This is a genomic window from Aeromonas rivipollensis (assembly GCF_037811135.1).
In the GTDB taxonomy this organism is placed as follows: Bacteria; Pseudomonadota; Gammaproteobacteria; order Enterobacterales; family Aeromonadaceae; genus Aeromonas; species Aeromonas rivipollensis.
On sequence record NZ_CP149130.1, the window covers coordinates 302501 to 359525 of the forward strand.

Annotated in this window: 47 protein-coding genes, 1 tRNA gene, 2 rRNA genes and 1 pseudogene (2 of these 51 cut by a window edge); 27 read left to right on the forward strand and 24 right to left on the reverse strand. The window is 62.4% G+C overall.

Translation table 11 applies throughout. From position 1 onward, the window contains the following. The 3 genes from WIR04_RS01380 to WIR04_RS01390 form a co-directional block, all read left to right on the forward strand. Positions 1-2889: ribosomal RNA gene (locus WIR04_RS01380) — 23S ribosomal RNA — on the forward strand (it extends 1 nt beyond the left edge of the window). A gap of 121 nt (positions 2890-3010) precedes the next feature. After that, positions 3011-3125: ribosomal RNA gene (gene rrf / locus WIR04_RS01385) — 5S ribosomal RNA — on the forward strand. Between the two features lie 98 nt (positions 3126-3223). Then, positions 3224-3300, forward strand: a tRNA-Asp gene (locus WIR04_RS01390). Positions 3301-3425: 125 nt separating this feature from the next. Here the strand turns inward: WIR04_RS01390 and WIR04_RS01395 are convergent. Continuing rightward, positions 3426-3758 (reverse strand): cupin domain-containing protein, encoded by a 333-nt coding sequence (locus WIR04_RS01395; RefSeq protein ID WP_338889936.1) that lies wholly within the window; start codon positions 3756-3758, stop codon positions 3426-3428. Positions 3759-3958: 200 nt separating this feature from the next. Between WIR04_RS01395 and WIR04_RS01400 the strand changes: the two genes are divergently transcribed. The 4 genes from WIR04_RS01400 (at position 3959) to dhaM (ending at position 7980) form a co-directional block, all read left to right on the forward strand. Then, the gene (locus WIR04_RS01400; RefSeq protein ID WP_025328604.1) at positions 3959-5317 is read left to right on the forward strand and encodes an NCS2 family permease; all 1359 of its coding nucleotides are present in this window, start codon (positions 3959-3961) and stop codon (positions 5315-5317) included. 229 nt (positions 5318-5546) lie between these two features. Further along, positions 5547-6617 carry a dihydroxyacetone kinase subunit DhaK gene (gene dhaK, locus WIR04_RS01405; RefSeq protein ID WP_338889939.1) on the forward strand — a complete coding sequence of 357 codons (1071 nt, stop codon included), beginning with the start codon at positions 5547-5549 and terminating at the stop codon, positions 6615-6617. A 15-nt stretch (positions 6618-6632) separates the two neighbouring features. Beyond that, positions 6633-7262, forward strand: a complete 630-nt coding sequence (dhaL, locus tag WIR04_RS01410; RefSeq protein WP_338889941.1) for a dihydroxyacetone kinase subunit DhaL — start codon at positions 6633-6635, stop codon at positions 7260-7262. A gap of 1 nt (position 7263) precedes the next feature. Next, positions 7264-7980, forward strand: coding sequence for a dihydroxyacetone kinase phosphoryl donor subunit DhaM (gene dhaM, locus WIR04_RS01415; RefSeq protein WP_338889943.1), 717 nt, complete (start codon positions 7264-7266; stop codon positions 7978-7980). A 51-nt stretch (positions 7981-8031) separates the two neighbouring features. Here the strand turns inward: dhaM and dhaR are convergent, their stop codons facing one another. From dhaR to WIR04_RS01435, 4 genes are all read right to left on the reverse strand, one after another. Further along, entirely contained in the window at positions 8032-9933 is a 1902-nt protein-coding gene (gene dhaR, locus WIR04_RS01420) for a dihydroxyacetone kinase operon transcriptional regulator DhaR (protein ID WP_338889945.1), read from the reverse strand. Between the two features lie 190 nt (positions 9934-10123). Continuing rightward, a complete protein-coding gene (locus WIR04_RS01425) occupies positions 10124-10828 on the reverse strand; it encodes an SDR family oxidoreductase (protein ID WP_338889947.1) in 705 nt (234 codons plus the stop codon). A gap of 202 nt (positions 10829-11030) precedes the next feature. After that, positions 11031-12119 carry an AI-2E family transporter YdiK gene (gene ydiK, locus WIR04_RS01430; protein ID WP_338889949.1) on the reverse strand — a complete coding sequence of 363 codons (1089 nt, stop codon included), beginning with the start codon at positions 12117-12119 and terminating at the stop codon, positions 11031-11033. Between the two features lie 10 nt (positions 12120-12129). Then, a complete protein-coding gene (locus WIR04_RS01435) occupies positions 12130-13509 on the reverse strand; it encodes a bifunctional NUDIX hydrolase/phosphatase PAP2 family protein (RefSeq protein ID WP_338889951.1) in 1380 nt (459 codons plus the stop codon). Positions 13510-13704: 195 nt separating this feature from the next. On the opposite strand from WIR04_RS01435, the gene WIR04_RS01440 reads away from it, so the two are divergent. After that, positions 13705-14082 carry a hypothetical protein gene (locus tag WIR04_RS01440; protein WP_106885584.1) on the forward strand — a complete coding sequence of 126 codons (378 nt, stop codon included), beginning with the start codon at positions 13705-13707 and terminating at the stop codon, positions 14080-14082. A gap of 377 nt (positions 14083-14459) precedes the next feature. Here WIR04_RS01440 and WIR04_RS01445 read toward each other — a convergent pair. Further along, positions 14460-15599 (reverse strand): annotated as a pseudogene (locus WIR04_RS01445) (hypothetical protein); the annotation flags it as partial. A gap of 223 nt (positions 15600-15822) precedes the next feature. Here WIR04_RS01445 and WIR04_RS01450 point away from each other — a divergent pair. Next, on the forward strand, positions 15823-16140 hold the full coding sequence (locus WIR04_RS01450; RefSeq protein ID WP_182786812.1) for a YnjH family protein: 318 nt from the start codon (positions 15823-15825) through the stop codon (positions 16138-16140). Positions 16141-16625: 485 nt separating this feature from the next. Here the strand turns inward: WIR04_RS01450 and WIR04_RS01455 are convergent, their stop codons facing one another. Further along, on the reverse strand, positions 16626-18074 hold the full coding sequence (locus WIR04_RS01455) for a catalase (protein WP_338889956.1): 1449 nt from the start codon (positions 18072-18074) through the stop codon (positions 16626-16628). Between the two features lie 152 nt (positions 18075-18226). Here WIR04_RS01455 and WIR04_RS01460 point away from each other — a divergent pair, with 152 nt between their 5' ends. Together WIR04_RS01460 and WIR04_RS01465 are read left to right on the forward strand one after the other, a co-directional pair. Further along, positions 18227-18715 (forward strand): GNAT family N-acetyltransferase, encoded by a 489-nt coding sequence (locus WIR04_RS01460; protein ID WP_338889958.1) that lies wholly within the window; start codon positions 18227-18229, stop codon positions 18713-18715. After that, positions 18712-19569, forward strand: coding sequence for an AraC family transcriptional regulator (locus tag WIR04_RS01465; protein WP_338889960.1), 858 nt, complete (start codon positions 18712-18714; stop codon positions 19567-19569). The genes WIR04_RS01460 and WIR04_RS01465 overlap by 4 nt, the downstream gene beginning before the upstream one ends. Before the next feature lie 86 nt (positions 19570-19655). Here the strand turns inward: WIR04_RS01465 and WIR04_RS01470 are convergent, their stop codons facing one another. After that, on the reverse strand, positions 19656-20567 hold the full coding sequence (locus WIR04_RS01470; RefSeq protein ID WP_338889962.1) for a DMT family transporter: 912 nt from the start codon (positions 20565-20567) through the stop codon (positions 19656-19658). A 120-nt stretch (positions 20568-20687) separates the two neighbouring features. Next, entirely contained in the window at positions 20688-21131 is a 444-nt protein-coding gene (locus WIR04_RS01475) for a DUF2214 family protein (protein WP_182786806.1), read from the reverse strand. 109 nt (positions 21132-21240) lie between these two features. Here WIR04_RS01475 and WIR04_RS01480 point away from each other — a divergent pair, with 109 nt between their 5' ends. After that, complete coding sequence (locus tag WIR04_RS01480) at positions 21241-22851, forward strand: sensor domain-containing diguanylate cyclase (RefSeq protein ID WP_338889965.1); 1611 nt, start codon at positions 21241-21243, stop codon at positions 22849-22851. A 23-nt stretch (positions 22852-22874) separates the two neighbouring features. Here the strand turns inward: WIR04_RS01480 and WIR04_RS01485 are convergent, their stop codons facing one another. Genes WIR04_RS01485 through WIR04_RS01510 form a run of 6 tightly spaced genes read right to left on the reverse strand, consistent with a single transcriptional unit; the run spans position 22875 to position 28145 of the window. After that, complete coding sequence (locus tag WIR04_RS01485; RefSeq protein WP_338889967.1) at positions 22875-23534, reverse strand: HAD family hydrolase; 660 nt, start codon at positions 23532-23534, stop codon at positions 22875-22877. Between the two features lie 39 nt (positions 23535-23573). Next, positions 23574-24581, reverse strand: a complete 1008-nt coding sequence (locus WIR04_RS01490; protein ID WP_338889969.1) for an ABC transporter ATP-binding protein — start codon at positions 24579-24581, stop codon at positions 23574-23576. 6 nt (positions 24582-24587) lie between these two features. Beyond that, complete coding sequence (locus tag WIR04_RS01495; protein WP_338889971.1) at positions 24588-25364, reverse strand: ABC transporter permease; 777 nt, start codon at positions 25362-25364, stop codon at positions 24588-24590. Next, positions 25357-26256, reverse strand: coding sequence for an ABC transporter permease (locus WIR04_RS01500; RefSeq protein ID WP_338889973.1), 900 nt, complete (start codon positions 26254-26256; stop codon positions 25357-25359). The genes WIR04_RS01495 and WIR04_RS01500 overlap by 8 nt, the downstream gene beginning before the upstream one ends. Further along, entirely contained in the window at positions 26256-27089 is an 834-nt protein-coding gene (locus tag WIR04_RS01505) for an alkaline phosphatase family protein (RefSeq protein WP_338889975.1), read from the reverse strand. Before WIR04_RS01505 ends, WIR04_RS01500 begins: the two co-directional genes overlap by 1 nt. A 9-nt stretch (positions 27090-27098) precedes the next feature. Further along, a complete protein-coding gene (locus WIR04_RS01510; protein WP_047440511.1) occupies positions 27099-28145 on the reverse strand; it encodes an ABC transporter substrate-binding protein in 1047 nt (348 codons plus the stop codon). A 181-nt stretch (positions 28146-28326) separates the two neighbouring features. Here WIR04_RS01510 and WIR04_RS01515 point away from each other — a divergent pair, with 181 nt between their 5' ends. Next, a complete protein-coding gene (locus WIR04_RS01515; protein ID WP_338889977.1) occupies positions 28327-29139 on the forward strand; it encodes a UTRA domain-containing protein in 813 nt (270 codons plus the stop codon). Between the two features lie 148 nt (positions 29140-29287). Here the strand turns inward: WIR04_RS01515 and WIR04_RS01520 are convergent, their stop codons facing one another. Together WIR04_RS01520 and WIR04_RS01525 are read right to left on the reverse strand one after the other, a co-directional pair. Beyond that, the gene (locus WIR04_RS01520) at positions 29288-30052 is read right to left on the reverse strand and encodes a helix-turn-helix domain-containing protein (protein WP_025328580.1); all 765 of its coding nucleotides are present in this window, start codon (positions 30050-30052) and stop codon (positions 29288-29290) included. 436 nt (positions 30053-30488) lie between these two features. Beyond that, positions 30489-31403: a LysR family transcriptional regulator gene (locus WIR04_RS01525; RefSeq protein ID WP_139744813.1), complete on the reverse strand. Its 915-nt coding sequence runs from the start codon at positions 31401-31403 to the stop codon at positions 30489-30491. Positions 31404-31660: 257 nt separating this feature from the next. Here WIR04_RS01525 and WIR04_RS01530 point away from each other — a divergent pair, with 257 nt between their 5' ends. The 7 genes from WIR04_RS01530 to WIR04_RS01560 all read left to right on the forward strand — a co-directional run bounded on the left by WIR04_RS01530 (position 31661) and on the right by WIR04_RS01560 (position 43401). Further along, complete coding sequence (locus tag WIR04_RS01530; RefSeq protein ID WP_025328578.1) at positions 31661-31993, forward strand: hypothetical protein; 333 nt, start codon at positions 31661-31663, stop codon at positions 31991-31993. Between the two features lie 32 nt (positions 31994-32025). After that, positions 32026-32712 carry a pirin family protein gene (locus tag WIR04_RS01535; protein ID WP_025328577.1) on the forward strand — a complete coding sequence of 229 codons (687 nt, stop codon included), beginning with the start codon at positions 32026-32028 and terminating at the stop codon, positions 32710-32712. An 84-nt stretch (positions 32713-32796) separates the two neighbouring features. After that, positions 32797-33189 (forward strand): DoxX family protein, encoded by a 393-nt coding sequence (locus tag WIR04_RS01540; protein WP_025328576.1) that lies wholly within the window; start codon positions 32797-32799, stop codon positions 33187-33189. A gap of 229 nt (positions 33190-33418) precedes the next feature. After that, on the forward strand, positions 33419-36871 hold the full coding sequence (gene recC, locus WIR04_RS01545) for an exodeoxyribonuclease V subunit gamma (RefSeq protein WP_338889985.1): 3453 nt from the start codon (positions 33419-33421) through the stop codon (positions 36869-36871). After that, positions 36871-40473, forward strand: coding sequence for an exodeoxyribonuclease V subunit beta (gene recB / locus WIR04_RS01550; RefSeq protein WP_338889987.1), 3603 nt, complete (start codon positions 36871-36873; stop codon positions 40471-40473). Before recC ends, recB begins: the two co-directional genes overlap by 1 nt. Before the next feature lie 8 nt (positions 40474-40481). Beyond that, on the forward strand, positions 40482-42521 hold the full coding sequence (gene recD / locus WIR04_RS01555; protein WP_338889988.1) for an exodeoxyribonuclease V subunit alpha: 2040 nt from the start codon (positions 40482-40484) through the stop codon (positions 42519-42521). A gap of 52 nt (positions 42522-42573) precedes the next feature. Continuing rightward, positions 42574-43401 carry a tetratricopeptide repeat protein gene (locus tag WIR04_RS01560; protein WP_338889989.1) on the forward strand — a complete coding sequence of 276 codons (828 nt, stop codon included), beginning with the start codon at positions 42574-42576 and terminating at the stop codon, positions 43399-43401. Positions 43402-43711: 310 nt separating this feature from the next. Here the strand turns inward: WIR04_RS01560 and WIR04_RS01565 are convergent, their stop codons facing one another. Continuing rightward, the gene (locus tag WIR04_RS01565; RefSeq protein ID WP_338889990.1) at positions 43712-44110 is read right to left on the reverse strand and encodes a VOC family protein; all 399 of its coding nucleotides are present in this window, start codon (positions 44108-44110) and stop codon (positions 43712-43714) included. 265 nt (positions 44111-44375) lie between these two features. Beyond that, positions 44376-45341: an alpha/beta hydrolase gene (locus WIR04_RS01570; protein ID WP_338889991.1), complete on the reverse strand. Its 966-nt coding sequence runs from the start codon at positions 45339-45341 to the stop codon at positions 44376-44378. Positions 45342-45552: 211 nt separating this feature from the next. Here WIR04_RS01570 and WIR04_RS01575 point away from each other — a divergent pair, with 211 nt between their 5' ends. Both WIR04_RS01575 and WIR04_RS01580 read left to right on the forward strand, forming a co-directional pair. Continuing rightward, positions 45553-46161: a TetR/AcrR family transcriptional regulator gene (locus tag WIR04_RS01575; protein WP_338889992.1), complete on the forward strand. Its 609-nt coding sequence runs from the start codon at positions 45553-45555 to the stop codon at positions 46159-46161. 29 nt (positions 46162-46190) lie between these two features. Continuing rightward, on the forward strand, positions 46191-47372 hold the full coding sequence (locus tag WIR04_RS01580) for an SGNH/GDSL hydrolase family protein (RefSeq protein WP_338889993.1): 1182 nt from the start codon (positions 46191-46193) through the stop codon (positions 47370-47372). Here the strand turns inward: WIR04_RS01580 and WIR04_RS01585 are convergent. Then, positions 47303-47512: a VOC family protein gene (locus tag WIR04_RS01585; RefSeq protein WP_338889994.1), complete on the reverse strand. Its 210-nt coding sequence runs from the start codon at positions 47510-47512 to the stop codon at positions 47303-47305. The genes WIR04_RS01580 and WIR04_RS01585 overlap by 70 nt on opposite strands. A 57-nt stretch (positions 47513-47569) precedes the next feature. Here WIR04_RS01585 and WIR04_RS01590 point away from each other — a divergent pair, with 57 nt between their 5' ends. Next, entirely contained in the window at positions 47570-48538 is a 969-nt protein-coding gene (locus WIR04_RS01590) for an AraC family transcriptional regulator (RefSeq protein ID WP_338889995.1), read from the forward strand. Between the two features lie 63 nt (positions 48539-48601). On the opposite strand, the gene WIR04_RS01595 is transcribed toward WIR04_RS01590, so the two are convergent. Together WIR04_RS01595 and glnK are read right to left on the reverse strand one after the other, a co-directional pair. Further along, positions 48602-49843, reverse strand: a complete 1242-nt coding sequence (locus WIR04_RS01595; RefSeq protein ID WP_338889996.1) for an ammonium transporter — start codon at positions 49841-49843, stop codon at positions 48602-48604. 25 nt (positions 49844-49868) lie between these two features. Further along, complete coding sequence (gene glnK, locus WIR04_RS01600; protein ID WP_025328566.1) at positions 49869-50207, reverse strand: P-II family nitrogen regulator; 339 nt, start codon at positions 50205-50207, stop codon at positions 49869-49871. Positions 50208-50607: 400 nt separating this feature from the next. Between glnK and WIR04_RS01605 the strand changes: the two genes are divergently transcribed. Both WIR04_RS01605 and WIR04_RS01610 read left to right on the forward strand, forming a co-directional pair. After that, positions 50608-51609, forward strand: a complete 1002-nt coding sequence (locus WIR04_RS01605) for a sensor domain-containing diguanylate cyclase (RefSeq protein ID WP_025328565.1) — start codon at positions 50608-50610, stop codon at positions 51607-51609. Between the two features lie 145 nt (positions 51610-51754). Then, positions 51755-52174 carry a hypothetical protein gene (locus tag WIR04_RS01610; RefSeq protein WP_338889997.1) on the forward strand — a complete coding sequence of 140 codons (420 nt, stop codon included), beginning with the start codon at positions 51755-51757 and terminating at the stop codon, positions 52172-52174. A 62-nt stretch (positions 52175-52236) separates the two neighbouring features. Here the strand turns inward: WIR04_RS01610 and WIR04_RS01615 are convergent, their stop codons facing one another. Then, positions 52237-54231 (reverse strand): methyl-accepting chemotaxis protein, encoded by a 1995-nt coding sequence (locus tag WIR04_RS01615; RefSeq protein ID WP_338889998.1) that lies wholly within the window; start codon positions 54229-54231, stop codon positions 52237-52239. Positions 54232-54464: 233 nt separating this feature from the next. Continuing rightward, a complete protein-coding gene (locus WIR04_RS01620; protein WP_307766303.1) occupies positions 54465-54821 on the reverse strand; it encodes a hypothetical protein in 357 nt (118 codons plus the stop codon). A 200-nt stretch (positions 54822-55021) separates the two neighbouring features. On the opposite strand from WIR04_RS01620, the gene WIR04_RS01625 reads away from it, so the two are divergent. Together WIR04_RS01625 and WIR04_RS01630 are read left to right on the forward strand one after the other, a co-directional pair. Then, positions 55022-55744 carry a response regulator gene (locus tag WIR04_RS01625; RefSeq protein WP_338892424.1) on the forward strand — a complete coding sequence of 241 codons (723 nt, stop codon included), beginning with the start codon at positions 55022-55024 and terminating at the stop codon, positions 55742-55744. 7 nt (positions 55745-55751) lie between these two features. After that, positions 55752-57025, forward strand: the 5' portion of a protein-coding gene (locus WIR04_RS01630; RefSeq protein WP_041204391.1) for an ATP-binding protein. 112 nt of this gene lie beyond the right edge of the window; only the first 1274 of its 1386 coding nucleotides appear in the window; its start codon is at positions 55752-55754; the stop codon falls past the right edge of the window.

A 57025-nucleotide genomic window follows, 5' to 3' on the forward strand; every position in this document is an offset into this window, starting at 1 on the left:
GTTAAGTGACTAAGCGTACATGGTGGATGCCTTGGCAGTCAGAGGCGATGAAGGACGTACTAACCTGCGATAAGCTGTGAGAAGTCGGTAAGAGACGCTATTACTCACAGATTTCCGAATGGGGAAACCCACCCAGCACAAGCTGGGTATCTATTACTGAATACATAGGTAATAGAGGCGAACCGGGAGAACTGAAACATCTAAGTACCCCGAGGAAAAGAAATCAACCGAGATTCCCTCAGTAGCGGCGAGCGAACGGGGATTAGCCCTTAAGTTTCTTGGAAGTTAGTGGAATGGTCCTGGAAAGGCCAGCGATACAGGGTGATAGCCCCGTACATGAAAACGACCTTGAAGTGAAATCGAGTAGGGCGGGACACGTGACATCCTGTCTGAATATGGGGGGACCATCCTCCAAGGCTAAATACTCCTGACTGACCGATAGTGAACCAGTACCGTGAGGGAAAGGCGAAAAGAACCCCTGTGAGGGGAGTGAAATAGAACCTGAAACCGTGTACGTACAAGCAGTGGGAGCCCTTCGGGGTGACTGCGTACCTTTTGTATAATGGGTCAGCGACTTACATTTTGTAGCGAGGTTAACCGTATAGGGGAGCCGTAGGGAAACCGAGTCTTAACTGGGCGTCTAGTTGCAAGGTGTAGACCCGAAACCGGGTGATCTAGCCATGGGCAGGTTGAAGGTTGAGTAACATCAACTGGAGGACCGAACCCACTAACGTTGCAAAGTTAGGGGATGACCTGTGGCTGGGGGTGAAAGGCCAATCAAACTCGGAGATAGCTGGTTCTCCCCGAAAGCTATTTAGGTAGCGCCTCGGACGAATACTACTGGGGGTAGAGCACTGTTTGGACTAGGGGGTCATCCCGACTTACCAACTCCATGCAAACTCCGAATACCAGTAAGTAATATCCGGGAGACACACGGCGGGTGCTAACGTCCGTCGTGAAGAGGGAAACAACCCAGACCGCCGGCTAAGGTCCCAAAGTTCTGGTTAAGTGGGAAACGATGTGGGAAGGCTCAGACAGCTAGGATGTTGGCTTAGAAGCAGCCATCATTTAAAGAAAGCGTAATAGCTCACTAGTCGAGTCGGCCTGCGCGGAAGATGTAACGGGGCTCAAACCAGGCACCGAAGCCGCGGATTCATACTTATGTATGAGTGGTAGGGGAGCGTTCTGTAAGTCTGCGAAGGTGTATCGAGAGGTATGCTGGAGATATCAGAAGTGCGAATGCTGACGTAAGTAACGATAAAGGGGGTGAAAAGCCTCCTCGCCGGAAGACCAAGGGTTCCTGTCCAACGTTAATCGGGGCAGGGTGAGTCGACCCCTAAGGTGAGGCCGAAAGGCGTAATCGATGGGAAGCAGGTTAATATTCCTGCACGACTTGTAATTGCGATGGGGGGACGGAGAAGGCTAGGTGGGCCAGGCGACGGTTGTCCTGGTGAAAGTGCGTAGGTGGTGTTTCTAGGCAAATCCGGAGACACAACACTGAGACACGAGACGAAGCCACTACGGTGGTGAAGCCATTGATGCCCTGCTTCCAGGAAAAGCCTCTAAGCTTCAGATTACAAGTCATCGTACCCCAAACCGACACAGGTGGTCGGGTAGAGAATACCAAGGCGCTTGAGAGAACTCGGGTGAAGGAACTAGGCAAAATAGAACCGTAACTTCGGGAGAAGGTTCGCTCTTGACAGTGAAGTCCCTTGCGGATGGAGCAGTTGGGAGTCGCAGTGACCAGATGGCTGGGACTGTTTATCAAAAACACAGCACTCTGCAAACACGAAAGTGGACGTATAGGGTGTGACACCTGCCCGGTGCCGGAAGGTTAATTGATGGGGTTAGCGCAAGCGAAGCTCTTGATCGAAGCCCCGGTAAACGGCGGCCGTAACTATAACGGTCCTAAGGTAGCGAAATTCCTTGTCGGGTAAGTTCCGACCTGCACGAATGGTGTAACCATGGCCATGCTGTCTCCACCCGAGACTCAGTGAAATCGAATTCGCCGTGAAGATGCGGTGTACCCGCGGCTAGACGGAAAGACCCCGTGAACCTTTACTACAGCTTGGCACTGAACATTGAACCTACATGTGTAGGATAGGTGGGAGGCTTTGAAGGCGTGACGCCAGTTGCGCTGGAGCCGTCCTTGAAATACCACCCTTGTATGTTTGATGTTCTAACGCAGGGCCCTGAATCGGGCTCGCGGACAGTGCCTGGTGGGTAGTTTGACTGGGGCGGTCTCCTCCCAAAGAGTAACGGAGGAGCACGAAGGTTGGCTAATCCTGGTCGGACATCAGGAGGTTAGTGCAATGGCATAAGCCAGCTTAACTGCGAGACGGACAGGTCGAGCAGGTACGAAAGTAGGTCATAGTGATCCGGTGGTTCTGAATGGAAGGGCCATCGCTCAACGGATAAAAGGTACTCCGGGGATAACAGGCTGATACCGCCCAAGAGTTCATATCGACGGCGGTGTTTGGCACCTCGATGTCGGCTCATCACATCCTGGGGCTGAAGTCGGTCCCAAGGGTATGGCTGTTCGCCATTTAAAGTGGTACGCGAGCTGGGTTCAGAACGTCGTGAGACAGTTCGGTCCCTATCTGCCGTGGGCGTTGGATGATTGAAGGGAGTTGCTCCTAGTACGAGAGGACCGGAGTGAACGAACCTCTGGTGTTCGGGTTGTCACGCCAGTGGCACTGCCCGGTAGCTAAGTTCGGAATCGATAACCGCTGAAAGCATCTAAGCGGGAAGCGAGCCCTGAGATGAGTCATCCCTGACCCCTTGAGGGTCCTAAAGGGCCGTTGGAGACCACAACGTTGATAGGTGGGGTGTGTAAGCGCGGCGACGTGTTGAGCTAACCCATACTAATTACCCGTGAGGCTTAACCATACAACACCCAAGAAGTGTTCTGGGCCTTGTAGCGAATGAACGAACTACTCAAATTCAGTGATAGTGACAAGCCAAGCGCAACATCACTACTCACGTCAGCTTTCCGAGATTGAAGAATTTGCCTGGCGGCCATAGCGCCGTGGAACCACCTGATCCCATGCCGAACTCAGAAGTGAAACGCGGTAGCGCCGATGGTAGTGTGGCATTCGCCATGCGAGAGTAGGACACTGCCAGGCACCCAATTAAACAGCGATGTGCAAAATAACATCACTGGCTGCGAGGATGACACCTCACAAGAAAGCAGCAGAAGATTTAGCGCAAGCTAACCGAATGCGGAGCGGTAGTTCAGTCGGTTAGAATACCGGCCTGTCACGCCGGGGGTCGCGGGTTCGAGTCCCGTCCGCTCCGCCACTAATTTGAAAGGCCTTCCCTCACGGGAAGGCCTTTTTGCTATGCATATTCAGCATCTGAGTCCAAGAAGCCCAATCTGTCGATTGGGCTTCTTTCGTTATGCTTTGTCACTACGTGGGATCCCCCTAGTAGTAGATGCATAGCCAGACGGTGGTCTCGGTAGGATGTGTCCACTCCACCCTGTGCTGAAGGTGCGCCGGGATGTTGATGTAATCCCCTGGCCCCAGATGGACGCGTTCCTGTACCCAGGTATCCGGTGTGATGAAGACCAGAATGGCTTCGCCCTGTATCACTGCTACCCATTCGTGTTCATCCTGATCGAACCATTCTCCCGTAGGGGTCTGTTGCCCCTGGGAGAGGATACGCTCGATGCGAAAGTGATTGGTGCTGACCAGGTCGGTGAATATCTCATTGGGCAGGGGGGAGGGGATCTGGCCAAGCAGGTTGCCTGTGTGCATGGGCTTGTCTCCGGCTGATGGGGCTAGCTAAGAGTGTAGAAGCTGAAAGGGAGCTTCCCATCTGGAAGTTGAGGCCTCCAATGAGGCTTTAAATGGAAAAGTTCGGGAAAATGGTGGCTGATCCGCTGCAATCTCGCCAAATTCTTGCTATTTTGCGCGCCATTACGCAAACGATTTCCTTCACACATTCAGGATGAGTTATGGCAACGCAAGAAATGACGGCCCGCACCGGCAATAGCGGGTTTCTGGACTCCTATTTCTCCATCACCCAGCGTGGCAGCACAGTCCGCCAGGAGCTGTTGGCCGGACTGACCACCTTCCTGGCCATGGTCTACAGCATCATAGTGGTGCCGAACATGCTGGGTGCCGCCGGTTTTGAGCAGGGCCCCGTCTTCGTGGCCACCTGCCTGATCGCCGCCTTCGGCTCCCTGCTGATGGGGCTGTGGGCCAAGCTGCCGATGGCCATAGGTTGCGCCATTTCCCTCACTGCCTTTACCGCCTTCAGCCTGGTCCTGGGTCAGGGACTGAGCATTCCGGTCGCCCTCGGCGCCATCTTCCTGATGGGGGTGCTGTTTACCCTGATCAGCGTCACCGGCGTGCGCCAGTGGATCCTGGACAACCTCCCCTCCGGCATCGCCCACGGCACCGGCATCGGTATCGGGCTGTTCCTGCTGCTGATCGCCACCAACGGCGTCGGCATGGTGATCAAGAACGAGGGGGCCGGTCTGCCGGTTCAACTGGGTGAAGTGACCTCTTTCCCGGTCATCATGACGGTGCTGGGTCTGGCCGCCATCTTCGGTCTGGAGCGCCGCAAGGTGCCGGGTGGCATCCTGATGGTGATCATCGCCATCTCCATCCTCGGCCTCATCTTCGACCCGAAAGTGACCTGGCAGGGCTTCTTCGCCATGCCGAGCCTGACCGGCGAGAAAGGTTCGCTGGTAGGTAGCATGGATCTGCTGGGCGCCCTCAATCCGGTGGTGATTCCCACCGTGCTGGCGCTGGTGATGACCGCCGTCTTTGACGCCACCGGCACCATCCGTGCCGTGGCCGGTCAGGCGGGCCTTATCAACGAGCGTGGCCACATCATCAGCGGCGGCAAGGCCCTGACTGCCGACTCCGTCAGCAGCATGGTCGCTGGCGTGGTAGGTGGAGCTCCGGCTGCCGTCTACATCGAATCTGCCGCAGGTACCGCGGCCGGTGGCAAGACAGGTCTGACCGCTGCGCTGGTCGGCGTGCTCTTCCTGCTGATGATCTTCCTCTCCCCGCTGAGCTATCTGGTACCGGCCTACGCCACAGCACCAGCACTGATGTACGTCGGTCTGCTGATGCTGGGCAACGTCACCAAGCTGGACTTCAGCGATTCGGTCGATGCCCTCGCCGGCATGCTGTGCGCCGTCTTCATAGTGCTGACCTGCAACATCGTCACCGGCATCATGCTGGGCTTCGTGGCGCTGGTCGTGGGTCGTCTGTTTGCTGCCGAGTGGAAGAAGCTGAACGTCGGCACCGTCATCATCGCCGTGGCGCTGGTGATCTTCTATGCCGGTGGCTGGGCCATCTAAGGCTTCCGGTGATAGCGAAGGGCCCTGCGGGGCCCTTTTTCATGGCTGTGAGGCCGTTAACAGTTTCCCGCCCGTTTGCCCCGCGCTGTTTCAGATTGAAACGCCAATGACCTTTCTCCTGTTTCAAATCCGAACCGAACAGGCCGTCATTTTTCTCCCGATTTATCCCGTTAGACTGGCTCCATCAACCATCTGCCTACCCGTGCGGTGGCAAGCCAAGGAGTGAGCCATGAAGAAGCTGATCAATGCCGTCGATGCCGTGGTCCGTGAACAACTGATGGGGATGGCTGCCGCCCACCCCGAGCTCAAGGTCCGTATCGAACCCCACTACATCACTCGCGCCGACGCCCCCGTGATGGGCAAGGTGGCGCTGGTCTCCGGCGGTGGCAGCGGCCACGAGCCGATGCACGGCGGTCTGGTGGGCAAAGGGATGCTGGATGGTGCCTGCCCCGGCGAGATTTTTACCTCCCCGACCCCGGATCAGATGTATGAGTGCGGTCAGGCCGTTGATGGCGGCGCTGGCGTGCTGTTCCTGGTAAAGAACTACACCGGCGACGTGCTCAACTTCGAAACCGCGGTCGAACTGCTGCACGGCGACGGGGTCAAGATCGGCTTCTCGCTGATCGATGACGATGTAGCAGTCAAAGACAGCCTCTATACCGCCGGTCGCCGTGGCGTTGCCACGACCGTGCTGTGCGAGAAGCTGGTCGGTGCCGCTGCCGAAGCGGGCTATGACCTGAGCCGCTGCGAAGCGCTGGCCCGCCGCATCAACAACCAGAGCCGCACCATAGGCGTCGCCATGCACGCCTGCACCGTCCCTGCCGCTGGCAAGCCCTCCTTCACCCTGGCGGACAACGAGATGGAGTTCGGCGTGGGCATCCACGGCGAACCGGGCATAGCGCGCCGCCCCTTCACCGACCTCAATACCCTGGTGGACGACATGTTCGAAGAGCTCTCTGACAACACTCCCTATGGCCGCACCCTGCGCCACTGGGACAGAGCCTCCGGCAGCTGGCAGGAAGAGCACACCTTTATCGAGCCGCTGAATGCGGGCGATCGGGTCATCGCCCTGGTCAACAGCCTCGGCGGCACTCCCATCTCCGAGCTCTATGGCGTCTATGGCCGTCTCGCCACCCTGTGCGAAGAGGCTGGCATCCATCTGGTGCGCAACCTGATTGGCCCCTATTGCACCTCCCTCGACATGACCGGCATCTCCATCACTCTGCTCAAGGTGGATGATGAGCTGATGACCCTGTGGGATGCCCCCGTTCACACCCCAGCCCTGCGTCGCGGCTGCTAAGGAGCCTTTATTCTCATGCTAAGCAAACATCAGATCGTCAATTGGCTGCTCGACTGCGAGCACATCTTTGCCGAGCAGCGTGACTACCTCACTGCGCTGGATACCGACATCGGCGATGGCGACCACGGCCTCAACATGCAGCGCGGCTTCACCAAGGTGGCCGAGAAGCTGCCCGCTGTGGCGGACAAAGACATAGGTCAGGTGCTGAAAACCACCGGCATGACCCTGCTCTCCTCGGTCGGCGGCGCCAGCGGCCCCCTCTACGGCACCTTCTTTATCCGAGCGGCGGCCAGTACCGACGCCTGTCAGAGCCTCAGTCTCAGCCAGCTGTGCAAAATGCTGAGCGATGGCGTCGAGGGGATCGTCTCCCGCGGCCGCGCCGAGCAGGGCGACAAGACCATGTGCGACGCCTGGTGGCCGGCCCTGGCCGCCCTGCAACAGGCACAGCAGCAAGATCTGCCCCTCAACGATGCGCTGGACAAGGCGGTGGCCGCCGCCGCGGCCGGTACCGAGGCCACCATCCAGATGCAGGCCCGCAAGGGGCGCGCCAGCTATCTCGGCGAGCGCAGCATAGGCCATCAGGATGCCGGGGCCACCTCGACCCTGCTGCTGCTGACCGCCCTGCGTGACAGAGCGAGGTTGTGACATGATCGGAATCGTCGTTGTCTCTCACAGCGCCCAGCTGGCGGCCGGCTTGAAAGCGCTGGCTGATCAGCTCGGCAGCCCGGCGAAACTGCTGCTGGCGGCCGGGGTCGATGACCCCGACCACCCCATAGGCACAGATGCCATCGCCGTGATGAGTGCGATAGAAGAAGCGGATGACGGCAGCGGCGTGCTGGTGCTGATGGACTTGGGCAGCGCCCTCTTGAGCGCCGAAACCGCCCTCGAACTGCTGCCCCCCGAGTTAAGTGCCCGGGTGCGACTCTGCCCCGCCCCGCTGGTTGAGGGCACCCTGGCCGCCGTGGTGGCGGCTGGTTCCGGGATGACGCTGGATGAGGTGGCCGCCGAGGCGCTCGGTGCCCTGGGCCCGAAACAGGCGATGCTGCCCGCCAGCGCGGCGCAGGCCGCCACTGAGACAGCCCCCGTTGCTGATGACGGCTGGCTGCGCTGCGAGGTGGTGGTGGATAACCCCCACGGCCTGCATGTGCGCCCCGCCGCCCGACTGGTGGCCACCCTCAAGCCCTTTGCCGCTGAACTCAAGCTGCAAAAGGGGGATAAAGAGGCCAACCCCCGCAGCCTGACCCGGCTCGCCATGCTCAACGTGCGCCAGGGCGACAGACTCACCCTGCTGGCGCGTGGGGAGGATGCCGATGCGGCTTTGAGCTGCTTCCAGCAGCTGGCAGCGGAACGCTTCGGCGACTGAGGCTCATATTGCTGTATCAAGGCCCCGCCAGTGCGGGGCCTTGTCGTTTAGCTATCCGTGGTAGTCGGCGGGGTCCATGCCGAGCAGTTTGAGCCGCCGCCAGAGGGTGGTGCGGCTGATGCCCAGTTGCCGGGCCATCTGGCTCACCTGTCCCTTGCAGGCGTGGGCGCAGCGCAAGATGGCCTGGCGCTCCAGCTCCGCCAGGGTGAGCAGCGGTTGCCCCACCACCTCGTCCGCCACCAGCTGATGGCCGTGACGAATGGCGGCGGGCAGCGCCTCCGGCGGGATCGGCCCCTGACTTGCGTGGAGCAGGGCATGCTCGACCGCACTGCGCAGCTCCCCCAGATTGCCGGGCCAGGGATAGGCGAGCAGACAGTCGAGGGCCGCCGGACTGAACTGGCGCACCGGCTCGCGCCCCTGCGCCCCTAACTGCTGGCTGATTAGGCCCGGCAGATCGGCCGCGCGCTCCCGCAGCCCCGGCAGCCAGAGCTCGCACGCCTGCAGCGCATAGAGTAGCTGGCGGCCAAACAGCCCCTCCTGCACCAGCTGCTCCAGCGGGGCGCTGCTGGTCGCTATGATCCGCACCTTGATCGGCAGTATGCGGGCCGAATCGAAGCGCTGGATGCGACCTGTCTTGAGCAGTTGCAGCAGGGCCGCCTGCATGGGGGCAGAGAGGCACTCCACCTGTTCCAGCACCAGGGTGCCACCGTGGGCCAGCTCGAACTTGCCCGCCCGCTCCTGCCCCGCCTCGTCGGAGCCCATCAGCTCCAGCGCCATCCGCTCGCTCGGCAGCGCCTGACAGTTGAGGGTAATGAGGGGCCCGGCGGCCCGTTCGCTGCCAAAGTGGATCGCCTCCGCCAGCTGGGCCTTGCCCACCTCCTCTTCGCCGCGCAGCAGGATCGGCCCCTGACTCTGGGCCGCCTGTCTGGCGTGGCGCAGCAGCTTGCGCATGGCGCTCGATTCGCCCACCAGCGCCGACAGCTCGGGCACCGTCTGGCGCAGCTGGTGAATGGCCCGCAGCCGATCGACCGGGTGCAGCAGGGCGATAAAGCTGACCCCCTCCAGCCCGGGCAGCGGTTTGAGGCTTATCAGCGCATTGATGAACTCCCCGGAATGCACCCCGAGCCGCTCCAGCGTCACCTCCACATGACTGAGCGGCGTCTGCCCCTTGATGGCCAGTTGCAACCGCTGGGGCAGCAGCAGGTGCTGCTCCAGGGGCTGGCCAAGACAGATCGCCGGATCGAGCCGCAGCCGATTGGCCGCCAACGCGTTGAGGTAGCGCAGCCGGCCCTGGGGATCCCAGGCCAGCACGCCGTCATCCATGCCGTCCAGCAGGGCGTAAAGCTCGCTCAGATGGTGCTGGGACTCCTGCATCAGGGTCTCCATCTGCAGCAGATGGGCCAGCTCGCGACCGGCGCTGACGGTGAGCGCCAGATCCCCGACCGTTGCCTCTTCCACCCGGCAGACCAGGGCCATGATGGCGACCTGACGGCCGTTGCTGTTGTAGACCGGGCTGGCGCAGCTATGCCAGGGGTGCAGGGTCTGGTTGAAATGCTGGGGGCCGCTGACGCAGAGCGGCACTCCCTCCAGCGCCGCCAGATTGATGGCATTGGTGCCGATGCGCCCCTCGCTAAAAAAAGCGCCGGGGCCAAACCCCAGCGCTGCCAGCTCGCGCAGGATGTCAGGGTGGCCGGTCTGGGCCAGCAGGCAACCGCTCTCGTCGGTGAGTAGCAGGGCGCAGGGACGCCCCTCCATGAATTCGTAGAGATCCTCGAGGGCCATCTCGCCTGTGGTGAGCAGGTCCCGCTTGCGCTGGCGCAGGCTCTGCAAGGTCTGCCCCTTGGCACTGTGGGGCGGGTGCCAGAGGGTGGCGCTGGTCTGGTGGGCGCAGCGCAGCCAGGAGGCCTGCAGATAGTCAGGGCAGGGCTGGGGTGGCAGACGGTCAGATGGCATTGTCACTGTTCTATCCGGCAAGTGCGTAGCCAGAAGGCATACCCATAGTCAGGCAAGGGTTGGAGCGGCAGGCGGTCAGATGGCAGGGTCACATGCAGTATCCGGCATAGGGAGAGGCCGACCATTTAACCATGCCCGTCCTCCAGATTCAGTGACCTGCCTCAGAGGGTAGCGATGCCATTGCCCCCTCTCAGATCCCCGTCATGCCAATCTCGTCGAGCTGGACGTGGGCGCCCTGGCGCAGGGTGTAGAGCACGGCCTCGGCCAGATCCTCCACCTGCAGCCAGCCGGGCTTGCGATCCCCCGGGCAGGCCGGGGGCGGCACCTGGACCAGCCCGGGGCAGAGGATGTGGACCCGGATGCCCTGATGCTGCACCTCTTCCCGCAGCGCCTTGGCGAACCCCAGCACGGCAAACTTGGCGGCGCAGTAGACGCTGGCCCTGGCGTAGCCGTTCTTGGCGGCCTGGGAGGCGATGTTGATGACGGTGCCATGGCGGCTCGCCAGCATGTCCGGCAGGCAGGCCTGGGTCAGCAGAAAGGTCCCCTTGGCGCAGGTGTCCATGACCCTGTCCCACTCCGACTCCGGCAGATCCTGCACCAGGTAGTCGCTGCCGACCCCGCTGTTGTTGACCAGCAAATCGATGGGGCCTAACCGCTCCCGGATCTGGGCATGGCAGGCGCGGACCTGGGCGCCGTCGCTGACATCCAGCACCAGCGGCAGCACTCTCACCCCGTATGTGGCGCTCAGACGCGCGGCCTCCTGCTCCAGCAGGGACTGGCGGCGGGAAGCCAGGATCAGCTCCACCCCCTGGCTGGCCAGTGCCTCGGCGATGGCCAGCCCTATGCCACTGGCGCCACCGCTGATCAGGGCCCGTTTTGCTCTCAGTTCGTTCATCTTGTCTCCTCCTCCAGTGGAGCAGGCATTGTGGCGGCAGGAGCCCGGGGAGCCTAGGGGAGGGCGGGGGCGGATTCGAACCCTGGTTCGTGTTTTGGCGAGACGATTCGAACTTTGGTTCTATGTGGGCCGCGACCGGGCCCAGGCTGTGCAAAAAAAGACGCCGCCCAGTGGGCGGCGTCTTGCTTCTCTTGCCGGCGGCTCAGTTCGCCGGAGGCGACGCGGGCGCCTCCAGGGCGGGCGTTTGCTCCCCCTCTTTTATCCAGGCATCCAGCAGGGTGTAGCCCACCGCCAGCACCACGGGACCGATGAAGAGTCCTATGATGCCGAGCGCCAGCAGGCCGCCGATGACACCGACCAGGATCAGGATGAGGGGCAGATCGGCACCGCGCTTGATGAGGAAGGGGCGCAGGAAGTTGTCCATGGTGCCCGCCAGCAGGGACCAGACCAGCAGGAAGGTGCCCCAGGTGGTATCACCGCTCCAGTAGAGGTAGCCCACGCTGGCCAGCAGCACCGGGAAGGGGCCTATCTGGGCGACGATCAGCAGGAACATCAGCACCACCAGGATCATGACGTAGGGAATGCCGGCAATCAGCAGGCCTATCCCGGCCACCGAGGATTGCACCAGGGCGGTCACCACCACCCCCATTGCGACGGCACGGATGGCCTGGGAGGCGAGTACCACGGCGTTGTCACCGCGCTGGCCCGCCAGGCGGTGGGCGAAGCGGCGAATGCCGTCGGCGGCTTTTTCCCCAGAGTGATAGAGCAGACCGCAGATGGCCACCGTCAGCAGGAAGTGGACGAACAGCAGGCCGAGGTTGCCCGCCTGGGAGGCGAGCCAGCGGGCTGTCTGGCCGAAGTAGGGGGCCAGCTTGGTGAACAGCACCTGGCCACCGCTCGCCAGTATCTGCTGCCAGAACTCAAACAGCTTGTCGCCGACCAGGGGGAACTGCTGCAACCAGAGCAGCTCGGGGGGTGGAGAGTGGCTGATGCGGGTGCCCAGCTCGATCAGCATGGGGGCCTTCTCCGCCACGTTGGCCAGCGCCATGAACAGGGGGATGACGAACATCAGCAGCAGTATGCAGCTCATCAGCAGGGCGGCCAGGGCGCGCTTGCCCCACAGCAGGCGCTGGGCCATCTGCATCAGCGGCCAGGTGGCTATGGTGATCATAGTGGCCCAGACCAGGGCCGGCAGGAAGGGGCGCAGCACCATGAAGCACGAGATGATGAGCAGGCTGAGAAACAGCAGGCCCAGGGTGATCTTGGCCAAATCCACTTTTTTCATACGCATTGCATTCCCTTTAACGAGGGGTTGGGCTCCGGGGGACGGAGCCAGTATTCATGACGGACAGCAGCCACCAGAGACCGGCACTCAGCCAGAGCCCCAGGCAGCCATAGAGTAACCCCTGTCCGGCCAGGATCAGCAGCGAGCTGTCGGTCAGCACCGGGAGCACGAACAGCCCCCCTCCGATGAGCAGGCCGCCCGTCAGTGCCAGCAGAGCAGTGCCGATGGCGGGAGCAGGGTTTCGTTCGAGTGGTAACAGATTACCCGATACCAGCCCCAGGGTGAACATGGCGAGCCAGGCCAGCGCAGTGGACTGGGTCAGCCAACTCGCCAGCAGGCTGGTCAGCAGCAAGAGCCCCCAGGGGACATATCGCCCCCCCAGAGTGGTCAGCGGCGATCGCAGTGCCAGCAGCAGGGCGCCGAGTCCCAGGCCGGCCACCACGTCCGAGATAAAATGCACGCCAAGCCAGATGCGGGCAAGCCCGGCCAGGGCCGCCAGCAGCAGGGCCAGCGTTATACCCTGCCAGGCCCTGAGGGAGGGCCGCGAGGTCAGCACCAGTCCCCAGAACAGCAGGGTCGATGCGGCGTGGCCGCTCGGCATGCCAAAGCCCCGGGCGCTCCGTTGCGCCAGCGTGGGGTCGAGGTGGAAGGGTCTGGGCCAGCCGATCCCCTCCTTGAGCAGTTGCACCAGCAGGGTGAGCAGCACCATGGCAAACAGCAGCCGGTAGAGCCGTGACCAGCCCAGCAGCGGTAGCAACAGGCAGATCAACGCGAGCTGAACGGGGCTGGCCCCGAGCAAATTGCCTATCTCAAGCCAGCTCGCATTCGGTCCCAGCCACTGCTGCAGACGCTGGATCAGCGGCAGCTCTGCCCTGTGCAGGGCGCTGCCTTCGCGACTGAAGTCCGACACCCACAGCACCTCGCTCTCGGGGACCTGGGCCAGCCTGGGAGTGATCCAGTCGAGTTGCGTCGGGAAGCGACGCTGATCATGGGGCAGGCGGGCGGCGTCGATCAGCCTGGCGTTGAGGATTTCGCCGCCGAGGTTGGGGGCCTGGAGCAGGGAGACAAAACCTGAGCCGCGCTGGGCCCGGATGGGGGTCAGCGTTTGGCAGGCGAATACCATGGCCCGCTGCCAGCGCCCCAGCTCCCCGGTGATACGGCCATGGAGCCCCGTCTCCTCGAACAGCTCCCGCAGGGCCGCCTGGGCGGGCGTCTCGCCCCCGTCTATGTAGCCGCCACTCAGGCTGTAGCGATCGGAGATCCTGTCCTGGACCAGCAACAGCTCCTGCTGATGGCGGATCACGCAGGCGGCCGCCCCAGGGGGCACCTCGGCGGCGAACAGGGAGGATGACAGGGAGCCGAGCAGCAGAAGCAGTAAAAGAGCGGGTCTGAGCATGATGGCGCCACTAAGGGAATAGATGGGGACAAGGGTCACAGAAATCAGATACTTGGGCAATGACTTCCGGTGGATGGCAGGTATCGGCAGGGGGTGTCTCGGCCCAATCTGGGGCGCAAGGATTGCCGTCGGCCCGGGCAGTCCCTAGTATTGGCGGCTATTGTTCTTCTCATTCAACACATCTTGGGGCCTTTCATGCGACAGTTCGGTTTCTTCCTGGGGATTGCCATCGGCGTCATCCTGATACTGTTTGGCAGCATCGTCATCTTCCAGGCCTTGCCTGCCGCACTGGACGTGCTGGAGATGCCGAGCCGCATCCCGTTCGTGCGCGAGGTCTACACCTGGCTGATGACCAGTGCCAATGGCCTCACCAGCCAGCTGGAGCAGAACTTCCTGGAAGCCTTCCAGACAGTGCTCAAGCTGATACTGCTCATCACCTTCATGTGGGTTTGCGTCAAGCTGGTCAACATGGGGGTGCTGATCATCCGGGCCGGGGTCGACCTCATTCGCACCGCCATCGAGCACAGCGAAGACAAGGTGGCCAAGCCCACCGAGCAGGACCGCCACCTGTAAGGCTCCCCTGCCCATTCGCAGATAAACGACAGGCCATCCGAGGATGGCCTGTTTGCATGGTGAACTGGTTCGCCCTCTTAGTTGAGCAGCTTCTCCAGCTCGGCTTCGGCATCCGCCCTGGCCTGATCGCTCTGCTTCATCCCCTGGGTTTCCACCTTGTCGGCCTGCGCCTGCACGGTGCCGGTCGCTCCGCTTACCACCTTGCTCAGCTGTTGCTGCGTCTTGGCTGCGGCGCTGACGGCCTTGTCCGCCTGTTGCTGCGTACTGGCTGCCGCCTGCTTGGCGGTGTCACTGACGGCCTTGTCCGCCTGTTGCTGTGCGCTGGCTGCGGCTTGCTTGGCGGTGTCGCTGACTGCCTTACCCATCGGCTGCTGCGCACTGGCTGCAGCCTGCTTGGCGGTATCGTTGACGACTTTGCCAGCCTGTTGCTGCGCGCTGGTTGCAGCCTGCTTGGCGGTGTCGCTGACGACTTTACCCGCCTGTTGCTGCGCGCTGGCTGCGGCCTGCTTGGCGGTATCGCTGACCGCCTGCTGGGCGGAGCGGCTCACGGCCTGGTTGGCTTGCCGCAGAAGATCGGTGGCATCGCTCACCGTCTGGGTGGCTGAGTCACTGACCGCCTTGCTGGCTTGTTGCGGAGCCTTGGCGGTGGCACTGCTGACAGTCTGGCTGGCCGAGTCGCTCACGGCTTTGCTCGCTTGTTGTTGCGCCTGGGTGGTGGCACTGCCGATCACTTGGCTGGCCGAGTCGCTGACGGCCTTGCTCGCTTGCTGCTGCGTCTTGGTGGTGACGCTGCCGACCGCCTGGGTGGCCGAGTCGCTGACGGCCTTGCTCGCTTGCTGCTGCGCCTTGGTGGTGACGTTGCCGACCGCCTGGCTGGCCGAGTCGCTGACGGCTTTGCTGGCTTGCTGCTGCGCCTGGGCAGTGGCACTGCCGATCACCTGGCTGGTCGAGTCGGTCAGGGCCTGGGTCGCGCTCTGTTGCAGGTTGCCCATCACATTGCCAAGCAGGGAGCCGCTTGTTCCCGTCATCACCTTGCCGGCGTCGGTGAGGGCGGTGGCGGTCGGGTTGCCGGCCTGCCACTCTTGCATGGCGCTCGGCCAGGTCGGGGTCGCCGCCGTCAGGTTTTCGCCAAATACCTGAGTCGCGCCGTCCCCCTTCTGCAACATGACGGAGAGCTGGTTGGTGTCGGCGTTCCATACCATGCCGGCCTGTTTGGCCACATCCGGCACTGGGGCGTAGCGGGAGACCACGTAAAACAGCGGCCCCTCCTGCTGCAACTCGTTGGCCGTCTTGAGCAGCTGCATGGTGCTGTCGTAGTTGGGCCCCAGTATGGCGGTCATCCTGTCCTTGATCAGCGGCTGCTCGAACAGGTTGGCCTCGTTCGGATCGAAACCGACCAGGGGTTTGAGCAGGGCCCACATCAGCTGGCTGGTGGGGCTCATCATCAGCAAGGGGGCCACGCAGGCGGACAACATCAGACTCAGGCAGGCGGCCTTGAGCAACGGCATGATACGCATCGACAACATATCCAAGTAATTATTTGATTAATAAGGCTATATACTGTCTTTTCCCGACAGCATGACCCGAACTGGCCCGGCTCTTCACTCATGGGGATCGGCGGGCGCTGGCAGGCTATCATATTGCTTCCGGAATGCCAGATGAGCCGACATTTATTGGTCAAGTCGGCGACGCTGGTGGTCGCTTTAGGGGATCACTCTCTCGTTGTCACAGGTGTCACTCATGATCCGAACCGTGTTTTGTCTGTTTGCCCTCGGCGGGCTCCTTCCTGCAGAGGCGGCCCCGGCGTCGAACACCCTCAGCCATTCGGTGGGCACGGATCTGGTGTTGCCCCTGGGCTCATTGCCCGAGCGGGTCTGCTGGTATCAGGATCAGAAGTATTCCCTCGGGTCGCGCATCCAGCAGGGGGATCTCTGGCTGGAGTGCGGCCCGCAAAACGACCAGGAGAGCAACGGGCCTCTGGCCTGGCGCGAACCCGCCATCTACGAGCCCGTCGACGAAGGGGCGGCCAACAGGGAGACGATCAGGGTGGGTCAGTGAGCCTTTTCTTGATCCAGCTACAGACACGGCCGTGATCCCTGTCGCATAATGCAGCTCCTTTCTTCTCTTGGCTGGAACCTAAGAAATGGCTCGTCGCTCTTCCAATGCACAACGTCGTCGCAGTAGCTGGTGGTACAAACGCTTGTTGGCAAGGGAGCGGGAAGAGCGCGAAGCGCGTTCCGTCCGGGATTGATACTGCATTGAAAAACGGAGCCTCGGGCTCCGTTTCCTATTCATTACCGCAGGCAGGTTTATTACCACAGGTGGATAATGGTGCCGCTTTGCCAATGCACGAGGTCGTTGCCGTCGTGAGCGGGTGATACCAACGCTTGTTGGCAAGGGAGCGGGAAGAGCGCGAGGGCGCTGCGTCCGGGATTGATACTGCATTGAAAAACGGAGTCTCGAGCTCCGTTTTTTATTTACCACCGTCAGCATCATGACAACGGGGGCCATCAGGCCCCCGTTTTGCTTTTCAGATCTGCGGCTTAGCGCTGCAAGGCGGCCAGGGCCAGCTCGACCCGCTTGGCGTACTCGGGGTCGGCCTGCTCGAAGTGTTTGAGCTGGGCCTGGACGATGGCGTAATCCTCCACATTGATGAGGGAGCGCGCCAGGTTGGCGGCGAGGCGAGCACGTTGCCCCTCGTCCATGATGCGGAACAGATCCCCCGGCTGGCTGTAGTAGTCGCTGTCGTAGTCGCGAAAATCGTAGTGCAGGGCGGCTCCTTCCAGACTCAGGGCCGGTTCGTGTTGCTCGCTCGGCTGCTGGGTGCCGAAGCGGTTCGGCTGGTAGTTGGGGCTGGCGCCGCCATTACTGTCCCCCCGCATGGCACCGTCACGATGGGCGCCGTGGTGGAAGGGGCAGCGCGGGGCGTTGACCGGCAGCAGGCCGTGGTTGACGCCGAGGCGATAGCGCTGGGTGTCACCGTAGGAGAAGAGCCGTCCTTGCAGCATGCGATCCGGTGAGAAGCCGATACCGGGCACCACGTTGGCCGGGGTAAAGGCCGCCTGCTCCACGTGGGCGAAGTAGTTGTCTGGGTTCTGGTTGAGCTCAAGCACGCCGACCGGGATCAGCGGGTAGTCGCTGTGCGGCCACACCTTGGTGAGGTCGAACGGGTGGATTTTGTAGGTCTGGGCCTCGGCTTCCGGCATCACCTGCACATAGACCTTCCAGCGCGGGAAGTCGCCCCGCTCTATGGCGTTGAACAGGTCGGCCTGGCTGGTCTCCCTGTCCTGGCCGACGACATTGGCCGCCTCTTCATCGGTGTAGAAGCTGTGGCCCTGCTCTGTCTTGAAGTGGAACTTGACCCAGAAGCGTTCGTTGGCATCGTTGATAAAGCTGAAGGTATGGCTGCCGTAGCCGTTCATCTCCCGCAGGCTCTTGGGGATGCCGCGATCGCTGAACAAGATGGTGACCTGATGCAGGGACTCCGGATGGCGTGACCAGAAGTCCCAGGCGGTGGTGGCGCTGCGCAGGTTGGTGCGCGGATCCCGCTTCTGGGTGTGGATGAAGTCGGGGAATTTCAGGGGATCGCGGATGAAGAACACCGGGGTGTTGTTGCCCACCAGATCCCAGTTGCCCTGCTCTGTGTAGAACTTGAGGGCGAAGCCGCGTACGTCCCGCTCCGCATCGGCGGCCCCCTTCTCGCCGGCCACTGTGGAGAAGCGCAGGAACACGGGCGTCTGCTTGCCGATGGCGTTGAACAGGTCGGCCTTGCTGAACTGGCTGATGTCGTGGGTCACGGTGAAGGTGCCATAGGCGCCGGAGCCCTTGGCGTGAACCACCCGCTCGGGAATACGCTCGCGGTCGAAGTGGGCGAGCTTCTCCATCAACCAGATGTCTTGCATCAGCACCGGGCCGCGCGGGCCGGCGGTGAGGCTGTTATTGTTGTCGACGACGGGGGCACCGTTGGCGCTGTGCAGGGTCTTGTCAGTCATGGGGCATCTCCTTGTGATGAGCCGTCAGACTAGGGGAAGGGCGCGCCCGGCTCCAATGGAGTGTGCCTAACCCTTTGATTGGTTTCGCTGATGGGGGTGGAAACGCACGCCAGCCTTACGGCAAGATGGGGCTCAGCCAACAAGGAGGTCTCATGTCCATCACAGTTCGCCGCGCCGGGCCGGAAGATGCCGTCGCCCTGCGGGATCTTCACGCCATGCCGAATGCCCAGGCCGGTACCCTGCAACTTCCCTTTCCCTCCCTGCAGCAGTGGGAGCAGAAGCTGACCCCGCGGGATGGCATCTACAGCCTGCTGGCCGAGTGCGAGGGGCAGGTGGCGGGTGCCCTGGTCCTGATGGTGGAACCGAATCCCCGTCGTCGCCACGTGGCCACCATCGGCATGGCGGTGCACGATGACTGGGCCGGGCGGGGCGTGGGCACGGCCCTGATGCGGGCCGCGCTGGATCTGGCGGACAACTGGCTCGGGTTGTCGCGGGTGGAGCTGACGGTCTGGGCCGACAACGAGGCGGCCCTGGCCCTCTACCGCAAGACGGGGTTCGTGGAGGAGGGCGTCGCCCGGGATTACGGCCTGCGTCATGGTGTGCTGGTGGACGCCCTCTACATGGCCAGGGTGCGCCGATGATCGACTATCGCGAGCGCCTGACTCCCGTGCTGCGGGCGCTGGAGCAGGAGCCGGATCTCTCCATCGAGGAGCTGGCGAGCCGCGCCTGCCTCTCCCTCTATCACTTCCACCGGGTGTTCACCGCCGTGGTGGGGGAGGCGCCGGGGGAGATGTGCCGCCGGCTGCGGATGCAGCGGGCGGCCTGGCAGCTCTGCTACACAGACGCCAGCGTCACCGCCATCGCCCTGGGGGCGGGGCTCGCCAGCTCCCAGGCCTTCGCCAAGGCGTTTCGCCGTCACTATGGCTGCACCCCGGGGGAGTTTCGCCGCGACAAGGGCAAGAATGGACACCATGAGCGCAAGGATGGACACGCATGGAACGACCCCCTCCCTTATGCTGAAGGCCACTCATCAGCAAGGAGCAACACCATGAAAACCGTCGAGATGGATGCCCGCACCCTGGCCTATATCAGGGTCACAGGCCCCTATGGCGAAGGCTATGACGCCGTCTGCAATCGCCTGCACCAGTGGGCCGCGCCCCGCGCTCTGGAGCAGGGGGAGTGGATCTTCATCTACCATGACAACCCGCAAGTGACGCCGCCGGCCCAGTGTCGCACCGACATAGGTGTCACAGTGCCGGTGGGAACCCAGGGGACGGGGGAGGTGGAGATCCAGCTCATCCCCGCCGGGCGCTACGCCCAGTCCCGCTACCTCATCACGGATCGCAACCAGTACGGGCCGCGCTGGCAGGAGCACATAGGCGACATAGTGTCCGCCGGGCTGGCGTTCGGCGACGGTCCCTGTTTCGAGCTCTATCACAGCGTGAGCAACGATCCCCTGCAGGACGACGTGAGCTTCTGCTCCAGCGTGCGATAAAGGTGCGGCAATAAAACGAGGCGCCCTGGGCGCCTTGTTTTATTTGGGATGGAGGCCGGTCGCTTGCGCTGTCGGCCGCGACCGTATCAGGGTTGGCTCGGCACCTTGTCCCGACGGGATTTCCACCACCATCTCAGGCGGATCTGGGAGATCAGCATGCCCGCCAGCATCAGGGCACAACCCACTATGGCCCGCTCGTCCAGATGTTCCCCCAGCAGCAGCACACCGCCGATGGCGGCGAACACCGTCTCCAGGCTCAAGATGATGGCGGCGTGGGCCGGGTGGGCTCCGCGCTGACCGACCACCTGCAGGGTGTAGCCGATGCCGACCGAGACCAGCCCCGCGTAGAGCAGGGCCTGCCAGCCCGCCACGGCGCCGCCGAGGGTCGGGGTTTCGATGACAAAGGCAGTGCCAAGACTGAGCAGGCCGCACACCACGAATTGCACGCCCGCAAGCCTTATGGGGGCGACCCGGTTCGAGTAGTGATCCAGCACCAGCAGGTGCACGGCCCAGAACAGGGCGCCGATCACCTGCAGCAGATCACCGTAGCCTATGGTGAACTCTTCGGTCACGCTGAGGTAATAGAGTCCGGCCATGGCGATGAGGGCACCAATCCAGGTGTTGGCCCCTGTCTTGTGGCGCAGGGCCAGGCCGATGACGGGCACCAGTATGATGTAGAGACCCGTGATGAAGCCCGCCTTGGCGGCCGTGGTATAGAGCAGCCCCACCTGCTGCAGGGAGGCGGCGCTGAACAGCACGCCCCCGGCGATCAGGCCCCCGACCAGCAGCAGGCGGCGATCGCCTGCGGGTGATCCGGCTTGCGGCCTGGGCTGGCGCGACTTGAGCCACCACAGCAGCGGCAGCAGGGAGGCGGCACCGAGCAGGAAGCGCAGGCCGTTGAAGGTGAAAGGCCCCATGTGATCCATCCCCAGGCGCTGGGCGACGAAGCCCAACCCCCAGATGGCGGCGGCCATCAATAACATCATGTTTGAACGCATACGGATTCATCCCTGAGAGAGCAGTGACAGGGGCACTCGGGCCCCTGTCAGTACGATACCCGTCTGCGGGGGGGGTTGTCGCCGGTGATTTGCAATCAGATGGGGGTCAGCCCGGGGACGCTACCAACCGCTTGCCAGCCTGGCGAGCAGGGGCAGCAGGGCGAGCAGCAGCAGGTTGCCCCTGAGGATCCAGATCACCCAGAACTGCTGCTGGATGGAGACTATGGGGGCACGCCCCTGACGCAGGGAGCGGCGCCAGTGATGGAACAGCCGGCTGGGGTAGCCGAAGCTGAGGGCCATGGCGAAGAACAGCAGCAGTTTGGTGCGATAGCCGGGATTGGCCAGCAGGGCCGCCGGTTGCAGCGGGTGGGCGAGCACCATGAGCACGCCTGTGATGAAGATGAACAGCAGCGCCAGCGCCGCCAGGCTGTCCGCCAGCAGCAGCTTGCGCACCTGTTCGATGGACATGCCGCGCCGGAACAGGAAGTACTCCGAGGTGATGGCGCCGGTCAGGGTGATCACGGCGCAATAATGGAGCGCGGTCAGCAGTTCCGGGTTCAACATCCGAGCCAGTTCCTTCTCGTTGGCCACATGGCAGGCTTCCCTTTGGACGCCATCGGGCGGGGCTGATATTCTGACACTACACGACGTCGGGGGATAGCAGGAGTCAGGGTTGGATAAACGAGCAGTCTCCAAAAAGACCTGGTCCCTGGTTGCCCGGATGCGTCTGGGCCTGTTGCTGTTGTTCATCCCCGTGCTGATGCTGGGCGCCATCTACTACCTGCACATGGAGCGCAGCCTGCAACAAGAGTTGCAACAGCGCCTGATCGCCACCAACCACCAGTTGCGTCACGTCTTCATCGAACCCTATCTGCACGAAATGGAACGCCAGTTCACCCTCATCTACGACCAGGTGAAGGTGGACGACATCAGCGGCCCCCGACTGAACAATGCCGAGACCTACCTCAAGGAGTGGCGCCTCTACAAGGGGGTCATGGCAGACCTCATCTACATCTATGTCGGCACCGCCGAGCGCCAGATGCTGATCTACCCCGAGTGGCAGGCGGATGCCGGCTTCGATCCCAGGGGGCGCCCCTGGTATCAGCTGGCCAGCCAGCATCTGGGCAAGATGGTCTGGACCGAGCCCTATTACGACTACACCAACGGCAACCTGGTGATCGCCCTAGCGCGGGCCATCACCGACAAGGAGGGCAAGGTGCGGGGGGTGTTCGCGGTGGATGCCGTGCTAGCTCCCTTCTCCGCCCAGCTGAACCGGCACCTGGGCGACGGTTACCAGATGATCGTCAATCAGTCCGGCAAGGTGCTGGCCCACCCCGACCTCTCCCAACTGCTCAAGCCCATGGCCCACCCGAGCTGGCTCTCCCGTTTCAACCGGGAGGATGGCATCTTCCTGGATCAGGATTCCCGGCAGTTTGTGGCCTACAGCCGCCTGCCCGAGCGCAACTGGGTGCTGATCAGCGTGCTGCCTGCGTCGAGCATCCAGGCCGTGGTGGCGCGGGCCTCCTTGAACGTGCTCGGAGTGGTGCTGCTGGCCAGCGTGCTCTATGCGCTGCTGGCCCTGGTCTGGTCCCGTTACTTCAGGCGGATGCTGGACGAGATCTCCACCATGATCCGCGCCAGCAGGATGCAGCCAGATGGGGTACCACAGGGGGGAATGCGCGAGCTCAAGCACGTCTATGCCGAGCTGGCGGAAGTGAGCAAGGATTACCACGAGGTGCGTCAGCAGGCGAACCTGGACAAGTTGACCGGCCTCTACAACCGTCGCTTCTTCGACGAACGCCTGAACCGGCTGCTGCTGGAGCAGCACGCCTTCTGTCTGGCCATGATCGATCTGGATGGCTTCAAGCTGGTCAACGACAACTATGGTCACCAGACCGGGGACGTGGTGCTCAAGCGGGTGGCCAAGCTGGGCAACCAGCTGCTGGAGGATCACGGCTGGGTCTGCCGCTACGGGGGCGAGGAGCTGATGGTGCTGCTGGCCAACCCGGATATCCACTTCTGCCAGATGCTGCTGGAGCAGTACAGGATAGGGGTCGCATCCCTGGACTGGCGTGAACCCGGCCTCGGGATCACCTTCAGCGGCGGCCTGGTGGCGAGCGCCCCCGGTCTGGATGCCAAGGGGCTGCTCGACATCGTCGATGCCGAGGTGTATCGCGCCAAGCGGGATGGCAAGAACCGCATCTATCTGGGGGGCGTCGCCCCCTTGGCGCAGCACGAGGTGCCGCCGGCTGACGATGGGGTGCTGAGCAAAGAAGAGGCCTGAGGGCCTCTTCTTCATTCAGCGGCTCAAGGGAGTAACTGCCACTCCCATACCGGCCAGCCCAGCTCCGAGGCGCACTGGCGCAGCGCAGGAGCTGGATTGACCCCGTGGGGATGGGTCACCGCCCGCAGCATGGGCAGATCGTTGTGGGAGTCGCTGTAACCAAAGCTCCCCTGCCAGAGGTTGTCCCGCCCGGCAAAGAGCTGGTTGATGCGGGCCACCTTGCCTTCGCGAAAACTGAGGGTGCCGCGGGTCTGGCCGGTCAGCATCCCCTCTTCCTCGTCGAGCAGTATGGCGACGCAGTGATCCATTCCCAGCATCTTTGCCATGGGGGCCACCAGATGCTCGCCGGAGGCGGAGATGAGCACCAGCTCGTCGCCGCGCTCTCTATGCCACTCGATGCGCGCCAACCCCTCGGGGTAGAGGCGCTCGCGCAGCACCTGCTCGGCGAAGCGGGTAGAGAGCGAGTCGAGCCACTGGCGCGTCTTGCCCGTCAGCGGTTGCAGGGTGAAGGCCATGTACTGGTGCATGTCCATCTTGCCCTGATGGTAGAGGGACATCATCCCCTGCTCCTCGGCGATCATGTCCGCCGGGGCCAGCTCCTCGGCCACCATGTACTCCAGCCAGAGGCTGGCGGAATCCCCCGCAATCAGGGTCTCGTCCAGATCAAAGAGTGCCAGTGCCATGAGGGCTCCTTGCGGTAAAAACGTAAACGAAATTGGGTGTCATGCTACCTCACAGAGTTGATCCCGGGCTACCGCCAGGGTCACGGCACTGCCGGTTGCCAGCAGATCGCCGGCCGAGCGGTTGAGGCAATCCACCGTCAAGAGCCCCGCCTCGCACTCCACCTGATAGCGGATGACGTTGCCGAGCAGCTGTCGCTGGCGAATGATGCCGGGCAGGCTGGGCTCGCTGCTGGTTGCCCCGGCGGGCAGCAGGGTGATGGACTCTGGCCGCAGCGCCAGCTTGCCCTGAAAACGGGGGCCGAACAGCGACTTGCCCTGCTCGGCGCCGAGCAGGTTGTAGTTGCCGATAAAGCTCGCCACAAACTCGCTGGCGGGTCTGGTGTAGATCTGCTCCGGCGTACCGCTCTGGACTATGGCTCCCTTGTTCATCAGGAAGATCCGATCCGACAGGGTGAGCGCCTCCTCCTGATCGTGGGTCACGAAGATGGTGGTGAGCTCGAGGCGCTGCTGGATCTCGCGGATCTGCTGGCGCAGGCTGCGGCGGATACGGGCATCCAGCGCCGAGAGCGGCTCGTCCAGCAGCAGGATCCGCGGTTGCACCACCAAAGCGCGCGCCAGCGCCACTCGCTGGCGCTGGCCGCCGGAGAGCTCGGCCGGATAGCGGCGCTCGAAGCCGGTCAGCTCCACCAATTCCAACGCCTCCTGCACGCTGGCGGCCAGATCCCGTCCCGGCTGGGGCTTCATTTTGAGGCCGAAAGCGACGTTGTCCCGCACCGTCATGTTGGGGAAGAGCGCATAGCTCTGGAATACCATGCCGATGCCTCGCTTCTGGGGTTCTTGCCAGGTGATGTCTTCACCGGCCACCCGCACCTGACCGCCGTCCACCGGGGTGAGCCCGGCCAGCGCTCGCAGCAGGGTGGACTTGCCGCAGCCGGAGGGGCCGAGCAGGGTCACCAGCTCCCCCTTGCGAATGCCGAATTCGATCCCCTCGAACACCGGCGTATCGCCGTAGGATTTGTGCAACTGATTGACTTCTAAATGAAACATCTTGGATCACCGATGAAATCTGTTGGCCGCCCAGGTGAGCAGCAGGGTCAGCAGGAAGTAGCTCATCACCAGCGCACTGGTGAAGTGGCCCGAGGTGGCGCGCATGTTGTAGAGGTAGACCTGCAGGGTCTCGTAGCGGGTGCCCACCAGCATGTTGGCAAACACGAACTCGCCGAGCAGGAAGGAGAGGGAGAGAAAGAGCGCCGCCAGCAGCCCCTTGCGCAGGCAGGGGATCACCACCAGCAGAAAGGCGCGGCCACTGCTCGCCCCCAGCAGGTGGGCGGCATCCATCAGATCTTTCAGCGGTACACCCTGCAGGCTGTTGGCCAGCGCCCGGTACATGAAGGGGAGCACCACTGTGAACCAGGTGCCGATCAGGATCCACGGCGTACCGATAATGGGCAGCGGGCCATCGGCGTAGATCTGCAACAGCCCCACCGACGAGACCACCGGCGGCACCGCGAAGGGGAGCAGGATCAGCAGGTTCATCCAGGGATCCAGCCTGGGGAAGTAGTAGGCCACCACCAGCACGGTCGGCACCAGCACCAGGGTCCCCAGCAGCAGGGTGGAGAAACAGACCAAGAGGCTGCGGCCAAACGCCGCCAGAAAGCGCGGGTCGCCCCAAAGCTTGAGATACCAGTCGAGGGTAAAGCCATCCGGCAGCAGGGTCGCCCCCCAGCGGGTGGAGATGGAGTAGAGAAAAGTGGCCAGCAGCGGCAGCAGCAGGGTGGCGACCAGCGCCCCCAGCACCCAGCGCGGCCAGCTCGGTTGCAAATCATGCATGGGATTGCCCCCTGTTCACATAGCTCTTCTTCAGCAGCCACTGGTTGGCGGCCGTCACTACCCCCAGCAGCACCATCAGGATCACCGCCAGCGCCGCCGCCATGTTGGGCTCGAGGAAGATGTCGCCGGAGACCAGACTGGCCACCCGTATGGTCACCAGGTTGAAGTTGCCTGTGGTGAGGGCATAGGCGGAGGCATAGGCCCCAACCGCATTGGCAAACAGGATGATCAGGGTGCCGAGCAGGGCGGGAGTGAGCACCGGCAGCGCCACATGCCACACATACTGGCCCTTGCTCGCGCCGAGCAGCGCGGCGGCCTGGGGCCACTCATCCTGCAGCGCATCGAACGCCGGGTAGAGCAGCAGCAGGGCGAGCGGGATCTGGAAGTAGGTGTAGATGAGGATAAGGCCCGACCCCGAGTAGAGGTTGAAGCCGTCGATGAGGCCCCAGGATTTGAGCAGCAGGGTGACGGCGCCGTTGATGCCGAGAATGATGATGAAGGCGAACGCCAGCGGCACACCGCTGAAGTTGCTGGTCATGGTGACAAAGGCCAGCAGCAGCCGCTTGACCCGCTCACCGCTGTGGCGCAGCGCCGCCGCCCCCAGGGTGCCGATGGCAAGTCCCCCTAGACTGGCGATTCCGGCGATACGCAAGGAGTTGGCGAAGGATTGCAGATAGAAGGGGGAGCTCAAAATCTCCCGGTAATGGTCGAGGCCCCAGCCATCGGGGGTCTGAAAGCTGCCCACCAGCACCCACACCATGGGGGCGAGCTGGAACAGTATCATCAAGAGGATAAAGGGCAGCAGCACCAGCGCGGGCAGCCAGTGGCGGCGCGCCTGGCGCCGGGTTGCTGCGGGTTGATCCAGCAGGATCTCGGTGGTTGCAGGCATCATCAGTGCACCTCGCGCATAAAGGCCGCCTTGAGCAGCGGGGGAGCCACCGGCTTGTCGTGGGGGATGCCCAGCAGGTCGGCCATCAGGGCGCAGAGCTGGGTCTGGGCGATCACCACCCCATCCGGCCAGCGCTCGACGAAGGCATCGCCAAACAGCCAGAGCGGCACGGCGCGCTCCTCGGCCAGGGTGCCGCCGTGGCTCAGGTCGTTGTTCATGCCGTGATCCGAGGTGATCACCACCTGATACCCCTGTGCCAGCCACTGGGGCAGCAGATCGGCCAGCAGGCTGTCCATCCGGCGCGCCTGATTGCGGTACTGGCGGGAATCCAGGCCGAACTTGTGGCCCGCGTCGTCCACCCCCATGGGGTGGATCAGCAGAAAATCGGGGTCGTACTGGCTGCGCAGCCACTCCCCATCCATCAGTAGATGGCTGTCGGGGTAGGCGTCATCCCAGTAGAAGCAGCCGTGCTGGATCGGCAGTTGCTCGTCATGGGTATAGCGATCCCGGGCCGCCAGCCAGGGGCTGCGGTTGTAGAGTTCGCTCACCCAGTGATAGGCCGCGGCGGCGGTGCCTTTGCCTGCGGCCCGGGCGAGATGGAAGATGGAGTCGTGTTGGCTGAGGCGACTCACCCCGTTGTGGGTGATGCCGCTCGCCACCGGCGGCACGCCGGTCAGGATGCACTCGTAGAGGGGCCGGGAGAGGGAGGGCAGGGCGCAGCTCAGGGTCGTATGCAGACCTCGCCCCGCCTCCACCATGCCAAAAAGGTAGCCCATACAATGGGCTACCTCGGCTGCCAGACCATCCACAAGTACCACTATCACCTTGTGTTGCACTGGATTTCCTTACTGCATGTTGATCATGACGGTTTCTTGCCACTGGCGCGGCAGGGCCTTGGAGCTCTGCTCCCAGGCTGCATGATCCTGCACCGGCTTGGCATTGGCATACTGCTCGGCCGGCAGCAGCTTGGCCTTGACGTCATCCGGCAGGGTCACATTGCTGCGGATGGGGCGGGCGTAGCCACGGGCCAGGTTGATTTGACCGGCATCGGAGAGGATGTATTCACGGGCCAGTTTGGCGGCGTTGGGGTTCTTGGCCCACTTGTTGATGATGGTGGTGTAACCGGCGATGACGGAGCCGTCGCTCGGGATCACCACATCAAACTTCTTGGGGTCGATCTGGTCGCGGTAGTTCAGGGCGTTGAAGTCCCACAGCACCCCCACTTCCACCTCGCCCTTCTCGATATTGGCGATAGTCGGGTCGTTCAGTGACAGGCGACCCTGCTTGGCCAGCTGGCCGAACAGCTCCAATGCAGGCTTGAGGTTCTTCTCGCTGCCACCGGTGGCATAGGCCGCCGCCAGCACGCCGTTGTTGGCCTGGGAGGCCACGCCCACGTCACCCAGGGTCACCTTGTAGTCGCCACCCAGCAGGGACTGCCAGCTGGTGGGGGCCGCCTTGACCAGATCCTTGTTGATCAGGAAGGCGATGGTGCCGGTATAGGCCAGCATCCAGTGACCGTCCGCATCCTTGGCCCAGTTCGGAATATCGGCCCAGGTGGAGGGCTTGTAGGGCTGGGTAACCCCCTGCTTGACCGCAACCGGACCGAAGGCGCCGCCCACGTCGCCGATGTCGGCGGTGGCGTTGGCCTTCTCGGCGGCGAACTTGGCGATCTCCTGGGCCGAGCTCATGTCGGTATCCTGATGCTTGATGCCGTAGATGCTGCCGAGCTGCTGCCAGGTATCCTTCCAGTTGGCCCAGCTGTCGGGCATGCCGATGCTGTGAAGCTGGCCTTCACCGCGGGCGGCCTTCTCGAGATCCGCGATATTTTCGGCGGCAAACAGCGGTTGACTGATGGCCACCAGGGCCAGTGCACTTGCGATCACGCTTTTCATCATCCCATCCCTCTGGACTAGGTCAGTTAAGGTTCGAGAGGGATGCTAGAGGGGAAATATGACGGTGGCGGGGCGCTTTGATGGCGTTTTCGTGACAGTCACCCTGTCATGGTGCTGTCATCAGCAGCGATTACAACTCGGAGCCGATAGCCGCTGGTCTACTCCAGTGGCGCCAACCGGAATGACCGACAGGGATGTGACAGTGACAGAGCGATTGAGGGAACAGGGGCTGGCCGATGGCCGCAGCCCCTCCAAGTGCGAACAGATTTGCCAGACCCTGCGCCGCTATATCGGCAGCGGCCAGCTGGGGGCCGGGCAGCAACTGCCCGCCGAACGGGCCCTGAGCGAGCGCTTCGCCACCACCCGCATCACCATCAAGGAGGCGCTCTCGAGCCTCGAAGCGGATGGCCTTATCTACCGGGCCGAGCGGCGTGGCTGGTTCGTGGCGCCGCCCCGCCTCACCTACGATCCCGCCATCCACACCCACTTTCACCAGTGGATCGGCGAGCAGCAACGTACCGCCGAAACCCGGGTGCTGGCCCACGGCAGCGAGCTGGCCAGCAGCGAACTGTGTCGCTGGATGGGGCTGGCGCCCTTCACCCCGCTCTATGAAATCCGCCGCCAGCGACTGATCGACGGCCGCCCTGTGCTCCACGTCAGTCACCATCTGCTGGCCAGCCGCTTTCCCGATATCGCCAGAGCGCCCCTGGCGAGCTCCCTCACCGAGCTCTATCAGCAGCGCTATGGCATAGGCCAGGGCGGGGCCAGTCTCGAGATCACCCCCTCGGCGGCGCGCGGTGTCATCGCCCGTGCCCTCAATCTGGCGGAGGGCAGCGCCGTGCTCAGACTGGTGCGGGTCAACTACGACGAGAAAGGGGCGCTGGTGGATTGCGATATAGAGCACTGGCGGCCGGATGCCATTCGTATCTGTCTGGATACCCGGACGTTGCAGCCGGTCCTGGACAGATCGCAGAAGGTTCAACTCACAGACTAGCGGGACACAAGAGCACTGACGGGCACAGTGGCCATTCGCATCTGTCTGGATACCCGGGCGTTGCAGCCGGCCTTGGGCAGATCGCAGAAAATTCAGCTCACGGAGTAGACCTCAACTAACAGAGCGGATCCCGCAGGATCCGCCGGGATCAGTTGTCGATATTGGGGATAAGGTCGTCGAAGCTCTGGTAGCCGCAGTCCGCCAGTTGCAGCGACATTGTGTAGGTCTTGCTGCCCTCCCGCTGGCCGATGGCGGGGCGGTTTAGCTTGAGCTCCTGATGCCAGTACTCCTTCATGCGATCGATGAGGGCCATGGCCTCGCTCTCGTCCAGGTGGAGCTGGCACAGGGCCATGTAGTTGTTGGACTTGTGCATGTTCTCCACCAGATAGTCCCCCAGCACCGACATGGCCTGCCGTGCCTGCTGGCGGGCGAAGCGACTGTGCTGCTCGAAGCTGATCCGCTCGCTGATGAGGAAGTGGTAGCTGTTGTCGATACCGAGCTGCAATATGCCGAGTTTCTCCAGCTTGCGCAGATAGAGGTAGCAGGAGGCGTCGGTCAGGCCGTATTCCCGCTTGAGATCGATCAGTGTCTTGTCGCGCCAGAAGATGTTGGCGAGGAAGGCGTAGAGCCCCGGCTCCTTGTGAAATGCCTCGTCCTGCTCCTGGGTGAAGACGGCGCGGCGGCTCTGGGCGTCCTGGGTGCGATCCAGCAGCTCCTCGAACGACAGTCCCACCAGGTGACAGATCTCCAGCAGGGTGTCGAACGGCAGGGAGGGCTTGTTCATCATCCGCTTGATGGTAGCGATAGAGACCCCCATGGCTTCCGCCAGGGTCTGATAGCGGATCCCCTTGTCGGTCAGGGTCTTCTTCAGGGTGTCGAGAATGTGGTTGGCCAGGGTCTGGCTGTAGGTCATGCAACTATTCCTTTATCTGCATTTTTAGTCGTGTCAGAAAGTGAGTGATTTGTCTGTATCGGGCTCAATTTTTGACACCTAGAAAAACCAGAGGAGATACGTCCGGCGATAACGGCTGAAATGGCCTGACCAGTCACGGTGCAAGGTGGCAGATAATGACACTCGATGGTGCATATCCTTCAACCTTTCAACATTTTGCTGGTGATGCATATTACATCGCACATAATCCAACACGAATCGGATTCAATACCTTCCTGGTTGAGAAAACGATTGTTTGCTTCCAATTTAAGGGTTTTTTTAACCGCAAGGTTTTATTCTTTCCTGGCATTGAGCGGAACTCGCAAGAGGTCCGCTTTTTTTCTTTTCTCCGAATTTGAGCCCGCCGTCAAGGAAGGGGCGCATTTTTTGGCACTTCCTGCACCGCCCTCCCGAGGGGTTATTCCCCCTTGCAGGGGAACAGCTTGGGGATCTCCCGTACCAGCCAGCTCTTGGCCTTGCCCATGGTATCCCGGCGCCACGCCAGCACGACCTGCACCTGATGACGATACTCGGGGCCTATCACCTTGAGGCGTCCCGCCTTGATGTCCTCTTCTATCCAGCTCAGGGGCATGGTGCCGACGCCAATGCCCGCCAGCAGGGCATCGCGCTTCTCCCCCATGGTGCTGACGGTCAGGCGCGGCTGCTTGTCCAGCAGACGATAGGTGAGGGCGGGTTTGCGCCGCGCCGTGTCGGCGATGGCGATGGCGCGGTAGCGGCGCAGGGTCTCGTCCGCCAGGGGCTCGGGCTCCAGGTGCAGGGGGTGATCCGGGTGGGCGACATAGAGCATCACCTCCTCCTGCAAGGGCTGATGCTTGATGCCCGTCATCATGATGTCGGGGTTGAGGGAGGAGATGAGCAGATCCGCCCGGCCATCTTCCAGACACTCCCAACTGCCCGCCAGCACCTCGGCCCGCAGCCGCAGCCGGGTATCCGTCTGTTCGGCCAGCCGCTCCACCAGGGGGTAGAGCGCCTGCAGCGGCACCAGGGCATCGACGGCGATGGTGATGTCGGTCTCCCAGCCCCGGGCCAGGGCCCGGGTCTCCCCCACCAGATGCTCGGCCGCCTCCAGCAGCAGACGGCCCTGCTCCAGCAACATGCGCCCGGCCGGGGTGAACTTGGTTCTGTGGCCGCTGCGATCAAACAGCATGGCGTCCAGCTCGTCTTCCAGCTTCTGCACCGTGTAGCTCAGTGCCGAGGGCACCTTGCCCAGCTCGTCGGCGGCCGCCGCGAAGCTGCCACGGCGGTCTATGGCGTCCAGCACCCGGATCGCCTCCAGGGTCAGCGCCCGCTCCTTGTTCGATTCCTTGGCCATATCTAACCTTCAATTTTTTTGAACATGTTTGCCAGATTATCTCGCTAACAACTTAGGGCAAGTGACTTTAATATTCAATCAACGCTTAGGCAGGAAGGCCAGGCGGCCAAATAAAAGGTAGTTCCAGGCTGAGACATCACACAGAACGATGTCTGCTGTAGGTGAAAGAACAACACACTATTTGAATAACCTCTTGCATGGATGCATTGATTCGGGCCAGACCGGCCTTGGCAATGACATAAAAACCAAGAGAGTGAATGAACATGAAAAACGTAATCAAGATGCTGGCTGTTGCAGGCCTGATGACCGCAGGTTTCGCCCAGGCTGCCGTACCGGCCGACATCAATGCCGCCCCGGGCGTGCTGTTCGTGAACTGGAACGCGACCGCCGCCATGGCTGGCAAGGCCAACCCCATGCTGGAGGTGCGCGATGAGTCTGGCGATCTGCTGGCATCGGTTCACGCCAGCCTGATGGGCACCCAGCAGGTCAAGATCCCGAGCCGCACCCAGGGCAACCTGACGGTCAGCCTGGGCAACGAAAGCAGCAGCTACCGCATCCCGTTCGGTCTGGGTGACGGTCGCCAGCGCTAATCAACCCTTTAAAGGTATTGGAGGAGCACACCATGATGAAATTGAGAGCCGCAGCTGAACGGGGTCATGCCAACTTCGGCTGGCTGGATGCACGCCACAGCTTCTCGTTCGGTCACTACTATGACCCGGACTGGATGGGGCACTCTGTCCTGCGGGTCATCAACCAGGATCTGGTGTCGCCGGGTGGCGGCTTCGCTACCCACCCTCATGCCAACATGGAGATCCTCACCTGCGTGCTGAGCGGCACCATAGAGCACAGGGACAGCCTCGGCCATGCCGAGCAGATCCCGGCGGGGGATTTCCAGCTGATGAGCGCAGGGTCCGGCATCCGGCACAGCGAGTACAACCCCTCGCAGACCGAGCCCCTCTCCCTGTTGCAGATCTGGATAGAGCCGAACGAAGTCGGCACTACCCCGGGTTATCAGCAGAAGAAGATAGCCACCCAGCCCGGGCTGACGCTGGTCGCGTCACCGGATGGGGAGGCAGGATCCTTCAGGATCCGCCAGCAGGCCCGCATCTGGCGACTGCAACTTGCCGAAGGGGAAACCCTCGAATGGGCATTGCAAGGGCGTCATGGTTACCTGCATATGATTTCAGGGGAGCTGACTGGCAACGGTCTGGCTGCCCGACCCGGCGACGGTCTGCTCAGTCGCGATGAGGCGTCCTGGACGCTCACCGCCTCAGAGGGGAGTGAAGCCCTGCTGTTTGATCTGCCCTGATAGATAAATCACGGCGAAATGAATGAGTTAACAATTAGCTCTTACACTGTTATTACCAAGATGGGTAATCAAAGGAATCTGACGATGGACAAGATGAAAGATGTGGCACTGCTGGCGGGTCGTATTTTGCTGGCGCTGATGTTCGTGATGGCAGGCTGGGGCAAGATCGGCGGTTACGCCGGTACCCAGGGTTACATGGAAGCCATGGGGGTGCCCGGGTTCATGCTGCCCCTGGTGATCCTGCTGGAGCTGGGTGGCGGTCTCGCCATAGTGCTGGGTCTCTTTACCCGCAGCATCTCGGTACTGCTGGCCGGTTTCACCCTGATGGCTGCCTTTATCTTCCACTATCAGCCTGCCGAACAGATGCAGATGCTGATGTTCATGAAGAACCTCTCGGTGGCCGGTGGTTTCCTGGCCCTGGCGGCGGCCGGTCCTGGCGCCTTCAGCCTGGATGCCCGCCTCGGCAAGTGCTGGTAACACCTGATAGTTCAAGTTTTCCAACGCCTTTTAGCCGGTGCAGCAGCACCGGCTTTTTTATGCCTGCCAGGGGCGAATGCCGGTACTGTGACGAGGCCCTCCTGGTGACGGAAAGCGCCTTTTGCATCTTACCCCCCGATCCCCGACAATCCCATTTCGTGTGAAGTGACGGAAATGGCTCGCCTTTTCCGGCGCGCACCCCTCTTCATGAAATTGGCGGGAGTCGTCCATGTTTACCCTCTACCACTCCAATCAGCTGGATCTGCTCAAGGAGCTGCTGGTGAGTCGCATCCGGCAGGCGCCCCTCTCTCACCCCTTCGAGCACGAGCAGATCCTGGTGCAGAGTCCCGGCATGGCCCAGTGGCTCAAGCTGGAGCTGGCCAAGGCCTTTGGCATCGCCGCCAATATCGACTTCCCGCTGCCAGCCAGCTTCATCTGGGAGATGTTCACCCAGGTGCTGGCAGACGTGCCGCGGCAGAGCCCCTACAACAAGGGATCCATGAGCTGGCAGCTGATGACCATTTTGCCTGCCTTGCTGGACAGGCCCGCCTTCGCCCCCCTCGCCGCCTATCTGGGTGGGAATGACGAGGATCCTGCCCAGGAGCCCGAGCAAGTGCGGCTCTGGCAGCTCTGCCAGAAGGTAGCGGATCTGTTCGACCAGTATCTGGTCTATCGGCCGGACTGGATCGCCCGTTGGGAAGAGGGGGAGGGCCTTGTCGGAACAGGAAGCCAGGAGCTGGCCGGGGTGAGCGGTCAGGATTGGCAGCCAGAACTGTGGCGCGAGCTGGTGGCCCGCACCCTGGCCCTCGCGCCCAGCGGCTACCACAGAGCCAACCTCTACGAGGAGTTTATCCACGAGCTGGCGCGCACCCGGGATCTGCCGGGCAAGCTGCCGCAACGGGTTTTCGTGTTCGGCATCTCGGCGCTGCCGCCACGCTATGTGGAGGCGCTGCTGGCCCTCGGCAGCCGACCCGAGGTGGAGGTGCACCTGTTCGTCACCAACCCCTGCCGCTACTACTGGGGAGATCTGCTGGACAGAAAAACCCTGGCGCGCCTCGAAACCAGGCTCAAGCCCGGTACCGACATCGAGACCCTGCAAGGGCCCGCCAACCCGCTGCTCGCCTCCATGGGCAAGCTGGGGCGCGACTACCTGCATCAGCTGATGGAGTTGGAGGTGCCGCAAATCGAGGCCTTCGTCGATATCGACGAGGTGGATGAGCAGGGCAATGTCAGGCTGCTGCGCGCCATCCAGAAAGATGTGCTGGAGTTGGCAGAACGGGGCGCCGGTCAGTTCGACCTCGACAGCAGCCATCACAAGAGCCCCATCAGCCCGGCGGATGGATCCCTGCAGATCCACGCCTGCCACGGCCCTATGCGGGAGCTCGAGGTGCTACACGACCGGCTGCTGGCGCTGTTCGAGCAGGATCCCTTTCTCACCCCGAAAGATGTGGTGGTGATGATGCCGGATGTGAACAGCTACGGCCCCTACATTCAGGCCGTCTTTGGCGCGCGCGGCCAGATCCCCTTTGCGGTCTCGGATAGGGCAGCGAGCCAGGAGAGCCCGCTGCTGCAAAGCTTCCTCGCCCTGCTCAAACTGCCCAACGCCCGCTTAGGCGCCGGCGAACTGCTCGCCATCCTCGAGGTGCCCGCCGTGCTGCGCCGGTTCGAGATGGATGACGACGAGTTCAACCAGCTGCGGGTCTGGGTGCAGGAGACCGGTATCCGCTGGGGGCTGGACGACGGCTACCCCGTCCGTTTCGATCTGCCGCCCATGTCCGGCAACAGCTGGCTGTTCGGCCTGCGCCGCATGCTGCTCGGTTTTGCCATGGGGGATGGGGAGCCGGTGGCGGGCATGTTGTTCTGCGCCGATCATGGTGCAGGGCAGCAGGGCGCTGTGGCCAGCATATTGCCCTGTGCCGATATCATGGGGGGTCAGCAGGGCCCCTTGGCCAGCATCTTGCCCTACGCCGAGATCGAGGGTCAGCAGGGACTGGCGCTCGGCAAGCTCGCCTGGTTCGTCGACTCCCTGGCCGAATTCTTGCCCCGGCTGCAACAGGCGCAGCCGCTGGCCGAGTGGAACGCCTGCCTGCTGGCGCTGCTGGAGCGCTTCTATCTGGCCGACGAGGAGGAAGAGCGTCAGCTCCAGCTCATTCGCAGCCAGCTGGCCGACTGGCAGACCCAGCTCGGTGAGGCCCGTTTCGAGCAACCCATCACCGCCGACCTGTTGCAGGACTACCTCGGCAGCGTGCTGGGGGAGTCCCGCTCCAGCCAGCGCTTCCTCGCCGGTCAGGTCAACTTCTGTACCCTGATGCCGATGCGCTCCATCCCCTTCAAGCAGGTCTGCCTGCTCGGCATGAACGACGGCGTCTACCCGCGCACCCTGGCCCCCATGGGCTTCGATCTGATGGCGGTGGCGGGGCGACGAGGTGACAGATCCCGCCGGGACGATGACCGCTACCTCTTCCTCGAGGCGCTGCTGAGCGCCCAGCAGGGGCTCTATATCAGCTATCAGGGCTTCAGCGCCCAGGACAACAGCGACAAGGTGCCCTCGGTGCTGCTGGCGGAGCTGATCGACTATGTGCGCCAGGGCTTCGTGCTGGCGGGGGATGAGGCGCTCGACGACGAAACCTCCGGCAAGCGGCTGCTCGAACATCTGATAGTGCCGCACCCGCTCACCCCCTACAGCCGCAACTACTTCTATCCGGAGGCGGGTTCGCGGCTCTTTACCTATGCCGCCGACTGGCTGCCCGCCCTCAATCCGGTGCGCGGCGCGGCCAACTTCCAGAGCGGCGAGCTGCCGTTGCCCCCCGAATGGGGGAGAGAGCAGGGGTTGGAGCTGGCGGAGCTGCTGCGCTTCTATCGGCAGCCCACCAAGTATTTCCTCAACCGCCGCCTCAAGGTGTGGTTCGAGCTGAACGAAGCCAATATCGAGGATAGCGAGCCGTTCGAGCTGGACGGCTTGCAGCACTACCAGCTCAAGGCCCTGCTGCTCGATGCCCATCTGGCACAGGGTGACAGTGCCGTGCGTCGCGAGCGGTTGCAGCTCACCGGCCTGCTGCCGCAAGGCTGGTTCGGCAGCCTGCTGCTGGAGGATCTGGATGCCGAGATGGGCAAGCTGGCGGATCGCCTGCGTCCCTGGGTTGCCGAGAAGCAGGCGGTGGAGATCGATATCTCCCTGACCCAGGGCCAGCTGCAAGGGTGGATCGACACCCAGAAGGGACGCTTGCTGGTGGTCAAACCCGGCAGCTTCAACGGCAAGGATCTGCTGCTGGGCTGGATCCAGCACCTCTGCCTCTCATTGAGCTGCGCCCCCGGCGACACCCTGCTGTTCGATGCCAAGCAGAGTCTGCGCCTGCCAGCTCTTCCGGCCGAGGAGGCGCGCCCCAGGCTGGCGGCCCTGGTCTCCCTCTGGGCCCAGGGGATGAAGCGGCCGCTACCCTTCTTCCCCAACACCGCCTGGGATTGGCTCAAGGCGATCGAGAAGGATCCGGACAAACCGGAGGCGGCCGACAAGGCGGCCCTCACCCGCTTCAACGGGGGCTACATGGTGACGGGGGAGGGGCAAGACGTTTACGTCGCCCGCTGCTTCCCCGAGCTGGATGACACCGTGTTGAGCCAGTTGCAGGCGCTGTCCCGCGAACACCTGACCCCGCTGCACCAGACCCTGGAGGAGCTGAAATAATGGCCAACCCGCTCAATACCCTGCGTTTTCCCCTCCATGGTGAACGACTGATCGAAGCCTCCGCCGGCACCGGCAAGACCTACACCATAGCCGGCCTCTACCTGCGCCTGCTGCTGGGGCACGGCCCGCTGATCGAAGAGGGCGCCGATGTGGGTCAATCCAGCGCCCACGAGCGGCCGCTCTCGGTGACCGAAATCCTGGTGGTGACCTTTACCGAGGCCGCCACCGCCGAGCTGCGGGGGCGGATCCGCGGTCGCATCCACGAGGCGCGGATCGCCTTTATGCGCGGCCACAGCAGTGACACCCTGCTGGCCCAGTTGCTGATCGAGGTGGAGGATCACGAGCTGGCGGCCCGCCGCCTGCTGGCCGCCGAGCGGCAGATGGACGAGGCGGCTGTCTTCACCATCCACGGCTTCTGCCAGCGGATGCTGAAACAGAACGCCTTCGAGTCGGGCGCCCTCTTTGAAACCGAATTTCTCACCGATGACAGCCAGCTCAGGCTGCAGGCGGTGAGCGACTACTGGCGCGCCGAGTTCTATCCAGTGGATAAAACCCTGGCCAGTTCGGTGCGCGCGCTCTGGCCTAGCCCCGCCGCCCTGCTGCGGGAGATGAACGGCTGGCTCGACAACAGCGAGCTGGAGATACACCCGGCCTTGGGGGACGAGACCCTCGCCGCCCGCCATCAGGCTGCCATGGCCCGCATCGGGGCGGTGAAGCGCGAGTGGCTGGCGCAGGGGGACGAGATCCGCCGCCAGACCGACGGCCAGATCAGCCGCTACACCGGCAAGAACTACGAAGGCTGGCTTGCCAAGATAGGCGATTGGGCAGAGGACGAAGGGAGCGGCTACGCCATCCCCAAGGAGCTGGAGCGTTTCGGCCAGACGGTGCTGGAGGAGAACCTCAAGAAGGGGGGGGCAGTGCCGACCCTGCCGCTGTTCAGCGAGATCGACGAGCTGCTGGCCAGCCGCCCCGGTATTCGGGACCTTATCCTGCAACGGGCCGCCAAAGTAGTGCGCAGCCGGATGCAGGCGAGCAAGCGCCAGGCTCATCAGCTCTCCTTCGATGACCTGCTCAAGGATCTCGACGGGGCGCTTGGCTCGGGCCTTGGCGAGCGGCTCTGCGAGCGCATTCGCGCCACCTATAGAGTGGCGATGATCGATGAATTCCAGGATACCGACCCCCAGCAGTACCGCATCTTCCACCGTCTCTACGGTGGCCACACAGACACGGCGCTCTTGATGATCGGCGACCCCAAGCAGGCCATCTACGGCTTTCGCGGCGCCGACATCTTTACCTACATTCAGGCGCGGCGAAATGTGAGCGCCCACTACACCCTCGGGCGCAACTACCGTTCCAGCGGTGCGCTGGTGGGGGCGGTCAACGGCCTGTTCGCGCGGGCGAAAGATCCCTTTATCTACGAGGCGGATATCCCCTTCCTGCCGGTGGAGGCCCAGGGCAAAAGCAAGGCGCTGCTGCTGGGTGGCGCCACCGCGCCTGTGCTCCACTGCTGGCAGCTGAGCGGCCAGCCCACCTTCAACCGGGGGGATTACCAGAGCAAGATGGCGCGCGCCACCGCCGCCGAGATCCACCGCCTGCTGACCCTGGCCCGCGAGGGCAAGGCGCTGATAGGCGATCAGGCGGTGAAGGCCGGGGATATCGCCGTGCTGGTGCGCACCGGTGCCGAGGGCAAGCTGGTGCAGCAGGAGCTGGCGCGGCTCGCCATCGCCTCCGTCTACCTGTCGAACCGCGAGAGCGTGCTGGAGCAGGTGGAGGCGCGGGAGATACTGCTTATTCTGCATGCCTGCCAGAATCCGAGCGAAGAGCGCAGCCTGCGGGCGGCGCTGGCGACCGGCCTGTTCGACCTCGACGCCAGGGCGCTGGACGCGCTGGCCTCGGACGAGCGGGCCTGGGAGAGCGCGGTGCAGGAGTTTATGGAGTACCGATCGATCTGGCATCGCCGCGGCGTGCTGGCCATGTTGCGGGCCCTGCTGCATCGACGCAATCTCGCCGCCTCCCTGCTGGCGAGCCCCTATGGCGAGCGGCGGCTGACCAACTTCCTCCATCTCGGCGAGCTGCTGCAACAGGCGAGCAGCGAGCTGGACGGAGAATATGCCCTGCTGCGCTGGCTGGGGGAGGCGGTGAGTCGCCCGAGCGGCCAGGATGCGGAGCAGGTACTGCGCCTCGAATCCGAGCGCAAGCTGGTGCAGATAGTCACCATCCACAAATCCAAGGGGCTGGAGTACCCGCTGGTGTTCCTGCCCTTCATCTGCAGCCACAGAACCGCCGAGACTCCGCTCTATCACGAGGCGGACGAGGGGGGCAATCGCACCATTCTCGACCTGACCGGCGCAGACTCGTCGCTCGCCGAAGCGGACAAAGAGCGCCTCGCCGAAGACTTGCGGCTGCTCTATGTGGCGCTGACCCGGAGCGTCTACGCCACCTGGCTGGGGCTGGCCCCGGTGCGGGCCGGGGCAGGCAAGTCGGAGAAGACCGACCTGCATCACACCGCCATCGGCTACCTGCTGCAAAAGGGGGAAGAGGGGGACGCCGAGACTCTGGCGACTGCCCTGACCGAGCTGGCGCAGGCTCTGCCTGGTGTGGTGGTCTGTGAGCCCTCGCTCACCCGTCCGGCCCCGCTGCCGCCAGAGGAGGAGCAGCTGGGCGAGCCCCAGGTGCGCCACTTTACCGGCTCCCTCGAGCGGGACTGGTGGATCAGCTCCTACTCCGGGCTGGCGGCCCAGGGGAACGGCCACGGCAAGGGGGTCTTGGCGAACCCCGGCTTCGATGACGAGGTAGTGACCGAGGCGGCTGCCGCTGCGCAGGAAGAGGAGGCGCCCCAGCCCTCCATCTTCACCTTCCCGAAGGGCGCGCGCCCCGGCACATTGCTGCACAGCCTGTTCGAGACCATCGATTTTCAGAGCGCCGCTGGCGACTCGCTGGCGGAGCACATCGCCACCCTGCTGGCGCAGGATGGCTTCGACCAGGGCTGGGCCCCGGTGCTGCAACAGCAGGTGGAGGCGGTGCTGGATACTCCGCTGGATACCGGCCTCGGCGAGCCGGTGCGGCTGCGGGATCTGGCCCCCGATCGCAAGCAGGTGGAGCTGGAGTTCTTCCTGCCCATGGGGCGGGTGACGGCACCGGCGCTCACCGCGCTCTGCCAGCAGCACGACCCCCTGTCGCGGGGCAACAAGCCGCTCGGCTTCGCCACTGTGCAGGGGATGCTCAAGGGCTTTATCGACCTGGTGTTCGAGTGGCAGGGGCGCTGGTATCTGCTCGACTACAAATCGAACCACCTCGGCATGAGCCCCGCCGATTACAGTCGACCGGCGCTGGAGCGGGCCATGGCGGAGCATCGCTACGACCTGCAATACCAGCTCTATTCCCTGGCGCTGCACCGGCTGCTCAGCCTGCGCCTGCCGGGCTACGACTTCGACCAGCACTTTGGCGGGGTCTTCTATCTGTTCCTGCGCGGCATGCCGCAAGGGGGAGTATTCCATACCCGTCCGAGCCGTGAACTGGTGCTGGGGCTCGACAAGTTGTTTAGTAAAGGTGTGATGTCTGACGATCATCGTTTAGAAAAACCAAACAAGGCAGAGGCATGAGGGGCGAGATGAAGAGCGACGGTATGATCGAACGGCTGAAAGCCCTGGCGCTGGCGGGGCGTATCCGCCAGCTGGATCTGCAATTTGCCAGGCTGGTGGCCGATCTGGGCGGCAGTCCCGAGCTGGTGCTGGGGGCGGCGCTCGCCTGCTTCGAGCTGGGGCGCGGCCATGTCTGCCTGCCGCTTGAAATGCTCGCTGCCGGATCCCTGCGCCCCTTCGGGCTGGATCCGGATCAGAGCCGGGATCTGCTGGGGGATCTGGCGGATCCTGCGAGCTGGCCCGCCCTCTTTGCGGCCAGCCCCTTGGTTGGCACCGAGCAGGATGACGGGCTCACCCCCCGCTGGCCGCTGCGGCTCTGGCACGGGCGCCTCTACCTCACCCGTTATCACGATTTCGAGCTGGGGGTGGCCCGCCATCTGCGCGCGTTAAGTGAACGCGCCGAATGGCCCGAGATAGCCCCGGCCCTGTCGCGGCTCTTTGCCCGCGACCATGGGTTGGTATTCGGAGCGCTGCTCAAGGCCCGCCTCGCCCCCGATTTCTCGGCCCGCCACTTCGTCGAGAAGTATCTGGATCTGGTGTTCCCCCATGAAGTGGACTGGCCCGCCATAGAGGCGCTGCTGGGGAGCGCCCAGGCGGCGAGCGACTTGAGCAAGCTGGATGCGCTGGTGCCCGAGTCGCTCTGCTGCAACGGCCAGAAGCTGGCTGCGGCGACTGCGGCGGCGCGTCCCTTTGCGGTCATCTCCGGCGGCCCCGGCACCGGCAAGACCACCACTGTCGCCAAGCTGCTCGCCATTCTGGTGGAGACCGGCCTGCAAGCAGGCAAGGCACCGGCGATCCGGCTGGTGGCCCCCACCGGCAAGGCGGCGGCGCGCCTCACCGAGAGTATCGGCTCTGCCCTGCAGGCCCTCGATCTGCCCCCCGAGTGGGCCCAGGCCATCCCCACGGAGGCGGGCACCCTGCACCGGCTGCTCGGGGTGATCCCGGGGCGCAGCCAGTTCCGCCACCACGCGGGCAACCCGCTGCACCTCGACTTGCTGGTGGTGGACGAGGCCTCCATGGTCGACCTGCCCATGATGGCGCGCCTGCTGGATGCGCTGCCCAGCCACGCCCGCCTGATCCTGCTCGGCGACAAGGATCAGCTCGCCTCGGTGGAGGCGGGTGCCGTGCTCGGCGATATCTGCAGCTTTATCGAACAAGGCATCAGCCCCGCGCAGGCGGATTGGCTCTCCCGCCAGACCGGCTACCGCTTGCAGGGCACGCCCGCAGGGGCACCGGTGCGCGACAGCCTCTGTCTGCTTTCCAAGAGCTGGCGCTTCGATCAGCACTCCGGCATAGGTCAGCTGGCGCGCGCCTGCAACGGCGGCGATGCCGCCGCGGTGGAAGCGGTCTGGAGTGCGGGATTCAAGGACATCAGCCTGCACCCCTGGGCGGGAGAGGCCTACGAGGCCCTGATTGCCCAGGGGGTGGCCGGCTACGGCAGCTATCTGAAAGCGGCCCGCGCGGGGGAGGAGCCCGCCGCCGTGTTCAAGGCGTTCAACGGCTTCCAGATCCTCTGCGCCCTGCGGGACGGTCCCTTCGGGGTGCTGGGGCTCAACGAGCGGCTCGAACTGGCCCTTTCTCGGGCCGCTCTGATCGCCCGGGATGGCGACTGGTATGCCGGTCGCCCTGTGATGGTGGTGCGCAACGACCACGGCGTCGGCCTCTACAACGGCGACATGGGGCTCTGCCTGCCAGATGAAAGCGGACGGCTCAAGGTATGGTTCGAGCAGCCGGACGGCAGCCTGCGCGCGCTCTTGCCAAGCCGATTGCCGCCCCACGAGACTGTCTACGCCATGACCATCCACAAATCCCAGGGTTCGGAGTTTGCCCACACCGTGCTGGTGCTGCCGGACAGCCCCAGCCCGCTTTTGACCCGCGAGCTGGTCTATACCGGCATCACCCGCGCCAAGGTCCGCCTCGACCTCTACGGCGATCGCGCCCTGCTGGCACAGGCGGTGCGGAAAAAGACCGAGCGTTATTCCGGATTGGCGGAGAGGTTGGGGAACTAACAACAAGGAATGATGAATAGTGATCTTTATCTGACTGCAACAGGGGCATGTTATGCATAAACTGAGCAGTTCAGAGTCAGCAGGTAACGTTGAGGAGCTAATAATAGTGAACCATATAAATATAAAACTAATACTGATAATGTTGGCCGCCTATGTTGGTTTACCATTCTTTTCCTATGCAACAGAGTCTGGCGATGATATCGAGAAGGAGATGTGTGCAAAACTACCTTCTATTATTAAAAAGGGTAATGAATCATATAGAGTGGGAAAGTATGCCGAGGCAAGAGAACACTTCACTGAGCAAGTCTCGTTAAGTGAGGGGTGTGGATATATATATGGCAAGCCAGATAAGGCTGCGATTATCACTGCATACAACAATGTTGCGCTTTCTTACATTAAAGAAGGGGATAAGCTTAAGGCTCTAGCATGGTTGTCATTGGCTCCGAACGATAAAAAATCTAAATTCAACTACGGTCTGCTTAAAGACATGCCTGTCTCCATTGGACCTGATGTGGTGGGGACCTATTGGGGATATGCTGGTCTAGGGGGCTGGAACATTGCCTCTGTAGAAAAGCAAGATAATGACTACGTGGTGTCCTTGAATCTGCTCTACTTCGGGTTAAGGGGAATGGCTTTTGGCCCTAACATTGGGGATATTTCTCAGGTCGTGACAATGAAGGATGATGAGGGGTTGATAAAACTTACCGGTGAAGAAGGTAATTGTGAGATTTCAATAAAGTTTATAGATAAAGATAATGGTGTCCTGAAGATTGATACAAATCCTGATAGAAAAGAGTGTGGTTTTGGCCACAATGTATATGCGCACGGTGATTTTATTAGAGTGTCGAACAAACCTACACCATTTTATATCGGTTACTGAGTGAGAATAAACGATTTTTTTCGTTAGGCGTTCATATCATTTATTTGAATGATAAGTTGGAATAATTGTGGTTGGGGTGGGGCGCTCAACGTTTCCCACATATTTTATTTCCCCTCATCCTCGACCCTTCTCCCGCAAGGGGAGAAGGGAGTAATAAAGTGACCTTCGTCCGATTACGCTTCGCTAATCGAACCTACGTGGCTGACTGTTTTTCCGTCAATCTAATCGGCATGGGGGCGATCATATCCCCGGTGCCGTTTTATCCCCTCTCCCGTTGGGAGAGGGCCAGGGTGAGGGGAGCACTCAGGGATTAGATGGTCAGTTCCAACCGGTTGCCTTCGGGATCGAGGAAGGTGCTCTCGTAATAGCCGTCACCGGTCCAGCGGGGGCCGTCCAGGTGTTTGACCTCGGCGCTCTTGAGCAGCTTTAGACGGGCTGTCATCTGATCCACCGCCTCCACGCTGCCGAGGGAGAAGGCGAGGTGGGCCAGCCCCTGTAGCGGATGCGGCAGACTGAGATCCGCCGGAAACAGGGTGGGGCTGTGCATCAGCTCCAGGCTGGCGCCCCCCTCGAAGCGCACGAAGTAGGACGAAAACTGTTTACTCGGGTTGTGGTAGCGCTCATTGGCCTGCCCGCCAAACAGGGTGCAGTAGAATGCCTTGAGTGCCTCCAGATCCTGCGCCCAGATGGCGACGTGATGGATATTCATGGCTGGTCTCCTGTGACTTGATGCCCTTGATGCTATGCTGGGGCCTGCCCCTTCGACATGGCTGAGCCCGTCCTGATGATGTCTGAAACTGCCAACCCTGCTCAATCGGTTACGGCGCAGAGAGAGCGGGTGAGTATCAAGAGCCAACTATGCCACGCTGAGCCGGCGTGAAACGAGAATTCACGGGTCTGCTTATTTCGGGCATAAATAATAAAGCCTCCGAGTCGGAGGCCTGTGTTGATATAACCCGAAAATGAGCGCTTTATTATTTTCTCAAAAACGGCAGCAATACCGTCATCAACTGTTCAGGGCACTCTTCCGTTACAAAGTGACCGCATTCACTGAGCATTGCGCCCTGCAAATTCACCGCTAGTCCCTGCATCGTCTGCTGTGGTGCATCACGGGTGGCATGATCTGCACCTATTGCCAGAACCGGCATCATCAGTTTTTTCTCTGCCCGCTGTTTATTTTGCGCTATGGTTTGCGGAATCGCCCGATAATACGCAAATCCTGCCCGCAGTCCGCCAGGGGAAGAATAAGCATCGATATAGGTTTGTGCTGCGACGCGATCACGACGATAAGACCAGTGGTCAAAAATAAAATTCAGATATTCTTTTTCTTTTCCAGCCGTCAGTGTTTCCGGTAAGTCCTGTACCTGATTAAACATAAAGTGCCAGAGGAAAATATTGTCCTGCGGATCGACAAAGATGGACGGTGCCGGTGCCAGACCTGGAATAACCGCTTCGGTCAATGCGATTTTCTTGATGTCTGCCGGATAGTCACTGGCCAGTGCATATCCAACCCACATACCTATGTCGTGGCCGACAACCGAATATTTTTTATGGCCGAGCTGATTCATCATCCCATGCAATGTGGTCGCCACAGCCCCGGTATCATAACCCCTGTCTGGCCGATCGGAATAACCGGTTCCCGGCGGATCAACCGCGATCGCCATATAGCCTTCGGCGGCGAGTTTGGTCATCACATAACGCCATGCATACCAGGTTTGCGGCCAGCCCGGGATCAGTAACACCGGCTCCCCCTTTCCCGCCGTCACATAATGGATCTTCTGCCCCGCAACCTTGGCATAGTGATGCTGAAAATCGGTCTCATTGACCTGCGCTGTTTCTGACGCCACTGCCGGGCGTTGTGTGTCTGCCCCGACAGCAGCGCCCTGAAATGTGAACAGCATGACTGCCGCCAGCAACGGCTTGATGATGAATGTCCTCATAACCTTTCCATTTGAATTACCTATGAAAATTCATCGCAGAAGGCCATAGACAAGGCGTATGTCCACTGCGATGGCGTCTATTATTTGTCGATCAACAGCGAATAGGGTAAGAGGGCGTCTGAATCTTTGTCAATCACCAAAAAATAATTCTTTGTTAGTCGACAATGAACTGGTAGCCTTTGTCTGAAATGACAGATGCGGAGAGGGTGTTATGGCCGGTAGACCAAGAGAATTCGATCGTGAAGAGGCATTGCGCATAGCAAAACAGGTGTTCTGGCAGCGTGGTTATGAAGGGACCTCCCTCTCTGATCTGGTGGCTGCACTGGGGATTGCTTCTGCACGGATTTATGCCGCCTTCGGCTCAAAGGAAAATCTTTTCCGTGAGGCGATAGCGCTTTATCTGGCTGAAGAGGGGGCTTTTGCTGACGCCGCCCTGTCACAGCCAGATACCCGCCAGGCTATCAAGACACTGCTTGTGAGCGCGGTCGAAGCCTACACCCGTGACGATCGACCTCATGGCTGCATGGTGGTGCTGTCGCTGACCAACTATGGCCGTGATAACGAAGAGATCATGGCATGGCTGGCCGGTTACCGCCGGGAGCGGATAGACGGCATCATAGAGCGCATCCGGCAGGGCGTTCAGTGCGGCGAACTGCCGGAAAATACCGATATACAGGCGCTCGGGGATTATGTGGCGACCCTGTTCCACGGGATCTCCGTCCAGGCCCGGGATGGCGTCAGCCGGGCGCGTCTGATGGCAATGACAGATATCGCCATGCACAGCTTCGATGCCATGACGGCCCTTCCGGGCGCGCAATAAATCTGTTGTTTCTTTCAGGAGAATTTCTGATGTCATATTCAGTGTCTTTAGCCTCGCCAATGCGCGAGGAGTGGATATGCACCTGGCTTTCCAGCTCTCAGCCTTCATCGGGAGACACTTTTCCCTTTCCATCGGATATACCACTAATTAATGGGAGGCAGACACTCCGGCAGTCACTGCGCATCAGTCTGGGCGGTCAAAAGCTGCGGCTGATCTTTTCCAATCGTTATGGCGAACAGCCGATGGTAATAGGCGAGAGCTATATTTCCGTTTCTGATTTGTGCGGTGCACTGCCTGTCACCTTTAATGGGCAAACCGGCGCGATAATCCCTGCGGGGGGCATTCTATACAGCGATGAAGTTTCACTGGATATCCCCTCATTATCGGTGATCAATCTGCGGACATATCTGCCGGAACCGATACCGATTAATACCTTCCACTGGGATGCCCGTCATTTTTCGTTGATTGAGCCGGGTAATCAGGCCATCAGGGAAGAGGCCGGCGACGGTCAGAAAATCAGCTCCCGTCTTCTGGTTGAAAGTGTCCAGGTTCAGCCAAAAGCCGCGTGCCGCACTCTGGTCGTCATCGGTGACTCCATGGTGGATGGTAACGGCGTGGAGATGGACACCTATGGCCGTTGGACAGATATTCTGGCCGAGCGCCTGATGTCCGAAAATATTGCGGTGGTGAATGCCGGGCAGTCGGGTTCCCGGTTACTGAAAGACGGCGTCGGCATCGCTACCTTGTCGCGTTTTGAGCGTGATGTGCTGGCGCAACCCGGCGTCACAAGCTGTATCGTGCAGGTCGGGCTGAATGATATCGGCTTGGCGGGCACGGCACTGGATCCGGATGGTCCGGTGCCGGCGGCAACAGTACTGATCAACGGTTATCGGCAATTACTGCGGATGGCGCGGGAATACAATATCCGGATGACAGGCGTAACCCTGGTACCGCTGCGGGGAACCGGTGAGTATGGTATTGAGCACTTTTATCAGCCTGAAAAAGAGATTGTCCGGCAGGCAGTGAACCACTGGATGCGCACAAGTGGGGAGTTTGATGCTGTGATTGACAGCGACCTGCTGGTACGGGAGCCGGAATCCATTTCGCGGCTCAGCGCGCACTATGATGTCGGGGATCACCTTCATCTCAATCTTGAAGGACATCTGCGGGTCGCACTGTCAGTTCCGTTGACAGTCATCCGGGCTGATTGACCGCTTTTTCCCGCAGGCCTTGAGAGCCCCGCCATGTTGCGGGGCGTCACAACATTTCTCTGGCGGCCAAACCGGGTGCAGTAGAATGCCTTGAGTGCTTCCAGATCCTGCGCCCAGATGGCGACGTGATGGATGTGCATGGCTTGTCTCCTGTGACGCTATGCCCTTGATGTTATGCTCTGGCTTAATCCTTCGACATGGCTGAGCCCGTCCTGATGATGTCTGACACCGACAATCCTGAAGTCATCGACGTCTCCCCCGACTGCCGCGAGCAGATCTGCTGCGACAGCCTGCTGCCCGCCCTCGGTCAGGAGCGGGTCTGGCTGGCGGGCTACTCGCGCCTCAAGACCCGCTATCGTATCGAGCGCCGCCTGGCGGACGTGCACTGCTTTCTGCTCACCCTGGGGGGCGAAGGGGAGGTGCGGCTGGGGGATGGCTTCACGCGGCTGCCGGTGGGGGAGTGGGCCCTGATCCCGGCGGGGGAGCCGCTCTGCTATCGGTTGCCAGAGACGCAGTTGCCAGAGATGCAGTTACCGGAGACGGGGCTAGCAGAGACGCAGTGGCCAGCGCCGGAGCAGCAACAGACGACGGCAAAGGGCGGCTGGGATCTGGTGTGGCTGCTGCTGCACAAGGACTCCCCCTGGGATGCCTTCGCCAGCCGCCCTCGTCTGGGCTGCACCTCCCAGCAGGGGACCCTGCTGCGCACCATCGAGAACCTCTATGCGGAGCAGGAGCGCCATCAGGACCCGCTGCTCAGCGCCCTCCTGGTGGAGCAGCTCGGCTTTTACCTGCGCCGGCTGCTGCAAAAGGGGGAGGGGCAGAGTCGCGGCGAGCGGCTGGCCCTGCGCCTCGAATTGATGCTCAAAGAATCCCTGCCCGAGGGCTGGGACATAGGACGCATGGCCGCCGCCCTGCACCTCTCGGAGCGCCAGCTCCATCGGCTCTGTCAGCAGCACTTCGCGCTGGCCCCCATGGCGCTGCTGCAACGGCTGCGTTTGCAGCGGGCGGCGCTCCTGCTGGCGAGCCGGGCCGACTCGGTGAAGCTGCTGGCTGCCCAGTGCGGCTTCAAGAACGAATACCACTTCTCCACCGCCTTCAAGCGCCAGCACGGGCTGGCCCCGAGCCACTATCGCCGGTTGCATCACCCCGCCTTCAAGGGGCGCTGAGGGCGTCTCAAAAAAAGAGCGGGGCCCGAGGTGTTCCCCGGGCCCCGCAAGCAGCAGTCTGTGTCAGCTGCTGGATTTGATGCTGACGAACTCGGGATAGGCATCGACGCCGCACTCGTGGACATCCACGCCCAGCATCTCTTCCTCTTCGCTGACCCTCAGGCCCATGGTGGCCTTGAGCAGGCTCCAGGCGATGAGGGAGACGGCAAAGACCCAGCCGAAGATGACGGCGGCCCCCAGCAACTGGGCGCCGAAGGTGGCGCTTGCGTTGGAGAAGGGCACCACCATCAGGCCGAACAGGCCGCAGACCCCGTGTACCGAGATGGCGCCGACCGGGTCATCTACCTTGAGGCGGTCGAAGGCGACGATGGCGTAGACCACCAGGGCACCGGCCAGGGCGCCGATCAGGCTGGCGAACAGTGGGCTGGGGGAGGCCGGATCGGCTGTGATGGCGACCAGACCACCGAGGGCACCGTTGAGGATCATGGTGAGATCCGCCTTGCCCCAGGTGAACTTGCTGACCAGCAGGGCGCCGACCACACCGGCGGCCGCGGCGGCATTGGTGTTGACGAAGACGGTACCGATGGCGGTGGCGTCAGCGGCGCTGGAGAGCGCCAGCTGGGAGCCGCCGTTGAAGCCGAACCAGCCCATCCAGAGGATCAGGGTGCCCAGGGTCGCGAGCGGCAGGTTGGAGCCTGGGATGGGGTGGATCTCCCCCTGCTTGCCATATTTGCCACGACGGGGGCCGAGCAGCAGCACGGCGGCCAGGGCAGCGGCGGCACCCGCCAGGTGGACTATGCCGGAACCCGCGAAGTCGGAGAAGCCCGCCTCTTTCAGGAAGCCGCCACCCCAGCTCCAGTAGCCCTCGACGGGGTAGATGAAGCCGGTCATCACCACGCAGAACAGCAGGAAGGACCAGAGCTTCATTCGCTCGGCCACCGCCCCCGAGATGATGGAGGTGGCGGTCGCCACGAAGACCACCTGGAAGAAGAAGTCGGCGTGCAGTGAGTGGCCCGCATCCTCGGCCTGGCTGCCCATCAGGCTGCCAAAGCTCGGCAGCCAGCCGCCAGCGCCGTTGTCCACGTACATGATGTTGTAGCCGACCAGCAGGTACATGACGCAGGCGATGGCATAGAGCAGGATGTTCTTGGTCAGGATCTCGGTGGTGTTCTTGGCGCGGACCAGGCCCGCCTCCAGCATGGCGAACCCGGCGGCCATCCACATGACCAGCACGCCGGAGATCAGCAGGTAGAAGGTATCGAGCGCATAGCGCAGCTCGCTGACGGATGTGATCAACTCTTCCATGTCGTGTTCCTCGGTTCCAGTCGTATCAAAGGGCGTCTGCGTCTGTCTCGCCGGTGCGGATGCGCACGGCGGCCAGCAGGTCGCAGACGAAGATCTTGCCGTCACCTATCTTGCCGGTGTGGGCGGCCTGGCTGATGGCTTCGATGATGGGCTCGACGTTGTCGGCCTGGGTGGCGATCTCCAGCTTCACCTTGGGCAGGAAATCCACCTGGTATTCGGCGCCCCGATAGAGCTCGGTGTGCCCCTTCTGGCGGCCAAACCCCTTGACCTCGGAGACCGTCAGCCCCTCTACGCCGAGGGTGGCGAGGGCTTCGCGAACGTCATCGAGTTTGAACGGCTTGATGATGGCAGTGATTAACTTCATGCAATGTCCCCAATCCTTGGTGGTTCACCAAGACAAAGGCAAATATTGCGCCAAGAATTTTTCTCTATTTATTCAATGATTTATTTAATCGCTGCCCGAGGGCGTAACCGGAGGTGCCCCATTAGGGCAGGGCTGCGCCAAGGGGGGGCACCGCCTCGGTGCAAGGGGACGAGCAGACAAAAGAGGGAAGCCGTGACGGCGCTCAAGACTGGCGGCAGGCCCTGCTGCTACTGTTATTCAGGGGAGCCTGGGGACGGCCGATAACCTTGTCATGACAGGGATTGCAGGCAGGCAGTCGTCATCGGGTAGCCCGGCAGGCGGCCGCATTTTTCAATGATGTTCAACCGCCGGACTCGAGTCACCCGCAGTGGCGCGGGGTAGCAGAACAAGGATGGTTTCCATGCTGCAGGACAATGACACTATCAGGATCCAGGATCTCAATGAAGCGGCCGTACACGGCATTCTTGAGGTCGTCAGCGACGGGATCTGGGACTGGAATGCCAACACCGGCTATGTCTATCGCAATCCGGGCTGGTACCAGATGCTGGGCTATGAGCCGCATTCCCTCGACAACAACGTCTTCACCTGGGAAAACATCATCCATCCGGACGATCTGGCGCGGGTGATGGCCCGCTTCGACGCCTATCTGAGCGGGCAGTCTCCAGACTACAGGGCCGAGTACCGCTGTCGCTGCCGCAACGGCGACTACCTCTGGGTGGAGGACCGAGGCCTCATCGTCGCGCGCAACCCGGACGGCTCCGTGGCCAGGATGATAGGGGCGCACCGGGACATTCATGCCCAGCGGGAGCTCTACGCCCGGCTGGAGCTGCACAATCGATCCCTGGAGCAGCAGGTGGCGGAGCGCACCGCCGAGCTGGAGCGGCTCAACCTGGCGCTCCAGCATCAGGTGGAGGAGAACCGCCGCCTGGCGGAGACGGACTCCCTGACCGGGGCCGCCAGTCGCTATCGGCTGGAGCAGGCCGTCCGGCTGGAGTATGAGCGCGCCCGGCGTTTCAAGGAGCCCTTTGCCGTGATCGCCATGGACGTGGACGACTTCAAGCAGATCAACGATCGCCACGGCCACGGGGTGGGGGATCAGACTCTGATCGACATAGTGCGCCTGACCCGCGGCTCCATCCGCGAGATCGATCTGCTGGCCCGCTGGGGGGGCGACGAGTTCATGCTGGTGCTGCCCAACACCCGTCTGGCGGAGGCCCATGTGGTGGCCGAAAAGCTGCGACAGCGACTGGGCTATGCCAGGGTCAAGGGGGTGGAGCCCATTACCCTGAGCTTCGGTCTGGTGGAGTCCATGCCGGACGAACCCCTGAACCAGTTGATGGCGAGGGTGGACAGGGCACTCTACCGGGCCAAGCTGGCGGGCAAGGATCAGCTCTCTGGCTAGGGGCGCCGCTATCCGTCCCCGGCTGCCCTGTCCAGCCTCTAGTCCCTCTTCCCCCCCGAATGCGGCTTGATCTTGGGATCATCTTGACTCCAATCGAGCTCACTGGTCTGATGCGCGCTCTTTCATTCCTGTGAGATGTATCTTAATGAAAAAGTGCCTTCTGATTGCCCTGACCGCCCTGCCTCTGGTTGCCCACGCCGGCCTGATGGATTCCCTGACCGATTCCGTGACCAGCAGCGTCACCAGCACCGCCAAAGAGATGGCCGGTACTGCCGTGGACAGCGCCTCCAACGAAGCGATCAAAACGGCCCTGGATATCAAGGAAGGCGGCTCCAACAAGCAGGCCATCAAGGACAAGCTGGGCGCCCCGGCCAGCACCAAGACCGAAGCCGGTCTGGAAGTGTGGACCTATGACCTGAGCGCCCTGAACAAGGTATCTCCCGTACTGGCAGAGACCTCCAAGACCCTGTTCAAGGATACCGAAGCCGCTCAGAAGAGCGTCGTCATCAAGTTTGAAGGCGAAACCGTCAAGACCCTGAACCTGGCCGACAAAGCCAAGGCCTGAGTCTGAACGACGTGCATGAAAAAGGGGCCCTAGGGCCCCTTTTTGCTGGCTGGCGTTCGCCATCACACCTTGAAGCGGCGCACCAGGGCCAGCAGCTGGCGATTGGAGCCGAGCAGCGACGCCGCGCTCTGCTCGGTCTGGCTGCCGTTTTGCACCAGCAGGTTCAGCATGTCGCGAATGCTCACCATGTTGCGGTTGATCTCCTCGGTCACCCGGCTCTGCTCCTCGGCGGCGGTGGCGATCTGGCTGCTGAGATCGTGGATCTGCACCACAGAGTCGGCCATGCTGTCGAGCCCGCCGGTGACCTGACCCGTGGTGTCGGCTGCGGCCTGGCAGCTGCGCTTGGTCTGCTCCATGGCGACCACGGCCTCGGCTACTCCCTGGGTGAGGCGCGACAGCATGCTGCCCACCTCGGCAGTGCTGTTCTGGGTGCGGGCCGCCAGGGCGCGCACCTCGTCGGCCACCACGGCGAAGCCTCGCCCCTGCTCCCCGGCCCGGGCCGCCTCGATGGCGGCGTTGAGCGCCAGCAGGTTGGTCTGGGCGGCGATGCCGCCTATCACCCCGAGCACGCTGCCGATCTGCTTGGCATCCTCCTGCATCTCCAGCACCTTGGCGGCGGCGAGATCCACCTCGTCGATCAGGGCCACCACGCTGGCGGAGGCCGAGCCCACCACCTTGCGTGAATTGGCGGCCTGGCCATTGGCGGCCTCGGTGAAGCTGGCCGAGTCGCTGGCGTGCTGGGCCACGCTGTCGGCGGTGGAGCTGAGTTCGGTGAGGGCGGTGACCACCTGATCCGTCTCGCTGGCGTGTTCCCCCAGGATCCGTCTGGCCTGACCGCTCTGCTGATCGAGCTGTGCCAGCTCCCGGGTGATGAGGTCGGTGGCGTCCGTCACCTGCACCATCATCTGCTGCAGGTAGGCGATGAAGCGGTTCACCGACAGGGCTATGTTGTCCAGCTCGTCATGACCCTTCACCTGGATGCGGGCCGTCAGGTCCGCATCGCCGGCGCTGAGGGCATCTATGTTGAGCTTGAGAGTCTGCAACCGGCTGCCGAGCTGGCGGATGGCCAGCACCATGAGCACGAACAGCAGCCCCACCAGGGGCAGCTGTATGCTGGCCAAAGTGGCGAGCACGTCCCGGCTGTCCTGGGTCAGGATGCGGGTCGGCAGGGCGGTGGCGAGCAGCCAGGGAGTGCCTTCTATGGCCTCCATCAGCAGGGTCTGCTCCTCTCCCTGATCCTGGAAGGTTGTGCGCAGCAAGCCCTTGCTCGCGTCCTGGCCGAGCAGGCCGGCGATGGCACCGGCGAAGGGGTAGTCGGCGTGGGCGGAGAGATTGCCGAGCACCACATCGCCGCCGAGGCGGGCATTCTTGCTCAGGATCTTGCCGTCAGCCTCGACGATCATCACCTGGCCGCCGATCTCCTGCTCCTTCCTGGCCACCAGATCGTTGAAGAACCCCAGAGTCACGTCTATGGTCGACACCCCGTACAGGGCGCCGTCCTTGTAGATCCCCATGGCGCAGTTGGTTCTCGGCTGCTGGCTGGCGCCATCCTTGTAGGCGGCGGCCCAGACGCACATGCCGCGGGGAGCCTGCTGACCCGCCTTGTGCCAGGGTTGCTCGAAGTAGTTCGGCGCTTCGGCCGAGTTCCAGTAGGTGTTGGGGATGAGGGCATTGGCCGCGTCCCTGTGATAGAAGGTGCTGAACTTGGCGCGGCCCGCCTCGCGTTTCTCCGGCAGGGGCCAGATGCCGCCGCCGAAGACCATGGCGTTGCCGTATTGATCGATGAGGGCGGGCAGCAGGGCGTCGATCTGCTCGCTCGGCAGCTGGGCCACCAGCTGGGTGATGCTGCGGGACTGGCTCTGCACCCCGTTGAGCTGATCGCGGATGTCGGTGGCTATCTCGCTGACCCGCCGCGCCACATTCTGCTCACCGGCCTTCTGCAGCGCCGGCTTGATCCAGAGCTGGATGCCGATCACCGTCAGGGCGCACACCAGCGCCATGAACCCCAGGAAGACGGCGGTATAACGCCCCTTGATTGTGCCCAGATTCCATCCCATAACGACTCCTGTCCACTGTGGCCGGGGCCTTGCCCGACCCTGTTGTTTGAGCCGCCATTATTAGCCATTTCGAACATAAAACGTTTGTTATCGCTCACATATCCCGGTGCAGGGAGACAGAAAAGTGGCGCCATAGCGGCGTCAGCCGCAGGACAGGGCAGTTGAGCGGACACGAAAAAAACAGGGTGGCCATGGCCACCCTGTCGTTATCTTGCTTGCTTCGTCGTATCGGCTTACTGGTTTGCCTCGGCAAACTGTTTCATCACCTCTGCGTGCTTGATCATGCCGTCGGCACGCAGGCCGAGGTTTTTCACGAACTCCGCCTTCTTGGCCGGATCTTCAATCTTGTCGAAGCGCTGTTGCAGGTGAGCCTGGATCTGTTCCGGGGTCATGTCCTTCATGCGGGCCATCTTGTCGTGGCGACCGCCGTGGTGCTTGCCGCCCATCATGCCGGAACCGTCCATGGGGCAACCGGCCGCCGTGGCCTGGGTCGGCTGGGCGGTGGAGACAGCCTCGCTGGCGGCATAGGCGCCCAGCGGCAGGCCGAGGATCAGGGTGGCGGTCAGCAGGGTCTTGGTCAGCTTTTTCATGGGTAACTCCTGTCGGATGAATACGGGTAGAGGCTCTTTCGCCTTGGTATCCAGTAAACACCGTGGAAGTGTCTGAATTTTGCCAGTTGAAGCCTATTTTGTAGCAGAGTGTGGCATCTTGGCGCTCTGGCACACTTTGACACAACCCGCCCGATTGATTCTCGTATAATCGCCCCAGCTCGATAACGGGAGAGACAATGATGAACCAAAGCAGCCCTCATATTCTGGTGGTCGACGATCACAGCGAGATCCGCGATCTGCTCAAGCGCTTTCTGGAACAACACGGCATGCGCGTCAGCTGTGCCCGGGATGGCAAGGAGATGAAGCGGCTGCTGGACGAGCGGGAGTTCGATCTGCTGGTGCTGGATCTGATGATGCCGGGGGAAGATGGCCTGACTCTGTGTCGCGAGCTCAGGGTGAAGTCCCGTCTGCCCATCATCATGCTCACCGCTATGGGGGAGGAGACGGACCGCATTATCGGCCTGGAGATGGGGGCCGATGACTACCTCGCCAAGCCGTTCAACCCGCGCGAGCTGCTGGCCCGCATCAAGGCGGTGATGCGCCGCACCCAGGCGGAGATCCAGCCCGTCCCCGAGGCTCTGACCCGGGATCTGCGCTTCGATCGCTGGCTGCTCGACATCAATCGCCGCGAGCTGGTGGACGAGGAGGGGGTGGGGATGAGCCTCTCCACCGCCGAATTCGATCTGCTCAAGGTGTTTCTGGAGCGGCCCCAGCGGGTGCTGAGCCGGGATCAGCTGCTGGATCTGGCCCGTGGTCGGGAGGCGGTCGCCTTCGATCGCGCCATCGATACCCTGGTGAGCCGGCTGCGCCGCAAGCTGGAGCGGGATCCCAAGAATCCCGAGCTCATCAAGACCATCTGGGGCGGCGGTTACCTGTTCGCCGCCGACGTGACCCAGGAGTGAGACCGGCATGATCAAGGGCTTCTTCGCCAGGCTGCTGCCCAAGGGGCTGACCGGCCAGATAGTGCTGGTGGCCCTGGCGGGACTGGTGTTGATCCAGCTGCTCAGCATCCAGATCTACCGCTCGGATCGGGAGGAGGCGCTCGGCTACGTCAACAGCCGCAACGCCATGCAGCGGATCATCTCGGTGGTGCGGCTGCTCTCTCTCTCGCCCCCCTCCCTCTATCACGAGATCCTCAAGGCGAGCCGCAGCGAAACCCTGCTGCTGCGCCTCGCCGACGAGCCGCTGCAACCGGACAACCGCAGTCCCCGCTTCGAGAAGCTGGTGCGGGCCAAGCTCGGGTATCCGTCGTCCCTGTCGGTGGAGATCAGCGCCGAGCTGAAGCAGGACATACAGCGCAGCCGGGCCTGGCAACATCACAACCGCATGATGAAGGATCGCAACGGCATGCCGCCGCCCCAGGACATGCGGCTCTATGGGTCCATCCAGTTGCCCAACGGGGGCTGGCTGCAATTCAGCTCCCTGGTGGACAAGGAGGCGGTGAGCTGGTCCTGGCAGACCACCCTCAACCTGTTGCTGGTGGCGAGTCTGGTGATAGGCCTGATGATCTGGCTGTTCCGCCGGGCGACCCTGCCCCTCAAACAGCTGGCCGCCAACGCCGACAGGCTGGGGCGCGGGGAGGACATAGAGCCCCTGCGGGAGGAGGGGCCCACCGAGATCCGCGAGTCCATCCAGGCCTTCAACCGCATGCACACCCGGCTCGATCGCTTCGTGCAGGACAGGACCCGGATGCTGGCCGCCATCTCCCACGACCTGCGCACCCCCATCACCAGCCTGCGGCTGCGCAGCGAGTTTCTGGCAGACGGCGAGGACAAGGAGCGATTCCAGCAGACCCTGCAACAGATGGAGCAGATGCTGGCGGCGACCCTGAGCTTCGCCCGGGAGGAGGGGCAGCAGGAGGCGACCCGGGAGCTGGATCTGGTCAGCCTGCTGGAGAGCCTGTGCGATGACTATGCGGATACCGGTCAACCCGTCATCTGCCTGGCACAGGGCAAGCAGGTCTACGCCTGCCGCGCCAATACCCTGCGCCGGGTGCTGCAAAATCTCATCGGCAACGCCATCAAGTACGCGGGCGGGGCCGAGGTGTCCCTGGAGCGAACCGAATCCGAGCTGCTGATCCTGGTCTGCGACCGGGGGCCTGGCATAGCCGAGGGCCAGCTGGAGGAGGTGTTCAAGCCCTTCGTCCGTCTCGACGAGGCCCGCAACACCGAGTCGGGCAGCGT

Coding starts and splice junctions, on each gene's coding strand:
- WIR04_RS01395 (WP_338889936.1), bottom strand. CDS start 3,758: ATGCACACAGGCAACCTGCTTGGCCAGATCCCCTCCCCCCTGCCCAAT.
- WIR04_RS01400 (WP_025328604.1), top strand. CDS start 3,959: ATGGCAACGCAAGAAATGACGGCCCGCACCGGCAATAGCGGGTTTCTG.
- dhaK (WP_338889939.1), top strand. CDS start 5,547: ATGAAGAAGCTGATCAATGCCGTCGATGCCGTGGTCCGTGAACAACTG.
- dhaL (WP_338889941.1), top strand. CDS start 6,633: ATGCTAAGCAAACATCAGATCGTCAATTGGCTGCTCGACTGCGAGCAC.
- dhaM (WP_338889943.1), top strand. CDS start 7,264: ATGATCGGAATCGTCGTTGTCTCTCACAGCGCCCAGCTGGCGGCCGGC.
- dhaR (WP_338889945.1), bottom strand. CDS start 9,933: ATGCCATCTGACCGTCTGCCACCCCAGCCCTGCCCTGACTATCTGCAG.
- WIR04_RS01425 (WP_338889947.1), bottom strand. CDS start 10,828: ATGAACGAACTGAGAGCAAAACGGGCCCTGATCAGCGGTGGCGCCAGT.
- ydiK (WP_338889949.1), bottom strand. CDS start 12,119: ATGCGTATGAAAAAAGTGGATTTGGCCAAGATCACCCTGGGCCTGCTG.
- WIR04_RS01435 (WP_338889951.1), bottom strand. CDS start 13,509: ATGCTCAGACCCGCTCTTTTACTGCTTCTGCTGCTCGGCTCCCTGTCA.
- WIR04_RS01440 (WP_106885584.1), top strand. CDS start 13,705: ATGCGACAGTTCGGTTTCTTCCTGGGGATTGCCATCGGCGTCATCCTG.
- WIR04_RS01450 (WP_182786812.1), top strand. CDS start 15,823: ATGATCCGAACCGTGTTTTGTCTGTTTGCCCTCGGCGGGCTCCTTCCT.
- WIR04_RS01455 (WP_338889956.1), bottom strand. CDS start 18,074: ATGACTGACAAGACCCTGCACAGCGCCAACGGTGCCCCCGTCGTCGAC.
- WIR04_RS01460 (WP_338889958.1), top strand. CDS start 18,227: ATGTCCATCACAGTTCGCCGCGCCGGGCCGGAAGATGCCGTCGCCCTG.
- WIR04_RS01465 (WP_338889960.1), top strand. CDS start 18,712: ATGATCGACTATCGCGAGCGCCTGACTCCCGTGCTGCGGGCGCTGGAG.
- WIR04_RS01470 (WP_338889962.1), bottom strand. CDS start 20,567: ATGCGTTCAAACATGATGTTATTGATGGCCGCCGCCATCTGGGGGTTG.
- WIR04_RS01475 (WP_182786806.1), bottom strand. CDS start 21,131: ATGTTGAACCCGGAACTGCTGACCGCGCTCCATTATTGCGCCGTGATC.
- WIR04_RS01485 (WP_338889967.1), bottom strand. CDS start 23,534: ATGGCACTGGCACTCTTTGATCTGGACGAGACCCTGATTGCGGGGGAT.
- WIR04_RS01490 (WP_338889969.1), bottom strand. CDS start 24,581: ATGTTTCATTTAGAAGTCAATCAGTTGCACAAATCCTACGGCGATACG.
- WIR04_RS01495 (WP_338889971.1), bottom strand. CDS start 25,364: ATGCATGATTTGCAACCGAGCTGGCCGCGCTGGGTGCTGGGGGCGCTG.
- WIR04_RS01500 (WP_338889973.1), bottom strand. CDS start 26,256: ATGATGCCTGCAACCACCGAGATCCTGCTGGATCAACCCGCAGCAACC.
- WIR04_RS01510 (WP_047440511.1), bottom strand. CDS start 28,145: ATGAAAAGCGTGATCGCAAGTGCACTGGCCCTGGTGGCCATCAGTCAA.
- WIR04_RS01515 (WP_338889977.1), top strand. CDS start 28,327: ATGACCGACAGGGATGTGACAGTGACAGAGCGATTGAGGGAACAGGGG.
- WIR04_RS01520 (WP_025328580.1), bottom strand. CDS start 30,052: ATGACCTACAGCCAGACCCTGGCCAACCACATTCTCGACACCCTGAAG.
- WIR04_RS01525 (WP_139744813.1), bottom strand. CDS start 31,403: ATGGCCAAGGAATCGAACAAGGAGCGGGCGCTGACCCTGGAGGCGATC.
- WIR04_RS01530 (WP_025328578.1), top strand. CDS start 31,661: ATGAACATGAAAAACGTAATCAAGATGCTGGCTGTTGCAGGCCTGATG.
- WIR04_RS01535 (WP_025328577.1), top strand. CDS start 32,026: ATGATGAAATTGAGAGCCGCAGCTGAACGGGGTCATGCCAACTTCGGC.
- WIR04_RS01540 (WP_025328576.1), top strand. CDS start 32,797: ATGGACAAGATGAAAGATGTGGCACTGCTGGCGGGTCGTATTTTGCTG.
- recC (WP_338889985.1), top strand. CDS start 33,419: ATGTTTACCCTCTACCACTCCAATCAGCTGGATCTGCTCAAGGAGCTG.
- recB (WP_338889987.1), top strand. CDS start 36,871: ATGGCCAACCCGCTCAATACCCTGCGTTTTCCCCTCCATGGTGAACGA.
- recD (WP_338889988.1), top strand. CDS start 40,482: ATGAAGAGCGACGGTATGATCGAACGGCTGAAAGCCCTGGCGCTGGCG.
- WIR04_RS01560 (WP_338889989.1), top strand. CDS start 42,574: ATGCATAAACTGAGCAGTTCAGAGTCAGCAGGTAACGTTGAGGAGCTA.
- WIR04_RS01565 (WP_338889990.1), bottom strand. CDS start 44,110: ATGAATATCCATCACGTCGCCATCTGGGCGCAGGATCTGGAGGCACTC.
- WIR04_RS01570 (WP_338889991.1), bottom strand. CDS start 45,341: ATGAGGACATTCATCATCAAGCCGTTGCTGGCGGCAGTCATGCTGTTC.
- WIR04_RS01575 (WP_338889992.1), top strand. CDS start 45,553: ATGGCCGGTAGACCAAGAGAATTCGATCGTGAAGAGGCATTGCGCATA.
- WIR04_RS01580 (WP_338889993.1), top strand. CDS start 46,191: ATGTCATATTCAGTGTCTTTAGCCTCGCCAATGCGCGAGGAGTGGATA.
- WIR04_RS01585 (WP_338889994.1), bottom strand. CDS start 47,512: ATGCACATCCATCACGTCGCCATCTGGGCGCAGGATCTGGAAGCACTC.
- WIR04_RS01590 (WP_338889995.1), top strand. CDS start 47,570: ATGGCTGAGCCCGTCCTGATGATGTCTGACACCGACAATCCTGAAGTC.
- WIR04_RS01595 (WP_338889996.1), bottom strand. CDS start 49,843: ATGGAAGAGTTGATCACATCCGTCAGCGAGCTGCGCTATGCGCTCGAT.
- glnK (WP_025328566.1), bottom strand. CDS start 50,207: ATGAAGTTAATCACTGCCATCATCAAGCCGTTCAAACTCGATGACGTT.
- WIR04_RS01605 (WP_025328565.1), top strand. CDS start 50,608: ATGCTGCAGGACAATGACACTATCAGGATCCAGGATCTCAATGAAGCG.
- WIR04_RS01610 (WP_338889997.1), top strand. CDS start 51,755: ATGAAAAAGTGCCTTCTGATTGCCCTGACCGCCCTGCCTCTGGTTGCC.
- WIR04_RS01615 (WP_338889998.1), bottom strand. CDS start 54,231: ATGGGATGGAATCTGGGCACAATCAAGGGGCGTTATACCGCCGTCTTC.
- WIR04_RS01620 (WP_307766303.1), bottom strand. CDS start 54,821: ATGAAAAAGCTGACCAAGACCCTGCTGACCGCCACCCTGATCCTCGGC.
- WIR04_RS01625 (WP_338892424.1), top strand. CDS start 55,022: ATGAACCAAAGCAGCCCTCATATTCTGGTGGTCGACGATCACAGCGAG.